Origin of the sequence: Microbacterium aerolatum (genome assembly GCF_007988825.1) — a bacterium.
Taxonomy (GTDB): Bacteria; Actinomycetota; Actinomycetes; order Actinomycetales; family Microbacteriaceae; genus Microbacterium; species Microbacterium aerolatum.
Genome location: NZ_BJUW01000002.1, coordinates 280,371 through 332,803 on the forward strand (window position 1 = coordinate 280,371; position 52,433 = coordinate 332,803).

Annotated in this window: 45 protein-coding genes (1 of these 45 only partly in view); 17 read left to right on the forward strand and 28 right to left on the reverse strand. The window is 68.8% G+C overall.

Features of this window, described 5'->3' with window-relative positions:
* From MAE01_RS03520 to MAE01_RS03535, 4 genes are all read right to left on the reverse strand, one after another.
* Positions 1-800, reverse strand: partial view of an AAA family ATPase gene (locus MAE01_RS03520; protein WP_147038155.1) — the 5' portion only. Its footprint begins 172 nt before the window's first position; the window shows 800 of its 972 coding nt (coding positions 1-800); its start codon is at positions 798-800; its stop codon lies beyond the left edge, outside the window.
* Between the two features lie 45 nt (positions 801-845).
* Positions 846-6,935, reverse strand: a complete 6,090-nt coding sequence (locus MAE01_RS03525; RefSeq protein ID WP_147038156.1) for an Ig-like domain-containing protein — start codon at positions 6,933-6,935, stop codon at positions 846-848.
* Positions 6,936-7,095: 160 nt separating this feature from the next.
* Positions 7,096-7,665: a DNA-3-methyladenine glycosylase I gene (locus MAE01_RS03530; protein WP_147038157.1), complete on the reverse strand. Its 570-nt coding sequence runs from the start codon at positions 7,663-7,665 to the stop codon at positions 7,096-7,098.
* A gap of 98 nt (positions 7,666-7,763) precedes the next feature.
* Complete coding sequence (locus tag MAE01_RS03535) at positions 7,764-9,818, reverse strand: acyl-CoA dehydrogenase family protein (RefSeq protein WP_147038158.1); 2,055 nt, start codon at positions 9,816-9,818, stop codon at positions 7,764-7,766.
* A 265-nt stretch (positions 9,819-10,083) separates the two neighbouring features.
* On the opposite strand from MAE01_RS03535, the gene MAE01_RS03540 reads away from it, so the two are divergent.
* Positions 10,084-10,500, forward strand: coding sequence for an OsmC family protein (locus tag MAE01_RS03540; RefSeq protein WP_147038159.1), 417 nt, complete (start codon positions 10,084-10,086; stop codon positions 10,498-10,500).
* Here MAE01_RS03540 and MAE01_RS03545 read toward each other — a convergent pair.
* Together MAE01_RS03545 and recQ are read right to left on the reverse strand one after the other, a co-directional pair.
* Positions 10,493-11,371: an SDR family NAD(P)-dependent oxidoreductase gene (locus tag MAE01_RS03545; protein WP_147038160.1), complete on the reverse strand. Its 879-nt coding sequence runs from the start codon at positions 11,369-11,371 to the stop codon at positions 10,493-10,495. The genes MAE01_RS03540 and MAE01_RS03545 overlap by 8 nt on opposite strands.
* Before the next feature lies 1 nt (position 11,372).
* Complete coding sequence (gene recQ, locus MAE01_RS03550; protein ID WP_147038161.1) at positions 11,373-13,418, reverse strand: DNA helicase RecQ; 2,046 nt, start codon at positions 13,416-13,418, stop codon at positions 11,373-11,375.
* Between the two features lie 68 nt (positions 13,419-13,486).
* Between recQ and MAE01_RS03555 the strand changes: the two genes are divergently transcribed.
* Positions 13,487-13,813, forward strand: a complete 327-nt coding sequence (locus MAE01_RS03555) for a GNAT family N-acetyltransferase (RefSeq protein WP_147038162.1) — start codon at positions 13,487-13,489, stop codon at positions 13,811-13,813.
* Complete coding sequence (locus tag MAE01_RS03560) at positions 13,810-14,748, forward strand: pirin family protein (protein ID WP_147038163.1); 939 nt, start codon at positions 13,810-13,812, stop codon at positions 14,746-14,748. The genes MAE01_RS03555 and MAE01_RS03560 overlap by 4 nt, the downstream gene beginning before the upstream one ends.
* A gap of 64 nt (positions 14,749-14,812) precedes the next feature.
* Here the strand turns inward: MAE01_RS03560 and MAE01_RS03565 are convergent, their stop codons facing one another.
* Positions 14,813-17,857 carry a S8 family peptidase gene (locus MAE01_RS03565; RefSeq protein ID WP_147038164.1) on the reverse strand — a complete coding sequence of 1,015 codons (3,045 nt, stop codon included), beginning with the start codon at positions 17,855-17,857 and terminating at the stop codon, positions 14,813-14,815.
* Between the two features lie 129 nt (positions 17,858-17,986).
* The gene (locus tag MAE01_RS03570; protein ID WP_147038165.1) at positions 17,987-18,355 is read right to left on the reverse strand and encodes a YciI family protein; all 369 of its coding nucleotides are present in this window, start codon (positions 18,353-18,355) and stop codon (positions 17,987-17,989) included.
* Positions 18,356-18,543: 188 nt separating this feature from the next.
* Here MAE01_RS03570 and MAE01_RS16140 point away from each other — a divergent pair, with 188 nt between their 5' ends.
* A complete protein-coding gene (locus MAE01_RS16140) occupies positions 18,544-20,136 on the forward strand; it encodes an HNH endonuclease signature motif containing protein (protein WP_147038166.1) in 1,593 nt (530 codons plus the stop codon).
* A 41-nt stretch (positions 20,137-20,177) separates the two neighbouring features.
* Here MAE01_RS16140 and MAE01_RS16235 read toward each other — a convergent pair whose 3' ends face one another.
* On the reverse strand, positions 20,178-20,303 hold the full coding sequence (locus MAE01_RS16235; protein WP_267901836.1) for a hypothetical protein: 126 nt from the start codon (positions 20,301-20,303) through the stop codon (positions 20,178-20,180).
* 169 nt (positions 20,304-20,472) lie between these two features.
* Here MAE01_RS16235 and MAE01_RS03580 point away from each other — a divergent pair, with 169 nt between their 5' ends.
* From MAE01_RS03580 to MAE01_RS03595, 4 genes are all read left to right on the forward strand, one after another.
* The gene (locus tag MAE01_RS03580; RefSeq protein WP_147038167.1) at positions 20,473-21,015 is read left to right on the forward strand and encodes an ECF transporter S component; all 543 of its coding nucleotides are present in this window, start codon (positions 20,473-20,475) and stop codon (positions 21,013-21,015) included.
* Positions 21,016-21,107: 92 nt separating this feature from the next.
* Positions 21,108-22,943, forward strand: a complete 1,836-nt coding sequence (locus MAE01_RS03585; protein ID WP_147038168.1) for an ABC transporter ATP-binding protein — start codon at positions 21,108-21,110, stop codon at positions 22,941-22,943.
* The gene (locus MAE01_RS03590) at positions 22,940-23,770 is read left to right on the forward strand and encodes an energy-coupling factor transporter transmembrane component T family protein (protein ID WP_147038169.1); all 831 of its coding nucleotides are present in this window, start codon (positions 22,940-22,942) and stop codon (positions 23,768-23,770) included. Before MAE01_RS03585 ends, MAE01_RS03590 begins: the two co-directional genes overlap by 4 nt.
* Before the next feature lie 28 nt (positions 23,771-23,798).
* Positions 23,799-24,674, forward strand: coding sequence for a siderophore-interacting protein (locus tag MAE01_RS03595; protein WP_147038170.1), 876 nt, complete (start codon positions 23,799-23,801; stop codon positions 24,672-24,674).
* An 11-nt stretch (positions 24,675-24,685) separates the two neighbouring features.
* Here MAE01_RS03595 and MAE01_RS03600 read toward each other — a convergent pair whose 3' ends face one another.
* The 4 genes from MAE01_RS03600 to MAE01_RS03615 form a co-directional block, all read right to left on the reverse strand.
* The gene (locus MAE01_RS03600) at positions 24,686-25,048 is read right to left on the reverse strand and encodes a type II toxin-antitoxin system PemK/MazF family toxin (protein WP_229718241.1); all 363 of its coding nucleotides are present in this window, start codon (positions 25,046-25,048) and stop codon (positions 24,686-24,688) included.
* Positions 25,045-25,266: a ribbon-helix-helix domain-containing protein gene (locus MAE01_RS03605; protein WP_147038171.1), complete on the reverse strand. Its 222-nt coding sequence runs from the start codon at positions 25,264-25,266 to the stop codon at positions 25,045-25,047. The genes MAE01_RS03600 and MAE01_RS03605 overlap by 4 nt, the downstream gene beginning before the upstream one ends.
* 63 nt (positions 25,267-25,329) lie before the next feature.
* Positions 25,330-26,493, reverse strand: a complete 1,164-nt coding sequence (locus MAE01_RS03610; RefSeq protein WP_147038172.1) for an acyl-CoA dehydrogenase family protein — start codon at positions 26,491-26,493, stop codon at positions 25,330-25,332.
* Between the two features lie 150 nt (positions 26,494-26,643).
* Positions 26,644-27,567, reverse strand: coding sequence for a M15 family metallopeptidase (locus MAE01_RS03615; protein WP_147038173.1), 924 nt, complete (start codon positions 27,565-27,567; stop codon positions 26,644-26,646).
* Between the two features lie 84 nt (positions 27,568-27,651).
* Between MAE01_RS03615 and MAE01_RS03620 the strand changes: the two genes are divergently transcribed.
* Positions 27,652-28,701: an Rv2578c family radical SAM protein gene (locus tag MAE01_RS03620; protein ID WP_147038174.1), complete on the forward strand. Its 1,050-nt coding sequence runs from the start codon at positions 27,652-27,654 to the stop codon at positions 28,699-28,701.
* Positions 28,702-28,740: 39 nt separating this feature from the next.
* The gene (locus MAE01_RS03625) at positions 28,741-29,280 is read left to right on the forward strand and encodes a YaeQ family protein (protein WP_147038175.1); all 540 of its coding nucleotides are present in this window, start codon (positions 28,741-28,743) and stop codon (positions 29,278-29,280) included.
* A 73-nt stretch (positions 29,281-29,353) separates the two neighbouring features.
* Here the strand turns inward: MAE01_RS03625 and MAE01_RS03630 are convergent, their stop codons facing one another.
* Positions 29,354-31,642, reverse strand: a complete 2,289-nt coding sequence (locus tag MAE01_RS03630; protein WP_147038176.1) for a DEAD/DEAH box helicase — start codon at positions 31,640-31,642, stop codon at positions 29,354-29,356.
* Between the two features lie 231 nt (positions 31,643-31,873).
* On the opposite strand from MAE01_RS03630, the gene MAE01_RS03635 reads away from it, so the two are divergent.
* The gene (locus tag MAE01_RS03635) at positions 31,874-32,770 is read left to right on the forward strand and encodes an aldose 1-epimerase family protein (protein ID WP_186806102.1); all 897 of its coding nucleotides are present in this window, start codon (positions 31,874-31,876) and stop codon (positions 32,768-32,770) included.
* A 155-nt stretch (positions 32,771-32,925) separates the two neighbouring features.
* On the opposite strand, the gene MAE01_RS03640 is transcribed toward MAE01_RS03635, so the two are convergent.
* From MAE01_RS03640 to MAE01_RS03655, 4 genes are all read right to left on the reverse strand, one after another.
* Positions 32,926-36,072, reverse strand: a complete 3,147-nt coding sequence (locus MAE01_RS03640) for an efflux RND transporter permease subunit (protein ID WP_147038178.1) — start codon at positions 36,070-36,072, stop codon at positions 32,926-32,928.
* A 3-nt stretch (positions 36,073-36,075) separates the two neighbouring features.
* A complete protein-coding gene (locus MAE01_RS03645; protein ID WP_147038179.1) occupies positions 36,076-36,651 on the reverse strand; it encodes a TetR/AcrR family transcriptional regulator in 576 nt (191 codons plus the stop codon).
* A gap of 67 nt (positions 36,652-36,718) precedes the next feature.
* Positions 36,719-37,078, reverse strand: coding sequence for a fluoride efflux transporter FluC (locus MAE01_RS03650; protein WP_147038180.1), 360 nt, complete (start codon positions 37,076-37,078; stop codon positions 36,719-36,721).
* Positions 37,075-37,473, reverse strand: a complete 399-nt coding sequence (locus MAE01_RS03655) for a fluoride efflux transporter FluC (RefSeq protein WP_229718242.1) — start codon at positions 37,471-37,473, stop codon at positions 37,075-37,077. The genes MAE01_RS03650 and MAE01_RS03655 overlap by 4 nt, the downstream gene beginning before the upstream one ends.
* An 89-nt stretch (positions 37,474-37,562) precedes the next feature.
* Here MAE01_RS03655 and MAE01_RS03660 point away from each other — a divergent pair, with 89 nt between their 5' ends.
* Together MAE01_RS03660 and MAE01_RS03665 are read left to right on the forward strand one after the other, a co-directional pair.
* Positions 37,563-38,549, forward strand: coding sequence for a squalene cyclase (locus MAE01_RS03660; RefSeq protein WP_147038181.1), 987 nt, complete (start codon positions 37,563-37,565; stop codon positions 38,547-38,549).
* A 61-nt stretch (positions 38,550-38,610) separates the two neighbouring features.
* A complete protein-coding gene (locus MAE01_RS03665) occupies positions 38,611-40,149 on the forward strand; it encodes an FAD-dependent oxidoreductase (RefSeq protein WP_147038182.1) in 1,539 nt (512 codons plus the stop codon).
* A 3-nt stretch (positions 40,150-40,152) separates the two neighbouring features.
* Here the strand turns inward: MAE01_RS03665 and MAE01_RS03670 are convergent, their stop codons facing one another.
* Genes MAE01_RS03670 through MAE01_RS03680 form a run of 3 tightly spaced genes read right to left on the reverse strand, consistent with a single transcriptional unit; the run spans position 40,153 to position 42,135 of the window.
* Complete coding sequence (locus tag MAE01_RS03670) at positions 40,153-40,947, reverse strand: nitroreductase family protein (protein WP_147038183.1); 795 nt, start codon at positions 40,945-40,947, stop codon at positions 40,153-40,155.
* Positions 40,948-40,951: 4 nt separating this feature from the next.
* On the reverse strand, positions 40,952-41,329 hold the full coding sequence (locus MAE01_RS03675; protein ID WP_147038184.1) for a hypothetical protein: 378 nt from the start codon (positions 41,327-41,329) through the stop codon (positions 40,952-40,954).
* A 29-nt stretch (positions 41,330-41,358) separates the two neighbouring features.
* A complete protein-coding gene (locus MAE01_RS03680) occupies positions 41,359-42,135 on the reverse strand; it encodes a MerR family transcriptional regulator (protein ID WP_147038185.1) in 777 nt (258 codons plus the stop codon).
* A 161-nt stretch (positions 42,136-42,296) separates the two neighbouring features.
* Here MAE01_RS03680 and MAE01_RS03685 point away from each other — a divergent pair, with 161 nt between their 5' ends.
* Positions 42,297-43,136, forward strand: a complete 840-nt coding sequence (locus tag MAE01_RS03685; protein ID WP_147038186.1) for a DUF4097 family beta strand repeat-containing protein — start codon at positions 42,297-42,299, stop codon at positions 43,134-43,136.
* A complete protein-coding gene (locus MAE01_RS03690; RefSeq protein WP_147038187.1) occupies positions 43,133-43,765 on the forward strand; it encodes a PadR family transcriptional regulator in 633 nt (210 codons plus the stop codon). Before MAE01_RS03685 ends, MAE01_RS03690 begins: the two co-directional genes overlap by 4 nt.
* A gap of 12 nt (positions 43,766-43,777) precedes the next feature.
* Here MAE01_RS03690 and MAE01_RS03695 read toward each other — a convergent pair whose 3' ends face one another.
* Positions 43,778-44,320, reverse strand: coding sequence for a universal stress protein (locus MAE01_RS03695; protein ID WP_147038188.1), 543 nt, complete (start codon positions 44,318-44,320; stop codon positions 43,778-43,780).
* Positions 44,321-44,470: 150 nt separating this feature from the next.
* Between MAE01_RS03695 and MAE01_RS03700 the strand changes: the two genes are divergently transcribed.
* Entirely contained in the window at positions 44,471-44,659 is a 189-nt protein-coding gene (locus MAE01_RS03700) for a DUF3073 domain-containing protein (protein WP_144794491.1), read from the forward strand.
* Between the two features lie 84 nt (positions 44,660-44,743).
* Here MAE01_RS03700 and MAE01_RS03705 read toward each other — a convergent pair whose 3' ends face one another.
* The 3 genes from MAE01_RS03705 to purM are packed head-to-tail and all read right to left on the reverse strand — an operon-like array spanning position 44,744 to position 48,645.
* On the reverse strand, positions 44,744-46,051 hold the full coding sequence (locus MAE01_RS03705) for an MFS transporter (protein WP_147038189.1): 1,308 nt from the start codon (positions 46,049-46,051) through the stop codon (positions 44,744-44,746).
* On the reverse strand, positions 46,048-47,520 hold the full coding sequence (gene purF / locus MAE01_RS03710) for an amidophosphoribosyltransferase (RefSeq protein ID WP_147038190.1): 1,473 nt from the start codon (positions 47,518-47,520) through the stop codon (positions 46,048-46,050). The genes MAE01_RS03705 and purF overlap by 4 nt, the downstream gene beginning before the upstream one ends.
* 6 nt (positions 47,521-47,526) lie before the next feature.
* Positions 47,527-48,645 (reverse strand): phosphoribosylformylglycinamidine cyclo-ligase, encoded by a 1,119-nt coding sequence (gene purM, locus MAE01_RS03715; protein ID WP_147038191.1) that lies wholly within the window; start codon positions 48,643-48,645, stop codon positions 47,527-47,529.
* Positions 48,646-48,727: 82 nt separating this feature from the next.
* Here purM and MAE01_RS03720 point away from each other — a divergent pair, with 82 nt between their 5' ends.
* On the forward strand, positions 48,728-49,333 hold the full coding sequence (locus MAE01_RS03720) for a zinc-binding alcohol dehydrogenase (RefSeq protein WP_147038192.1): 606 nt from the start codon (positions 48,728-48,730) through the stop codon (positions 49,331-49,333).
* Positions 49,334-49,428: 95 nt separating this feature from the next.
* On the opposite strand, the gene MAE01_RS03725 is transcribed toward MAE01_RS03720, so the two are convergent.
* The 3 genes from MAE01_RS03725 to MAE01_RS03735 form a co-directional block, all read right to left on the reverse strand.
* Complete coding sequence (locus tag MAE01_RS03725; RefSeq protein WP_147038193.1) at positions 49,429-49,743, reverse strand: potassium transporter Trk; 315 nt, start codon at positions 49,741-49,743, stop codon at positions 49,429-49,431.
* A gap of 50 nt (positions 49,744-49,793) precedes the next feature.
* Complete coding sequence (locus MAE01_RS03730) at positions 49,794-50,624, reverse strand: siderophore-interacting protein (protein WP_147038194.1); 831 nt, start codon at positions 50,622-50,624, stop codon at positions 49,794-49,796.
* A 138-nt stretch (positions 50,625-50,762) separates the two neighbouring features.
* The coding region (locus tag MAE01_RS03735; RefSeq protein ID WP_186806103.1) for an HtaA domain-containing protein at positions 50,763-52,433 on the reverse strand (1,671 nt) is incomplete at its 5' end.

The following is a 52,433-nucleotide window of genomic DNA, read 5'->3' on the forward strand; positions in this document are numbered from 1 at the left end:
GAGGCCGCCCACACCTTGGCGAGGCGGATCATGGCGATCGCGCCGCGCACCGAGACGCCGAGTCGCACTCCGCCGTCCTCGCGCGTGGCCTCGGCGAGCTCGGCGACGTAGCGCAGCACGGCGGGCTCGACGTGCACGCTGGCGGCGAGATCGGCCATGTCGGCGACGGCGCCGGTCGTGATGATCGCCGACAGGTGCGAGGACGGGTTGCGGTCGGAGGCCCCGGCCAGGATGCTCTCGGTCACCGCGAGGTCGGGGTAGCCGATCGATGTCTTGATGAGGAAACGGTCCAGCTGCGCCTCTGGCAGCTTGTAGGTGCCCGCCTGCTCGACCGGGTTCTGCGTCGCGATCACGAGAAAAGGCCGGCCGGCCTCGTGCGTGACGCCGTCGATCGTGACCCTGGACTCCTCCATCACCTCGAGCAGCGCCGACTGCGTCTTGGGCGAGGCGCGGTTGATCTCATCGGCCAGCACGATGGACGCGAAGATCGGTCCCTTGTGGAACTCGAACTTGTGGTTCTGCTGGTCGTAGATCGTGACGCCGGTGACGTCGGAGGGCAGCAGATCGGGCGTGAACTGGATGCGGGAGCTCGTGCCCTGCACGGTCGCGGCGAGCGCCTTCGCGAGGCTGGTCTTGCCGGTGCCGGGGGCGTCCTCGAGGAGCACGTGGCCCTCAGCCAGCATGGATGCCAGCACCAGGCTGATCACGTCGTGCTTGCCCTGCACGGCCTTGTCGACGTTCTCGACGAGACGGGTGAAGGTGCCCTGGAACCAGGCCGCCTGCTCGGGGGTCATGCTCATGTCAGATTCGTTCTCTCTGTCTCGTTCTGCGTTCGCTGCGCTCGGCTACCAGGCGCGTTTCTCGTAAGCCTTGTCATTGATGACTGGCCACACCTGGACGGGATAACCGAAGTACGAACCGCCCAACTGAACTTCGCCGTTGGCCGGCAGCTTCACGGTGTACTCGTATGTCGTTCCGTGACCATCGGACGCCATCTTCACCCGGTAGGTGCCAGCGTCGAAGTCCTTCGTGTTCACGATGATGTAAGCGCAATAGTTTGAACTGCAGTTGGGCTGTCCCTTCGCGGACGAGCCACGCGTGATCCAGGCGCGCGGATCGGGCTTGGGATCCGTGGTCGCCGAGGCGGAGTCGGAGGCCGACCAGCCGGCCTTGTTGTGCACCCGCACCTCGATCGCCCAGTTCTGGGAGTACTGACCGCCGACTGTGCGGCTGCCACTGTTGTTGACGCTGTCCCACGCGCCCCAGTTACCGTTCTGGTTGCGGATGCGGATCTGGGTGTCGTCGATCGCGGCACCGTTGTTGCCGTTGTTGCTCCAGCTCAGGGTGATGTTCGCGCCGTTGTTCTTGGCGGTGGCGCTGGGCTTGGGCGGAAGTCCGTAGGGCTTCACCGTGTTCGATGACGACGATTCCGCACCGGTGTAACTGCCCGTACCGGTGTTCGACAGAGCCCGGATCTGGAGCGAATAGTTGTCGCCGTTGTTCAGACCGCCGATGGTCGTGTTCGTCAGGTTGTGCCAGCTGCCGCCGTTGTTGAGCCGGTACTGGTACGTGATCTCAGACGACTTCGCGCCATTGCGCTTGTCCGCCGACAGCTCGTACGACGACGTGATCGTGATCGACCGGTCGTGTGCTTCGATCTTCGGCGTCGCCGGAGCATCCGGCCGGATCGCACCGCGTCGTTCTGCGGACGCCGGGCTCCACTGACCCCAACCTGCCTTGTTCTCGGCGCGCACGATGTACGTGTAGCCGGCCTCGGACGTCTCGACGACGACGGCCTGACTGGTCTGTCCGGCGGACACCGGGATCGTCTGAACCGTCGTCCCGCCGCGGAGCACCTGCAGCTGGTAGTTGTCGATGGAGTCGCCGTTGTCGTTGGGCCGCTCCCAGGTCACCTGCATCTGCGCCTGGTCTCCCACCGGAGAGAGCTCCGCGGTCGTCGGGGCTTTCGGCTGCGCCGGCGGGCCCGCCGGGATCTCCGCGAGCGACCACGCGCTCCAGGTGGACGGTTCGGGAGCCTTGTTCACGGCCTGCACCCGCACCTGGTACGACGTGCCGTTCTCCAGCCCTTCCCAGGTCAGGGAGTTGCCGGTGACGCCGGTCTTCTCCGTGATGCCCGACGGCGGCGCCGGCGAGATCTGCAGGTTGAACGACTCGACCGGCGATCCGGGAGTCGTCGGCGTCTTCCACGCGACCTTCAGCGACTTGTCGCCGAAGACCAGGGTGGGCGCGACCGGGGTGTCGGGGCGCGCATCGGGGCGGGCGACCTCGGATGCACCCGACGGCTCGGAGTCGCCGACGCGGTTGGTCGCGACCACCTCGAAGGTGTACTCGACGTTGTTGGTGAGCCCGTCGAGGGTGCACGTGGTCGAGTCGCACTGCTTGGTGTACGGGCTGCCCGAGGTGCTCGAGACCGTGTAATGGGTGATCTCGGCGCCGTTGTTCGACGGGGCCGAGTACGACACCACGACAGTGCGGTCCTGAACGCTCGTCACCTGCGGCCGCCCTGGGGCCTCCGGAACGCCCTGCACCGTCAGCACGATGCGGCCGTCGACGTGCCGGTCGGGGTCCTCCGTGGCATCCTCGATCGTGTACCGCACGACCAGTGTGCCGACGAACTCGGCTCCCGGGGTCACGCTGACCTGATCGCCCTCGGGCTCCGCCGTGCCGACGCCCGTCTCCAGAGAAGCGGAGACCAGCTTCAGCGGGGTTTCCGGGAACGGGTTGAAGTCGTTCTCGAGCACCGGAACCGTGATCGTCTCGCCCTGATTGGCCTCGGCGATGGTGTCGGTGTTCGCGGTGGCCGCGGCACGCGTGGAGGCCGTGACATTGACGAGGACGGTGCCCTCGATCGGCTCCGTCTCGCCATCGGAGACGCGGATGGTCAGCGTCTCCGCCGTGCCCTTCTTGGCGTTCGAAGCGGCCTCGACCGACAGGGTGCTGCCATCGATGTTCGCGCTGATGCCACCGTCGGCGCTGCCGCGCAGCGAGTACGTGTGCTTGCCGGCGTCGTCTGCATCGGGATCGCTCGTCAGTGCGGCGAGGTCCAGCGTGGTCGCAGCCTCACCCGGCGCGACGTTGACTTCGCCGCGTGTGAACGTCGGTTGCTGGTTCTCGGGCGGCAGCACCGTGATCGGGATCGTCAGCGTCGCCTTGCGACCCTCCGGATCGTCCGGACCCGTGCCGTCGGTGACCTCGAACGTGATGCCGTCCTCACCGAAGTAGCCGGCCGCCGAGGTGTAGACGAGCGTGCCGCCGTCCTTCACCAGGTCGGCACCGTCGGCGTGCGACGCGCTCACCTTGGCGTGCTCGGTGATCGTCACGGTGCCACCACCCGCGACCGTGACGTACTCGTCGAGCGGAAGTTCCTTGGTCTCGCCGCTGACGACCTCGACCGGCTTGGTGGAGGTGAGCGAGGGACGCAGGTCCTTGACGGCGGGGACGAAGATGAACGCGGAGGTCTCGAGGCCGTCGAGGTCGGTGAGCGTGTAGCGGATCAGCTGCATCTCGTCGCCGATGTCGACCCGCACCTTGCCGTCCTCGAGCAGAGTGCCGCCGTCGCCGACCTCGACGTCCAGCCCTTCGGTCGTGCCGTCGGGGTCCTCGTCGTTGGCGAGGATGTCGACATCGCTCGTGAGCTCGCCGTCGGTCAGATCTGCGGGCAGCACCCGGTCATCGCGGGCGATCGGCGCCAGCAGCGGCACATCCTCGTCGACGGTGATCTGCAGCACCGCCTGGGCCGTTGCCCCGCGGGCGTCGCTGATCGTGTACTGGAGCGACGTCTCGACCGGGCGGTTCGGCGCCTCGACGAGCACGCGGTCCCCCGACACCCGGGCAGTCATGTCGTCGATCTCCGGCAGGACGAGCCCGTCCTTCACGAGTGCGATCTCGTCGCCCTCGGGATCGGAGTCGTTCAGCATCACGGGAACGGCGATCTCACGGCCTGGGCGGACCACCACGGAGTCCTTCACCGCATACGGCGCCTGGTTCACGTCTTCGGCCGGCGCGATGCCGACGCGGATCGTGGCCGTGCCCTCCTTGCCGAGCCGGTCGCGCACCCGGTAGGCGAAGGTGTCGACGCCGGAGGAATCGGCGTAGGCCTCGTAGACGAAGTAGTTCTGGGCGACCTCGGTGACGCGTCCCTTGGCGGGGTTCGACGCGAGGCCGAGCAGTTCGACGGAGTCGCCGTCGGCGTCGATGCCGTCCAGCGGCACGGCGATGTTGGCGGTGTTGCCGCTGAGCACGCGCGTGGTGATGTCCTGCGGGCGAGGAGCTGCGTTCTCGTCCTGCTCCGGCACGATCTGGATCGTGATGTAACCGCCGACCTTGTTCCCGCGGGTGTCCGACACCTCGTAGGTCGCGTAGACCGTCTTCGCCTCCGGGCCCGCCCTGAAGCGCACGGCATCCTGCGAGACGAAGATCTCGCCGTCCTCGGGATCGACGAAGGGCTCGATGAGCTCGGGCTCGAGGGTGAGCGCATCGCCGATGGGGCTGGTGTCGTTGTCGAGCACCGGGATGGTCACGACGTCGTTGACGCGCACCACGGCCTGATCAGGGCTCGCGACCGGCGGCAGGATCTTGTCGGGAGCGGGGATCGGGATGACCACCACTTCGCCCTCGGCGGTCTTCGAGCCGTTCGAGATCCGATACGTGATGCGCACCTGTTCATCGAGCGCGCCCTGATCGCCGATGCGGAGCGACTCGTGGTTCAGCACTGACACCGAGATGCCGCTGCCAGGTTCGACGCTGACCGACTGGATGACGAGGATTCCGCCGGACGGGTCGGTGTCGTTGTTGAGCACGCCCAGCAGCACTTCGCCGCCGGTGGGCAGCAGCGCCACGTCACGCACCGCTACCGGCGGAAGGTCCTGCTCCGCGGCGTCGGCGACGTCGATTCGTACGATCCCGGGGACGCCGTTCGGTCCTGCGGCGACCTCGTAGAGCACGTAGTAGACGCCTGGGGACGGCGCGCTGAACGTGAAGGTCTTGTTGGGGTAGTCGGGGACGATGGTCGCGCCGGGCGTCTCGTCTCCGTTGACGCGGGTCAGTCGCAGCGGCTCGCGGCCGGAGCTGGAGTCGTTGGCGAGCGGCGAGACGGTGACCTGCTCGCCGACGCGCGTCATCACGTGGTCGGCGTTCGTCTTCGGCAGGGTCGATCCCGACGGGCGGACGTCGAGCACGAGAGTGCCGGTTGCGACCTCGCCGAGCGCGTCGGCGACCATCACCTGGACTTCCTTGCGGCCCTGCAGGCTCGCGGTGGCGCGGTAGGTGATCTGTCCGTCGGTGGTGAACTCGACCTCGTCGCCGGGGGCCGCGACGACGTCGCTGAGGTAGATGTCGTCGCCCTCTGGATCGATCCAGTCGGGCAGCACGTTGTAAGAGACGGTGCCGCCGGTCTCGATCGCCAGGGTCGTGGTGCGCTTCGGCTTCGGGGCGGTGTTGGTGTCCCAGTCCTTCACCGAGAGGCTGACGTTCGCGGTGTCGGTTCCGCCACGGCCGTCGTTCACCTCGTAGGTGAAGGATGCCGCGCCCGAAGCATCCTCCTCGACAGCGATCTGCAGCGAACCGCCGTCGTAGATCGGCTGCACGGACCCGACCGAGGGCTGCTGCTCGGCGAGCGAGGCGACCAGCACGTCGCCGTCCGGGTCGTTGTCGTTGTCGAGCACGGGCAGCGCCGTCGTCTGACCGGGGCGCACGCCGAAGTCGTCGTTCTCCGCCACGGGAGGCGTGTTGACGTCGGTGCGCACGGGGAGGGTGGTCTCCACCGTCTCCTGCGTGGTGTCCTCTTCGTCCTCGGTCTCGCCCTCTGGCGGGGTCAGGTCGTTCCAGTTGTCGACCTGCTGGAGGCTCTCGTCGGCGAGCCAGGCGGCGCCGCCGACGGTGTCGTTCAGGATGATCACGTTGCGGTTGACGCGGAAGGTCAGCGACGCCGACTGCTCTACGCCGGGGATCTGCTCCAAGACGTCATCGCCGTCACCCGGGCACTCGCGCACGAACGTTCCGGAGCCTGACCATGCTCCGTAACTGCAGCCGAGCAGCGACACGGGAGCGGCCGGCGTGCCGTTGCCGCCGGACTTGGTCACGGCGGGCTCGCTGCCGTCGAACGGCACATCGATCAGCTGCGACGCCGTCGCGACGGTCACACCGTCGGTCGCGGCCGACGCGTACTGCAGAACGGCGCTGTCGGCCTCGGGGATCTCGGTGCTGAAGCCGCCAGGTGTCATGACCGCACTGTCGGCGGGCGAGAGGACGACCGGTGTGGTGCCGACGGCGGTGATCGTGGGCGCCACGGAGGCGTCGAGCCCCTCGAGCGGTGCGGTCGAGGGCTCGAGCGCCTCGCCCTCGTTGTCGACCGGGACCGTGACGACCTCTGCACCCTCGCCGGAGACCGCGTACACGGTGCCGTCCTGCCCCACCGTGACATCGGAGTTCTTGCCGAGCTCGACGAGCGGGTCTGCTCCCTGCAGCTCGAAGCCGGAGATCGCCTTGACGGGGAGCACCCAGAGGTCACCGGAGTCGGTGTCGAGGATCGCGGCGGTCTGTGCGCCGAGTGCGACCTTCGCCGAGCCGGGAATCGTGGTGGCGTCGCCCAGGGAGACCCGAGCGGGATCGACGGCCGTGAGGGTGCCGTTGGTGCGGTCGGTGACGAGGATCGTGGACTCGTCCTGCAGGATGTCGAAGCTCTCACCCGTGGTGCGCAGTCCGCCGTCGAGCAGGGTGGACTCGTTGTTGAAGTGGCCGACCATCAGCGCGGACGACTTCGTGATCCACACGCCGCCGTCGTTCAGATCGACCTTGGTGGTGGGGTTGCCCTCATACGCGAAGGCGAGAGTGCCGATGGCGACGACTGCGGCCGTGACACCTGCCACCGAGGCGGCGGTCTTCGGCTTCGCGCGCAACCATGACAGCGCCTTCATCGTCAGTAATCCCCCCGGTATACGTCGCGCGTCGTCCTCGGCAGCTGAACTGCGCGCGACACACCGGGTTCATACTAACCGGCGCACCTGAAGCGCTCGACGGGGAGAAATACCCATCCGATCAGGTGAAGTGCCCGCGTGGTTGCAGGCTCTCATCCGGTCAGGCCGCGCGCCAGCATCCCTCGACGTGGTCGTCGACCATGCCCGCCGACTGCATCAGGGCGTACATGGTCGTCGCACCGACGAAACGGAATCCCCGTCTGCGCAGCTCCTTGCTCATGGCGGTCGACTCCGCCGTGACCGCGGGCACGTCATCGAAGGAACGCGGGCGGATGCCGGGCGATGGCGCGAACGACCACATCAGCTCGTCGAGCTCGCCCTCGGCCATCTCCGCGACCAGGCGCGCGTTGCCGATCGTGGCGAGGATCTTCGCGCGATTGCGGATGATCCCGGCGTCCTGCATGAGGCGCTCGATGTCGTCCTCGCCGAAGGCGGCGACGCGCTCGGGGTCGAACCCGTCGAACACCTCGCGGAACCGCGGGCGCTTGCGGAGGATCGTGATCCAGCTGAGGCCGGCCTGGAAGCCCTCCAGCGACATCTTCTCGAACAGTGCACGGTCGCCGTGCAGCGGAACGCCCCACTCCTCGTCGTGGTACCGCTGGTACTCGGCATCCGCCCCGGCCCACGCGCATCGCGCGCGCCCATCGGAGCCCGCGATCAGTGAGGTCATCCTCTCAGCCTATGCACCGCGAGAATTGCTTTGCCGCACGAGAATGCCGCTGGCAGCGTCATTCTCGGCGTGCAAAGCAATTCTCGGGTGGGGTGGGGCTACTTCTTCGCGGCCTTCTTCATCGCCTTCTCGGACAGCGGGGCCTCGCCGGATGCCGCGAGCGCGGCGTAGTACTCGCGGGCCTCATCCTGCCGCTGCTGCTCGGCACCGCTCGCGATGGGAGCGCGCACGTGCTCGGGCTCGTAGCCGAAGGCGTTCACGAGGTCGAGGGCGTGCGGGCGCAGCCGCAGGCACAGCCGGTCGATATAGCTCGAGACGGCGGCGGCGCGCTGCGTGGAAAGCCGGCCGTTGATGATGTGCCAGGCGAGGTGCTTCTCGATCAGCTGCAGGCCGAACAGGTCGCGCAGCCAGGTGAGCACCTTGCGGGTGTCCTCGTCGGGGATGCTGTTCACGGCATCCGTGAACGCTTCCCACTGCAGCAGCTCTCCGTGCGCCCTGGCAGCCTCGATGAGGTCGGCCTGGTTCTCGTTGAACAGCTTCTCGCCGAGCACCTTGTCCTTGCCGGCCGGGCGCAGGCGGCCGGCGATGTCGGCGACCATCTGCTGCACGCGGTCGGCGAGCAGCTCGTGCTGCTGCTCCGCGCGCAGGCCGTTCTCGACCGAACGGGCGACCTGCCCGAAGTCGGCGATGTTCTGACCGAAGCGGCGCAGGCCGGCGCCGTGGAACACCTTGCCTGCGGTCTGGCCGACGGCGTACTTGGCGAGCGCCGCGGCATCCTTGTCCTTGAACTGCTTCGCGAAGTCGGTGAGCAGGCGCTTGCCGACCAGCTGCAGCAGCACGTTGTTGTCGCCCTCGAACGTCGCGTAGATGTCGAGGTCCGCTCGGAGTCCGACCAGGCGGTTCTCGAACATGTAGCCGGCGCCGCCGCAGGCCTCGCGCGCCTCCTGCAGCGTGTCCAGCGCATGCCAGGTCGACAGCGGCTTGAGCGCCGCGGCGAGCGTCTCGAGGTCTTCGCGGTCGTTCGGGGTGTCGGTGCGCCCCGAGAAGACGCCGTCGAACTTCTGCAGGAACTCGTCGTGCGCGAAGATCTGCGCGTACGTGGTCGCCAGGCGCGGGAGCAGACGGCGCTGGTGCTTGCCGTAGTCGAGGAGCACGACCTCCTGCCCGTCGGCGCCGTCGAACTGGCGACGCTGCGTCGCGTAGGTGATCGCGATGTGCAGGCCGAGGGCCGATCCCCAGGATGCCGCGCCATCGAGGGACACGCGCCCCTGCACCAGGGTGCCGAGCATCGTGAAGAAGCGACGGCCGGGGCTGTCGATCGGGCTGGTGTAGTTGCCGTCCGCGTTGACGTCGCCGTACTTGTTCAGCAGGTTGGTGCGCGGAATGCGCACGTGGTCGAAGGAGAGCCGGCCGTTGTCGATGCCGTTGAGCCCACCCTTGAGGCCGTCGTCCTCGCGGCCGATGCCGGGCAGGTCGTTGCCGTCCTCTCCGCGCAGCGGGACGTAGAAGCAGTGCACGCCGTGGTTGACGCCGTTGGTGATGAGTTGCGCGAAGACCGTGGCGGCGATGCCATGCAGGGCGGCGTTGCCGAGGTACTCCTTGGTGGCGCCGCGGAACGGCGTGTGGATGACGAACTCGTCGGTCTCGGGGTCGTAGGTCGCGGTCGTGCCGGCAGCAGCGACGTCGGATCCGTGGCCGATCTCCGTCATCGCGAATGCGCCGGGAATCGAGAGGTCCATGACTCCGGGCAGCCACTTGCGGTGGTGCTCGGCGGTGCCGAGCTGGTGGATCGCCGAGCCGAACAGGCCCCACTGCACGCCGGCCTTGATCTGCAGACTCGGGTCGGCCGCGACGAGCTCCTCGAAGCCGGAGATGTTGGCGCCGTTGTTCTCCTCGCCCCCGAACTCCTTCGGGAAGGCACGGTGCACGGACTTGTTCTCGACCAGGAGGTGCAGTTGGCTGAGCACGCGTTCGCGGTGCTCGTCCTTGCCGAGTTCGTCGATGCGCCAGAACGCGGAGTCCTTGATCATCTCGCGTGCGGTGCGGCGGGTGTCGGCCCAGGTGCCCAGCAGCAGGTCGTTCACGCGCTCGACGTCGATGCGCGGGTTGTTGTCTTCGATGGACCGCGAAGTGCGGACGGCGGCGTCGACCATGGTGTTTCCCCTCAGAGAGAAGTAAGGATGCTTCAACCGTAGGAGTCCTCCAACGCGCAGCAAAGCTCCCTGTGCGATCCCTCCAACGCGGTCGGCGCCTGAGGCGCGGCCCCGTTGTCGCGAGCCGACAGGTCGCGGCCCTCGCGGGCGCGCCGGGCCCATGCTGTATCGATCGTGTCGGCTACGGCTCGCGACACCCGACGCTTTCGATACAGCATCCGAGCGGGCGGCCCGCGAACGCGCCGGGGGACGCGAAGATGGGGGGATGAGCGAGAAGTACCGGACCGAGGCGAGCAACGGCGACGGCGGCGCAGGCATCAGCAGCGTCACGGGCGGACTTAGCGTCGCGGTCGCGTCGCCGCTGAACCCCGACCGCGATCCTGCCGCCAGCAACCCGGAGCAGCTGCTGGCGCTGGCCTGGGCGACCTGCCTGAACGCCACGGCACGCGTCTTCGTCGACCGCGAGCGCCGCAGCGCCGTGCGCGTCGAGGTCGAACTGCACGATGCGGCCGAAGGCCCCGGCTACGAGTTCCACGTCGACGCCTATCTGTCTGTCGAGGGCGCCGACAATGCCGAAACCGAGCGGGTGCTCGCGCAGGCGCACGCCCGCTGCCCCGTTTCGAAGCTGCTGAAGGACGCCGCGACCGTTCGCGTGCATGTGGAGGAGTACGCCGTCAGCTGAGCAGCCGGTCCACCTCGCGCCATACCCGGGCGGCGGCGTCGGCATCCAGGAACCGGCGGAACGGCGCGCGCGGCACCGGCGCACCCCACAGTCCGAACGGACCGGAGGGCGCGAACATCACCGGTGCATCCGCCTCGGACGTCGCGGCGTCGAACGCGGTCTGCGCAGCGGTCGCCGGAGCATTCCCCACTCGGTGCACGGCCCAGTTCACGAGGTCCTGGGGCAGCAGCGCCCGCACGGGTGCGGCGATCGCGGTGCCGGGGACGACACCGGGATGGCTGAGGTTCACCGTGATCCGGCCGCTCCGCCGCGCGAGTTCCAGACCGAACAGGCTGAGCGCGAGCTTCGACGCCGCGTAGGCGCGGTACGGGCTGTACCGCCGCGCTCCGTTCAGATCGTTCCAGTCGATTCGCGCACGCGCCGCGGCGATGCTGGTCTGCACCACGACGCGCGCGCGTGATCGCTCGAGCAGCGGCAGGATGCCGCGGATCAGAGCCGCGTGCCCGAGGAAGTTCGTCTGGAAGTGGAGCTCGAAGCCGTCGGCGGTGAGATGACGCCGCCGGTCGCCGAGCAGCACCACCCCGGCGTTGAGCACGCAGATGTCGATGGCCGCTTCCTCGCGGAGGCCCGCAGTCAGGGCGTCGACGGAATCGAGGCGCGCCAGGTCGAGGTCGTGCAGCACGATGCGAGCATCGCGCACTGTCTCGCGGATGCGCTCGATCGCCGCTTCGCCCTTCGCGCGGTTGCGCACAGGCATGATCACGTCGGCCCCGGCATCCGCCAGCATCCGCACGATCTCGAGGCCGACACCGTCGCTGCCGCCAGTGACCAGCGCCGTGCTCCCGGCGAGGCGCGCACGGGAGGCAGTCATTTCAGTTCGCCGCGATCACCGCGAGCACGGCATCGCCGTACGCCTCGCGCTTCTTCTCGCCGATGCCGGTGATGCCGTCGAGATCGCCCTGGGATGCCGGACGGATCTCGGCGAGCGCCCGCAGGGTCGCATCGCCGAACACGATGTACGCCGGCTTGCCGATCTCCCTCGCGGTCTCGGCACGCCAGACCCTCAGCGCCTCGAACAGCGAACGGTCGCCCTCGGCCACGGCATCCGACGCCGCCGACGTCTTGCGTGCGCGGCCACCGCCGGCCCGGCCCCCACCCGTTCGACCCATCGTGTCCTTGCGCAGCGGGACCGCCATCTCGCCCTTCAGCACGCCGGTCGCCGCCTCACCGGGCGCGAGCGTGCCGTAGTCGCCCTGGGCCACGAGGATGCCGCGGGCGAGCAGCTGCCGCACGACGCTGCGCCAGTCCTGGTCGGACAGGTCGGCTCCGATGCCGTAGGTGGCGAGGCCGTCGTGCTTCTGCTGGCGGATGCGGTCGTTCGAGGATCCGCGCAGGATGTCGATCAGGTGCCCGGCGCCGAACGCCTGATTCCTCTCACGCTTCAGCCGGACGATCGTGGAGAGCAGCTTCTGCGCCGGCACCAGACCGTCGAACGTGTCGGGCTTCTCGAGGCAGGTGTCGCAGTTGCCGCAGGCCCCGGATTCCTGACCGAAGTAGTTCAGCAGGTTCTGCCGACGGCACTCGACCGTCTCGCACAGCGCGAGCATGGCGTCGAGGTGCTGCCCCATCCGCATCTTGAACGTGCGGTCGCCCGGCGACTGGTCGATCATGCGACGCTGCTGCACGACGTCGCCCAGACCGTATGCCATCCAGGCCACGCTCGGTTCGCCGTCGCGGCCGGCGCGACCGGTCTCCTGGTAGTAGCCCTCGACGGACTTCGGCAGGTCGATGTGCGCGACGAAGCGGACGTCGGGCTTGTCGATGCCCATGCCGAACGCGATCGTGGCGACCATCACGACGCCGTCCTCGCGCAGGAACCGCGACTGGTTCGCGGCGCGCACCTCGGCGGGGAGGCCCGCGTGGTACGGCAGGGCGTCGAGGCCCTGGGCGGCGAGGTAGGTCGCAGTCTGCTCGACGGATTTGCGGCTGAGCGCGTAGACGATGCCGGCGGCACCCTCGGGCATCGAACGGACGAAGGAGACCAGCTGCTTGCGCGGGTCGACCTTGGGCACGATCCGGTACTGGATGTTCGGGCGGTCGAAGCTCGCGACGTAGTGCGCGGCGTCGTCGAGGTGCAGGCGCTCGGTGAGTTCCTGGTGCGTGGCGCGAGTGGCCGTGGCCGTGAGGGCCATCCGCGGGACGCCGGGGAACCGTTCGCCGAGGTCGCCGAGCGCGAGGTAGTCGGGGCGGAAATCGTGGCCCCACTGCGACACGCAGTGGGCCTCGTCGATGGCGATGACGCTGAGGACGCCGCGCTGCAGGAGGCGCGTGGTCGCCGGCGACGACAGCCGCTCGGGTGCGACGTAGATGAGGTCGAGCTCGCCGGCGAGGTACGCGCGCTCCACCTCGGCGCGCTCGCTCGCGGCCTGGGTCGAGTTCAGGTACGCCGCGTTCACGCCGTTCGCGCGCAGCGCGTCGACCTGGTCGTGCATGAGCGCGATGAGCGGGCTGATCACGAGGCCGGTGCCCTCGCGCACGAGCGCGGGCACCTGATAGGTGATGCTCTTTCCGCCACCGGTCGGCATCAGGACCACGGCATCCCCGCCGCCGATCACCTGCTCGACGATCGCCGCCTGGTCGCCGCGGAAGGCGTCGTATCCGAAGACGGTGTGCAGCGCCTCGCCTGCGGTCGCGTAGCGGGACGGGGTCGCCTTCGGCGGGGCGGATGCCGGCGCCGCCGCACGCACGGGCGTCGAAGGCCCGTCGCCCCAGTCGAGGGGAGGCTCGTAGCCGGCGCCCTGCGGCTGCCAGTCCATCTCTTCGGGAGGGGGTGCGTCATCCCACGGCCCTTCGACAGGCTCAGGGGCCGTGAGATCCCAGGGCAGATCCTCGTACGGGTCACCAGGATTCTGCGGCATCCCTCCAGCGTAACGACCCGCGCCGACAACGAGCGTCGTAGGGTGTGGATGAGAGCAAGGGAGCAGCCATGACCGACGAGCCCACTGTCACCCGCAATGCCGAGAACTCGCGCTACGAGATCCATCTCGGCGACACCCTGGCCGGCTTCGCCGAGTACAAGGAGCGTCCCGGCGAGATGCTGTTCACGCACACCGAGGTCGACCCCGCATTCCAGGGGAAGGGTCTGGCACCGGTTCTCGCGGCTCAGGCGCTGGCGGACACCGTGGCATCGGGCGCCACGATCGTCCCCTACTGCCCGTACATCGCCCGCTACCTCAAGCGCAACGAGGTCGAGGGTGCGAACATCCGCTGGCCGCAGCTGCCGGACGACCCCGCCGGATCGAACGCGTCATGATCGGCGAGCGCAGCATCCTGCTCGAACCCCGCGAGGTGCCACTGGGTGGCGTGCGCGGCATGAGCGTGCTGCGCACCCTGCCCAACCGCGACATCCCGACGGTCGGCGCGTGGTGCTTCCTGGACCGGTTCGGTCCCGACGAGGTGCGCATGCGGGTGGAGCCGCACCCGCACATCGGCCTGCAGACCGTCACCTGGCCGCTGGTCGGCGAGCAGCGGCACCGCGACTCGGAGGGCAGCGACGTCACTCTCAGGCGCGGGCAGCTGAACCTCATGACCGCGGGCGACGGCATCTCTCACTCGGAGTATTCGGTCGGCGACGGGCCCGTCCCGCTGGATGCGCTGCAGTTCTGGGTCGTGCTGCCCGAGTCGGCTCGGCGCGGAGCACCGGGCTTCGAGCAGCACACGTCGCTGCCTTCCGTGATGCTGCCCGCAGATTCCGGATCGGATGCCGACGCCACAGTGGTGCTGGGCGAGTTCGCGGGAGTCCGCTCCCCCGCGACCGTGCACACCCCGATCGTCGGCGCGGAGATCGCGCTCGCGGCCGGGAGTCGCGTGACCCTGCCGTTCGATCCCGCGTGGGAGCATGCCATCGTGTTGGTCGAGGGCGACGTGACGGTGTCGGTTGCGGGCGACGACCGGATGCTCGCGCAGAACGACATGCTCTACCTCGGCGATTCCCGCACCTCGGTGACGGTGTCGAGCACGGACGGTGCGCTCGTGTTCGTGCTCGGCGGCGAGCCGTTCGAGGAGGACCTCGTGATGTGGTGGAACTTCGCCGCCCGCACGCACGACGAGATCGCGCAGGCACGTTCGGACTGGGAGGGTGCCGCGGCATCCGCTCGTTTCGGCACCGTCGTGAATCACGGCGACGAGCGCATCCCGGCGCCCGAGCTGCCGCACGTCACCCTGAAGTCACGGCACCGCCGGATCTGACGGGGTACCGCCTCGCGGGTGACGGACGCCCCGAGAACTCGAGACGCCCGTCACCCGGCTGCGGTTACTCCGCGTCGACCGTGACGATCGTCCGCACGGCGGAGTCGCCGTACTGCACGACTCCGAGGTAGCGCGTGCCCGCCGTGAGCCCGCTCCAGCTGAGCTCGTAACCGGTCGCCTGCCCCTGCGTCGCCGCGATCGGGTTCGGCGTCGCGGTGAACGCGCCCTCACCCGACGGTGCGACGTTGGCGTAGGTCATGTCCCACGTCATCGGGGCCGTCGTGGAGTACACGTTCGCGACGACCAGGTACGTCCCCGCGGTCGGCGTCGGGAGCGTGACCCGCTCATCGGCGGATGCCGTCGCCGACTGCCACACCTCGTAGTAGCGCAGGTCGTCCGGCGCCACCACGCGGTACACGGTGAGGTCGAGGTCGCTGCCCTCGTCGTCAGAGGAGTCGAGGTCGAAGCGGGACAGCGCCGTGCCCTCCGGCACGTCGACGATCCACGAGACGTCCTTGTTCGCGTCACCGGAGTTCTCGTCGCCCGAGTGCCCCTCGACCGGGTGGTCGGAGTCCGTGAGCAGCTCGAACGGCGTGAGCCCTGCGAGGTTCAGCGGCAGCTCGCCGTCGATGCCCGGCGTGATCTCCACGGTGGTCGAACCGTCGACCCCTGCGCCCTCGACCTCGGCGGGCGCGTCGGCGGTCACGGGGAACACCGCGATCGGCGTTCGCACCGAGTTCTTCTTGCTCGTCCAGGTCAGCGAGCCGGTGGCCCACTGTTCGACGGGAGCGCTCTCGTTGTCGAACGTCACGGTGTACGTCGCCGTCTCGCCGGCTCCGCCGAACGTCAGGGTCGATGGCTCGACGCTCACACCGACTCCAGGCAAGTCGGCGTGCGCCGTGAAGGTGCCCGCCTCGGTGGAGGTCACCGTGCGGGTGACGGACTGTGCGCTGGCCAGCTTGCCGATCGAGATCGACGCGAGGTTCAGGTCGCTGCCGTCGATCGGCTCGACGCCGTCGAACTCCGCCAGCCCCTTGCCCTCGAGGAACGCCGCCCAGTCGGCGACGCCGTTGAGATACAGCAGACCCGGGTCGAAGAATCGCGTCGGATCCACCTGACCTGCACCCTGCTGGAACGGGTCGGTGTTCTTCGAGCCGTCGGCGTTCACGGTGTCGTAAGCGGTGGTCATCATCGCCGACTTCACCTCGCCCGGCGTCGCGGTCGGACGCTCGCCGAGGTACAGCGCGCCGAGACCGGCGATGTGCGGCGCCGCCATCGATGTGCCGGAGAGGATGCCGAAGGTCGGCTTGTCCTTGCGCGCGTTGTTGGTCGCGGCGAGGATCGCGACTCCTGGAGCTGCGATGTCCGGCTTCATGACATCGCTGCCGTCAGCCTGCATGGGTCCACGGCTCGAGAAGCCGGCGATCTGCGGAACCGGGGTCACCTCGCCGGTGGTGTTCTCGCCGGTCAGCGTGATGGGGCGATCGACTCCGCCCTGCACATACGCGAGCACGGCCTCGCGATGCGCGGCCGCGAGATGGACGGTCGGCACGACATGAAAGTCGTTGTCCAGCGAGTCGGAGCCGCCGGGCACGTTGACGAGCACCATGCCGACGCCGCCGGCGTCCTTCACGACCTGCGATTTCTCGGCGCGGGCGTTGCTGCCCCGGTCGCAGACGACGATATGCCCGGCGGCCTTCGCCGGGTCCAGCGTGTCCGGCAGGCAGAGCTGCGCGTCCGCCGCGCCGGCGGCCGCCGCATCACCCGCATAGATCGACGGCTCGGTGATCGTCTTCCCGAACGGCACCGAGACGGATGCTCCGGCCTGCGCGAACCCGTCGAAGCTGACGGTCCCCTCCCAGGTCGGGATCGTGGATGCCGCGACCGTGGTGTACCAGGGCGACGCGTGATCGGCGGTGACGGCATCCGGTCCGGCATTGCCGGCACTCACCGAGACGAACACGCCCGCCGCCGCGGCATTCAGGAACGCGATGTCGTCCGGCTGCAGCACGGACGTCGCCGCGCCCCCGCCGATCGAGTAGTTGATCACGTCGACGCCGTCGGCGACCGCCTGATCGATCGCGGCGATGAGGTCGCTGAGCGCGCAGATGTCGTCGTCGGTGACAGCCGGGTCGGGTCCGACGTAGCAGGCCTTGTAGGCTGCGACCTTGGCTGCGGGCGCGACGCCGGAGATCTTCCCCAGCTTGACTCCCCCGACCGTCGCCTTGACGCCGAACTCACCGGCAGCCGTGCTCGCGGTGTGCGAGCCGTGCCCGTCGCCATCGCGCGGGGACAGGTAGTCGTACTGGAAGTCGAACCCGGCCGCCGCCGCACCCGTCGAGAAGTACTGGGCGCCGATCAGCTTGGTCGTGTAGTCGTGCTTGTCCCAGTCCTGGCCCTCGACGATGGCGCTGCGGAACTGCGTGCCGTCCGACTTGTCGAAGTAGACGTAGGACCCGTCGCTGTACGGCTCGCCCCTGTCCTGCTTCGGCTTCTTCTGCTTCTTCAGCTTCTTGCCGTCGAACGCAGGATGCTCCGGCGCGATGCCGGTGTCGATGACGCCGACCACGACGCCCTCGCCGGCGTGCTTCACGCCACCGGTCGCCTCCCACACGCCGCCCTTGCCCTTGGCGTCGTCGCCGAGCCCGAGGAAGTCGGTGGAGGACTGTGCGTCGGGGTGCCGGATCTCGTCGGGGAAGACGCCGAGGACGTCCTTGGACGCGCGGAGCGCGTCGACCTGATCGCCGGTGAGGTCTGCGCTGAAGCCGTTGAGAGTCACCTGATACGCGACGTCAGGGGTGACGCCTTCGGATGTCGCGAGCTTGCGCTGCTCGTTCTCCAGGTGCGCGATGTACTTCTGCGAGTCCGCGGAGTGCGCGTCGAGCGACTTGCCCGGGTTCGGCTTCGTGCGGCGGAGACCGTTCGTGTCGCCCTCGTACGTGGCCAGCGGATCGGCCTTCATGACGACGATGTAATGCCCTGGCGTCCCCTCGACGGGTGTCGGATGTGTCACCCCCTCGACGCCTGCGTAGCTCGCGGTTGCCGAGGTTCCGATGACGAGTGCGGCGAGTGTGATGCCGACCGTCAACCGGAGGGGTGATCGACCCATTTGTCTGCTCCGATGGTTGTGATGCGCGGCCTCGTCGCCGCACAGTCGATCAACCTAATGCGCGATCACGGGGCGCACCATTGGACGAATCGCCAGACGGTCTGCGATATTCGGCGAGGCGTCGGCGCCTCAGGCAGGCCGGGCCGGGGACTCGGTCTCGACGACGCCCCCGCTGTGCACCAGTCGCACCTCCACACCGCCGGCACCCCGGATCGCCGGATTCGTGCGGGCGATGGCCAGCGCGCTGTCCCAGTCCTCGGCTTCCAGGATGTACACGCCCGCGACGACCTGGTCGGTGTCGACGAAAGGCCCAGCCGTGACTCCTTCGGCGCGAATCGAGCGCGCCAGGTCTCGGGGCGTGAACGCCCAGACGGCGGTCATCACGCCGGCGGCCGTGAGTTCGTCGCCGTGTCCGTTGGGCTCGGCCAGGTCCTCCTCAGTGGCGTCGAGCGCGTGGGCTGAGTCGCCGGTATAGATCAGAACTGCGAACTGCGGCATCGATTCATCCGTTCCAGAGCAAAGGCGGTCACGACATTGTGTCGCGTCCCGCGTGATGGCACCAGCAGAACCGGCTGAGAGCGCTACGAGACGCGCACGACCAGATATCACCTCTGATCGGCGAAATTCCTCGCGAGAATCTTGACCAACCTCTTGTTGCAATCGAATCTTTGTTCTATACTGGGCGTATGGTAACGCTCAGCCCAGAGATTCAAGCACTCGAGGATTCCCTCGTGTTTCAGGGCGAGCTGCTCGACGAATGGGTCGATGTCGGCGCGAGGATCGGTGCGCTGGAGGCGGAGCGCGTGGAGCTGCTTGCGACGCGCCTCGATCTGCTGGCGCGGGAGCGCCTGTCGGGTGATGAGATCGCGTTCCGGTCGATGTGCGCCGAGTACGCGGCCGCCGGCCACGTATCGCCGTCGACTTTCGCCGCGCACATCTCGGCGGCGTGGATGCTGGCACGCACGCTCCCTGCGACCTTCGAGGCGCTCGCGTCGGGGACGATCAGCAAGCGTCACGCCGATGTCATCGTCGCCGAGGCGCCGAACGTTTCCGGGCACGGTGAGGCCGCGCACATCCGCGCCGAGTACGAGAACCGAGTGGTCCCCTTCGCGCAGCGCGAGACCGCGGCCCGGACCCGTACCGCCGCCCGCGAGATCGCCACCGCGGTGTTCCCCGAGAGCACGGCAGAGCAGCACCGCCGGGCGCGAGGGGAACGAGCAGTGACCGTCAAGCCCGACGGCGACGGCATGGCCGTTCTCACCGCGATCCTTCCCGAGGTACTCGCCTGCGCCATCCACGACCGGCTGACGCAGATGGGCAACGACGTCATCCAGGCCCGCCCGCAGGGTCAGCGCCGCCCGCGTCGCTCCACTCTCGAGAAGGTGCGCGCCGAGCGCGAGAACGCCATCGCTCGGCAAGAGCCCTCCGACCCGGCGCCGCCGACGGCGCTCGAAGACGAGTTCGTGCAGGCGCTCGAGCGCGAGTTCGACGAAGTGCCTCCGTGGGAGACCCACGATGACGACGTGGTCAGCGCAGATCTCGCGGAGGGCGCACCTGTCGTCGATCACGAGGCTGCAGCGACGGAGCACATCGACGAGCGCGACCTCGACGACCCCGACCTCACCGCATCAACGGAGAGCGGCCTGTTCCACGAGTCCACGCCGATGCACGACGGGTTCGGATCCATCGAACACGACACGCGCACTCTGGATCAGCTGCGCGCAGACATCTTCGCGGACATGCTCTTGACGACAACACCGACGAGCGTCACCGAGACAGCACTCGAGTCGGTGAAGGCCACGGTTCAGGTCACGATCTCCGCCGCAGATCTTGCGACAGGCGACGACCGCCTCGCCGAGCTCAACGGACACGGCCCGTTGGCCACCGGGGCCGCGCGAATCCTCGCGGGCCACGCGACGAGCTGGGATCGTGTCTTCCTCGATCCGCAGGGCATGGTCGTCCAGACCGACAACTACGTCCCGACGTCGGGAATGAAGCGTTTGCTGCGTGCCCGCGACCAGCACTGCCGATTCCCCGGCTGCCGCGCGCCCGCGCACCGGTGCCAGATCGACCACAACCACGATCACGCCAAGGGCGGGCCCACTGCCGTGAGCAACCTGGCCCTGTTCTGCACGAGTCATCATCCGCTCAAGCATCCCGACGTCGACGATCGAGACAGATGGACGGCGAGACAGCTCGACGGCGGGGTGATCCTGTGGACGAGTCCGCTCGGACGCACCTACACCGATGAACCGCCGCTGCGCGTGATGTTCGCCTGACCAGAGCGACGGCGATCGCGTGATCCCCGCGCTCCGTGTGATCAGCGCTCCGGCGTGTGCAACCGGGCCAGGTAGCGGTCGACCCTCGTCGGGATGCCACGGGTGTCCAGCAGCGAGACGCTCACTGTCACCGCGGTCGCCAGCGGGATGGACGAAGGCGATGACATGGATGCTCCTTGTGTGCGCGTCATTGCGTTCGTTCACGCTACGAACTCCGCGGACGCCCCGCCGGGGTTCTGGGGGCGGATGCGACGAGCGGCGTCGTCGGGGCGACGAACGGTGTTTTCCCCGGTCGCGCGCCGATCCGCGCGCACACCGCGCCACTAGGCTGAAACGGTGCCGAAGAATCGTGTGCTGTCGACTCGCGTGCTGCTGACCTGCGCCGCTGTCGGAGTTGCGACGGGGCTGGTCTCGGCGGGTTGGGCAGGCCTGCACTTCGTCGCCGCGACCGGCGCCATTCCGCTCTACGGACTCGTCCTCGGCTTCCACGTACTGCCCGGCGTGATCGCTCAGCAGGTGCTTCGCGCACCGTGGGTCGCGCTCATCACGCACGCGATCTCGGCGCTCATCGGGCTCGCCTTCGTACCTGCGATGGCCGGGCGATATCTGCTCGCGGCAGCCGTGTTCGGCGGCGTGCAGGAGGGTGTCTCGGCGCTCACCCGCTACCGCCACTGGGAACCGTGGCGATTCCTGCTGTCCTCGGCGGTCACCGGAGTCGTGATCGCAGTGCCGCTGTGGTTCGCCTTCGACGTCGCGGGCCTTCCCGCCTGGAGCGCGACCGGCTTCGGGGTGCTGTTCGTGATCGGTCCGGTGGCGTGGACGGTGGTCGGTCTGGCCATCGGAAACGCGCTTCGCCGGGCGGGCGTCATCCGCGTCTGACGCCACACCATATGCGCGTCAGGTAAGGCTCAGCTAACCTGGATCGATACCGATTCATGGGAGCCCGCTCCCCGAGCCCGTGAAGGACTGCCGTGCGCGCATCCGCGCCCCTGCTCAGCGTGCGTGACCTCTCGCTCACACACGCCGGTGCCGCGCAGCCGTCGCCCCGGGATGTGAGTTTCGACGTGCGCCCGGGCGAGGTCGTGCTCGTGCTGGGGCCGAGCGGATCCGGCAAGTCAACGCTGACACTGGCCTTGAACGGACTCATCCCGCAGTCGGTTCCGGCCGACGTCGCGGGAGCGGTCGAGGTGAACGGCCGCGACACCGTGGAGACACCAGTCGCGCAGCTCAGCTCCGACGTGGCGATGGTGTTCCAGGATCCCGACGCGCAGCTGGTCACCGGCACCGTCCTCGACGAGGTCGCCTTCGCACTCGAGAATCTGCTGCTGCCCGTCACCGAGGTGCTCTCGCGGACCGAGCAGGCGCTGCGCCGGGTGGGGCTGTGGGAGCGACGCAGCTGGAACCCCGATCGGCTTTCCGGCGGCGGACGACAGCGCCTCGCGATCGCCTGCGCCATCGCGATGGGATCGCCCCTCATCGTGCTCGACGAGCCGACCGCGAACCTCGACCCGCAGGGCATCGACGACGTCTACGACGCGCTGACCGATCTCGTGGCATCCGGCGATCGTGCCGTCATCCTCGTCGAGCACAACCTGGATGCCGCGATGCGCTTCGCGACCCGCGCGATCGTCCTGGATCAGCAGGGCCGGCTCGTCTTCGACGGCCCCGCCGACGAGGTGCTGCGCGGGCACACCGACGAGCTCATCGCCATGGGCGTGTGGCTGCCGGCCGCGACGCTCGCAGGACGGATGCTGCGTGATCGCGGCATCCTGCCGGAGGACGTGCCGCTTCCACTGACGCCGGAGGAGCTGGCGGCTGCGCTGCCGGAGGAGAGGCTTCGACTCGCTTCGCTCGCTCACCCCGTTTCGTCTTCGACGGCTTCGCCGCCTTCGCTCAACGACCCGCAACAGAACCCTTCCGGCGAGCTCAATGTCCCGCAGGATGAGGCCACGTACCGCTCCCATCGCGGGGCGTTGAGCGAGCGGAGCGAGACGAAACGGGTTGAGCGAGCCGCAGGCGAGTCGAAACCGACCTCCAGCATCATCCGAGCCCGGAACCTCACAGTGAAGCGCGGACGCTCCGAGGTGCTGCACGGCATCGACCTCGACATCCCCACCGGCTCCCTCACCGCCATCGTCGGCGCGAACGGGGCGGGCAAGACCACGCTGATCCAGTCCCTCGCCGGAGTCGTGCCGCCCCCGAGGAACCAGGTCGCGATCGACGACCTCGATCCCGGCCGTGCGGCGCCACGCGATCTCGCCGCACGCATCGGCTTCGTGTTCCAGAACCCCGAGCACCAGTTCATCGCGCACACCGTCTTCGACGAGCTCGCGCACGGCCTGCGACTGCGAGGAACACCGGATGCCGAGATCGGCGAGCGCGTCGGCGAGATGCTGGCGCGGTTCGGGCTCGAGCACAAGGCCGAGGTGCACCCGTTCCTGCTCTCCGGCGGTGAGAAGCGGCGGCTGTCGGTGGGCACCGCTCTCATCACGCGCCCTCGCGTGCTGGCGCTCGACGAACCCACGTTCGGCCAGGACCGCGCCCGCGCCGACGAGCTGCTGCGCCTTCTCGAGGGCCTGCGGGACGAAGGGACGACGATCGTCATCGTCACCCATGATCTGCAGCTGGTCGCCGACCACACCACGCACACCGTCATCCTCTCCGACGGCCGCGTGCACGCATCGGGCGGCACTGCCGAATTGTTCGCGACCGATGGCCTGTTCGAGTCGGCCGGCCTCCGACTGCCGGCGCTGCACCGTGCGCTGAACCCCGAGTTGCGTGGCATCCTCACGGAGGCTGTCCGATGACCGAGATCACCTCCCCGACGGCCACGATCGATCCGTACGCGCCGGGTGCTCCGGCATCCCCGCGGCACTTCCTGAACCATCTGAATCCGCTGGCCAAGGTGGGCGCGGTCCTCCCGGCGATGGTGCTGCTCATCTTCGTGCGCGACATCGCGACGCCGCTGCTGTTCTTCGCCCTCTCATACGCGCTGCTCCTGATCGGGGCGCGGATCACCCCGCGCACGGCCGCGTTGCTGTTCCTCGCCGTGCCGCTCGGCGTGGTCATGATCGGATTCGGCTTCTCGATCTGGGTGGATGCCGGCGGCGTCGACGACACCGCACCCTTCCTGCAGATCGGCGGATGGACGCTGTTCACCGGAGCCGTGCAGATCGGCTTCGCCACGGCGCTGCGGCTGGCGGCCATCCTCGCGCTCGCGCTGATCGGCGGGCTCACGACGACGGGGCCGGATCTCGTGCGCGCCAGCATCCAGCAGCTGCATGTGCCGTACCGGATCGGGTACACGGCGCTTGCCGCCTACCGGTTCGTGCCCCGCTTCGGCTACGAGCTCAGTGTGATCCGCGCGGCGCACCGGGTGCGGGGCCACCACGGCGGTCGCGGACCGTTCGCGCGGCTCGCACGCGGATGGGGATACATCGTGCCGCTGCTCGCCGGCGCCATCCGGCACGCCGAGCGCGTGGCCCTGGCGATGGACGCCCGCGCCTTCGGCGCGCATCCGACCCGGACCGAACGTCATCTGGTACCGTTCCGCACCCGCGACACCGTGTTCATCGTGCTCTTCGTCGCGGCATCCGCCGTGGTCTTCAGCCTCACATTCCCCTGGCAGCTCTGACAGACCCGCACACCACGAAAGGCGACCGATGGCATTCAGCAAGCTGGTGAAACCCGCCACGTCCGAACTCGTCCCACTCGAAGTGCTGCGCACCGAGCGGCTCGCGCCGCACTGGATGCGCGTCACGCTCGGCGGCGGAGAGATCGAGAAGTTCCATCCGATGGGCTACGACCAGTGGTTCCGGCTGTTCATCCCGGTCGCCGGCGACGCCGGCCTCGAACGCGTGCCGGCGAAGGCGCACAAGCTGTTCGGATACCTGAAGTTCCTGCGGATCCCTGACGGCGAGCGCCCGGTGATGCGCAACTACACCGTGCGTGCATTCCGGCCCGCGACGCCAGAGCACGGGGCCGAGATCGACGTGGACTTCGTGCTGCACGGCTCGGCCTCGAACGGCACGGCGGGGCCGGCATCCCGCTGGGCGGAGACCTGCGCGCCGGGCGACCGGGTGCTCATCATCGATGAGGGCCTCACCTTCAATCCTGAGCGCGGCACCGACCGCGTGGTGCTGGTGGGTGACGAGACGGCGCTGCCCGCGATCGCCTCGATCTGCGCATCACTGCCGGCCACGGCATCCGGCAGCGCGATCATCGAGGTGCCGACCGAGGAGGACGCACTGGAGTTCGCGCACCCCGACGGCGTCTCAGTGCAGTGGCTCGTGCGCCCGAACGACGTCGAGCCGGGGGCGCTCGCGCTGGCCACGCTGCGCGGGCTGACGCTGCCGGATACCCCGTTCCACACCTACGCGGCAGGTGAGCAGGCGCTCGCCTCAGGTGTGCGCAAGCAGCTCGTCGGCGAGCGCGGCGTCGACAGGAACACCGTCAGCTTCTGCGGCTACTGGAAGATCGGCGCCGCATCGCCGACGTCGAAGACCGCGCGCGAGAACGCGGCGGAGCCGCTCGCGTAACGCAGCTGTGCTCACAGCGACAGATGAACGCGCAGTGCTTCATCGATCGCTCCCATGAGCTCGGCGGGAACCCAGCCGACCGGACGGATGACCCGTGTCACGGAGATCGTGCGGACCTGCTCGGCCTGAGCCTTCGAGTCCCGGTCGAGACCCGTCGCATCCGTGGGAAGCAGCACCTGAAACGGGAGAACTCGCGCGGTGTTCGATGTCACCGGCAGCACGGTGATCGTCGCCTGCGAGCTGCGTGCCGCCACGCTGTTGGCGGCGTTGTTGCTGACGACCACAGCGGGACGCGTCTTGCGGGCTTCAGATCCCACCGTCGGATCGAACGACACCAGGACGATCTGGCCGCGGCGCAGCAGGCTCATGCTCATGCCGACGCGAGCCCATCGCCCGCAGCGAGGTCCCAGTCGTCGTCGTAGCCCTCCGCGTATGCCTCGGCATAGGCATCCGCCAAGCGGCTCTCGCGCAGGAGGCGCACGGCGTCGTGAATCGCAGCCGAGCGCGACGGATAGCGTCCGCTCAACGCCTCAGTCTCGAGAAAAGCCAGATCCGCGTCGCTCAGGCTGAGACTGATCTTCGTGCTTCCCATACGGCGATGCTACTCCGGTAGCACCACTGGTGCCACCGCAGTGCAGGACGATTCGCTTGCGGGTCAGCGCTTGCCGGCGATCTGACGCGACACGATGTCGCGCATGATCTCGTTCGTGCCGCCGTAGATGCGGTGCACGCGGGCGTCGAGGAACGCGCGCGCGATCGGGTACTCGGTGATGTAGCCGTAGCCGCCGTGCAGCTGCACGCAGGTGTCGAGGATCTCCCACTCGCGGTCAGTGGTCCAGAACTTGACCTTGGCAGCCTCTTCGCCGGTGAGCTTCTTGTCCTTGTAGGCCAGCAGCGCCTTGTCGAGGTAGGCCCACATGACGTCGACGGTGGTGGCGACATCGGCCAGCTTGAACCGGGTGTTCTGGAAGTCGATGATGCGCTCGCCGAACGCCTCGCGGTCCTTCGTGTACGCGACGGTCCAGTTCAGGGCCGCCTGCGAGGCGGAGGCCGCGGCGATGCCGATCGACAGTCGCTCGAGCGGCAGGTTCATCATCAGCTGGATGAAGCCCTGGCCCTCCTTGCCGCTGATGAGATTCTCCTCGGGCACGAAGACGTCGCTGAACGACAGCTCAGCGGTGTCGTGGCCGTGCGAACCCATCTTGTTGAGCTTCTTGCCGTGGTCGAAGCCCTCCATGCCGTTCTCGATGATCACGAGGCTGAAGGCGTCGGGACGGTTGCCCTCGCCGGTCTTGACGAAGGTCACGACGATGTCGGCGGTCTTGCCGGAGGAGATGAACGTCTTGGCGCCGTTGACGATGTAGCCGCCGTCGGTCTTCTTCGCGGTCGTCTTGATGCCGCGAAGGTCGGATCCGGCACCGGGCTCGGTCATCGCCAGGGCGCCGAGGATCTCACCCGTGGCCATGCGGGGCAGCCACTTCTCCTTCTGCTCCTGCGTGCCCATGTGCACGAGGTAGGGGACGGCGAGGTCGTCCTGGATGCCGAAGGCTCCGGCGAGCGAGCCGGCTCCCGCCCCGATGACCTCTTCGTTGACGATCGCGCGGAACCGGTAGTCCTGCAGCATCCCGGCGCCGCCGAACTCTTCGGGGACGGAGAGCCCGATGACGCCGGCCTCGCCTGCGGCGCGCATCGTGTCGCGGTCGATCTCGCCGGCGGCATCCCACCGCTCGATGCTCTCGGTGCTCACGTGGCGCTTGACGAAGTCCTTGACCAGGTCGCGGAATGCCTCGTGGTCCTCGTCGTAGATGTCGCGTTCCATGCCGTCCTCCCGAACGTGTCTGGCGTCTTTGCTCCGGCGAGTCTATTGCGGAGGACGGATGCCGCGGCAGGGCATTGTGAGAATGCATCCCGTGATGCGTGAGACCGGGTTCCGCGTTTGTGGGAAGCCACAGATCGGGCTCTCGCGGGGTCAGTGCGCGTAGTCGGGGGCCGCCGGCAGACCGAAGAACTCCTCGAGCGTGTGGAATCCGCCCTCGTGGTACGCGCTCGCGAGCGCGGGGCCGACGTAGCGAAGGTGCCACGGCTCCGGCTCGTACCCTGTCGTACCGGTTGCGCCTGACTCGTACCGGACGATGAAACCGTGCTCCCAGGCGTGCTCGGAGACCCATTCGCTCTCGGGGGTTCCGCCGAACGCACCGATCGGGCCGCAACCGCCGCCGCACGCGACGACGTCGACCGCGAGTCCGGTCTGGTGCTCGCTGAACCCGGGACGCGCGGAGCCCAGTTCGGCCGCTTCCCGCCCCTGCGAGCTCACCTGTCCGACATAGTTCGAGACCTGCAGTTGATAGGAGCGATACGCGTTATTCATGCCGATCGTGCCGGCGCCCGACGCCTCGAGGGCCCCAGCCATCGCACCGAGAGCCGTCGCGGCATCCTCGCGGATCAGGTGCGACGGCGTCGTCATGCGGATCGGCCCCTCGATGAGACCTGCGGGCTCGAACTCGGCGGGCACGACCGCAGACGCCTTGTTCACCACCACCCATCGCCGCTCGGGATCGGCCAGCGATATGCAGGGGGCGTTGTCTGCGGCGACGGCATCCCGGAACGCCTCGCCCCCTCCGAAGGCCGCGATCACGGCCTCGTCGTCACCCGATGCCAGGGCGTCGGTCACCGCCGGCTCGGCGCACGGATCGACGGCATCCACGGTCGCGCGATCGACTCCGGGAAGCTGAGCGGCGACCATCGGCACCGGCGGTGCGACGTCGCCCGCCGGCAGCACGTCGGCCAGCGCCCACAGCGCACCGAGCGCAGTCACGGCCAGCCCGATCGGGAGAGCCACTGCCAGCACGCGAGGAGGGCGCGACGCGTGCCGAGGGTGCCTGGCGTCGCTCATGGTTCCATTCTCCCCCCTGCGCCTGATCGAACATAGTTCACAGTCGGCGTTGACTTAACCTCGATTCTTTGTTCGAATGAACGTATGCGATGGCAGGGACAGACGCTCGAAGACACGGATGCCGCCGCGCTCCCCGGCCTCGAGAATCGCACCGGGATCGTGCGCTCGGTTTCGACGCCGGAGTTCGCGGGCATGACGTTTCACGAGGTGCTGGCGAAATCGGCGCTCAATCACGTGCCCGGCGGATCGCGCATGCCGTTCAGCTGGACGATCAATCCGTACCGTGGATGCAGTCATGCCTGCCTCTATTGCTTCGCCCGCGGCACGCATCAGTACCTCGACCTCGACGGCGGCGGAGACTTCGACTCGCAGATCGTCGTGAAGACCAACGTCGCCGAGGTGCTGCGGCGAGAACTGCGGCGCGGCACCTGGCAGCACGAGACCGTGGCACTCGGCACGAACACCGATCCGTACCAGCGGGCCGAGGGGCGCTACCGGCTCATGCCCGACATCATCCGCACGCTCGCCGAGTCCGGCACGCCGTTCTCGATCCTCACCAAGGGCACGCTGATCCGCCGCGACATACCGCTGCTCGTCGACGCCGCCCGATTCGTGCCGATCGATGTGCAGATGTCGATCGCGATGTACGACGACGAGCTGCAGCGCTCGGTCGAACCGGGGACACCCTCGACCCAGGCTCGCCTCGACACAGTGCGCGCGCTGACGGACGCAGGTTTCCGTGTCGGCGTGTTCCTCATGCCGGTGCTGCCGCATCTGACCGACTCCGTCGCGCACATCGACCACGCGCTGCGACGCATCAGCGCCTCCGGCGCCGACCACGTCATCTACGGCGCGCTGCACCTGCGGGCCGGCGTGAAGCCCTGGTTCATGCAGTGGTTGGAGCGCGAGCATCCGGAGCTCGTGTCGTCGTACCGCGGGCTGTATCCCGGCACTGCCGCGGATGCGCCGAAGGCCTACCGGCAGTGGCTCGCGAAGCGCATCCGGCCGCTGATCCGCGCGCACGGGCTGGAGGCGCGGCACTCCGACGACGCGTACCCGTCGCGCACGCTCACGCGGCCCGCCGTGCTGACTCCCGCGGCACCGCAGCCGCAGCCTCAGCCGATGCTGTTCTGACAGCGGGCGGGAGGCCCGGCCACGCGTAGGCTCGAGACCATGGCAATCGGCTCGACGATCTACACGTTCACGGTGCAGCTGGCGGACATGGATCGCGGCGTCTACGACGACTTCACGCTCCGCGCGGCGCGGCATCCTTCCGAGACCGATGCCTACATGGTGACCCGGCTCCTCGCCTACTGCCTCGAGTACGCCGAGGGGATCGCCTTCGGCGAGGGCATCTCGTCCACCGAGGAGCCCGCGGTCGTCGTGCGCGACCTGACGGGCAGCATCACGGCGTGGGTGGAGGTCGGGGCGCCGGACGCGGAGCGCCTGCACCACGGCAGCCGGCTCGCCGACCGCGTCGCGGTCTACACGCATCGCGATCCCGCCAAGGTCACAGCCCCCTGGGCGGGAAAGCGCATCCACAACGTCGACGCCATCGAAGTGTTCAGCTTCGACCCCGGATTCGTCGATGACGCCGTTCGGCTGCTCGAGCGGCGCAGCACCGTTACCCTGACGGTCACCGAGGGGCAGCTGTACCTCGGTCTCAACGGCACGACGCTCAGCTCGGTAGTGCACGCACGGCCCGCCGTCTGACGAGACCGGGCAGCAGAAAGGGGGCCGAATCAGATTCCGGCCCCCTTGATCCGCAGGTTTCTGCGGAATGCGATTACGCGGTGAGCTCGGCCGCGCTCGGCATGCGGCCGGCGATCTCCTCGAGGAGGTCGTCGCCGAGGCGCGCCTGCTCGAACGGTGCGTCGATCTCGGCGCGGCCGAGCAGCTCCGACGTACGGCGCTGGCGCTGGCGCGTGATCAGCGTGACGACGCGACCGGTGCGGCCCGCGCGGCCGGTGCGGCCGGAGCGGTGCATGTACGTCTTGTACTCGTCGGGGGCGTCGGCCTGGATCACCAGGTCGATGTCGTCGACGTGGATGCCGCGGGCTGCGACGTCCGTCGCGACCAGCACGTTGACGCGGCCGGAGCTCATCTTCTGCAGGTTGCGCGTGCGCTTGGCCTGGTTGAGGTCGCCGTGCAGGGCGGCAGCCGGGATGCCGGCATCCTCGAACTGCTCCGCGAGCATCTCGGCGTAGGCGCGGGTGCGGGCGAAGACGAGCGTCTTGCCCTCACGGTCGACCAGCGTGTTCAGGATCTCCGCCTTGTCGCGGTGCTCGATCACGAGCACGCGGTGCTCGATCGTGCTGGAATCCTGGTCCTCACCGGCGACCTCGTAGACGGCGGGGTCCACGAGGAACTCCTCGACGAGGGCGGCGACCTCACGGTCGAGCGTCGCCGAGAACAGCAGCTTCTGGCTGCCCTCAGCCGTGTGGCGCAGGATGCGCTGCACTGGCTCGACGAAGCCGAGTTCGCACATGTGGTCGGCCTCGTCGAGCACCGCGATGCGGCAGTCCGACAGGTCGAGCTTGCCCTGGTTGATGAGATCTTCGATGCGGCCGGGGGTGCCGATCACGATGTCGACGCCCTTCTTGAGCGCACCGACCTGGCGGGCCTGCGGCACACCACCGTAGATCTGCGTGGTGAACAGGCCGACGCTGCGCGCGATGGGCTGGATCGTACGGTCGATCTGCAGCGCGAGCTCGCGGGTCGGGGCGAGGATGATCGCACGCGGGGAGCGCCCGAACTCGCGGCGCTTGCCGGCCTGCGACTTCAGCACGCTCTCGACGAGGGGAGCACCGAACGCGATGGTCTTGCCGGAGCCGGTGCGGCCACGGCCGAGCACGTCGCGCCCCTCGAGGATCGACGGGATCGTCGCGGCCTGGATCGGGAACGGCGAGGCCGCGCCCATGTTGCTCAGCGTCTCGACGATGTTCGAGCCGAGGCCGAGATCGGCGAACGAGGTGCCCTCGACCTCGGGAGCGGCGACGACCTTCGCCGCGAGCTTCTCGTGGACGACGTCCTCGGTCGGCTCGAACGGCTTCGCCGGGGAGGCGTTCCAGTCGCTGCGGTTCGGACGCTGCGCACGGTCATCGCGGCGCGGACGCTCGCTGCGCCGGTCGTCGTTGTACCGAGGACGGTCGTCACGGTTCGGACGCTCGTCGCGGTTGAAGCGCGGACGCTCGTCGCGATCGTTGTTGAACCGCGGGCGGTCGTCGCGGTTCGGGCGCTCGTCACGGCTCGGACGATCGTTGCGGTTCGACCGGTCATCGCGATTCGGACGCTCGTCGCGGTTGAAGCGCGGGCGCACAGCGCCGCGGTCGTTGCGGTCGTTGTTGTAACGGGGACGGTCGCCGCCGCGGTCGTTGTTGTAGCGGGGACGGTCGCCGCCACGGTCGTTGTTGTACCGAGGGCGATCTCCGCCGCGGTCGTTGTTGTACCGGGGGCGGTCTCCGCCGCGGTCGTTGTTGTACCGGGGGCGGTCTCCGCCACGGTCGTTGTTGTAACGCGGGCGCTCGCCGCCGCGGTCGTTGTCGTAACGGGGACGGTCGCCGCGATCGTTGTTGAAGCGAGGGCGGTCACCCTGGAAGCGGGGACGCTCGCCACCGCGCTCGTCACGGCGGGGACGGTCGTCGTAGCGACGCTCGCCAGAGGGGCGCTCGCTGTTGTAACGCGGGCGCTCGCCGTGCGAACCTCGCTCGTCACGGTGGTGCGGCGCCTCGCGACGGCCGGACTCCGCACGGCCGCGGATGCCGCGAGCCTCATCGCGACCTGCGCGCTCCTGGTCGCTCCAGCGACGCTTGGGCGCACCGGTCTCGGCCTCAGCCGGACGGTAACCGCGGTGGCTCGGGCTCTTGCTTCCGGGGCGGCGGTCGAAGCCGCGATCCGACGTGCGGGAGCGGTCCGACGAGAAGCCGCGCTCTCCGGCATCCGATCGCTCATCGCGACCGCCTGCGGAGCGGGATCCCGCGCCGGCGTGACGGTCGTGGAACGACGTCTTCTTCGCGAAGCGCGGCTCAAAGTTGCGGGACGGGCGACCGCCCTTGGGCTTGCCATTCTTGGGCATTGGTGTTTCCTGACTGTCTCTGACACGAGAACAGCGCCGCTCGCGCGCACAGAGATCAGCGCGCGGCAGACATACCCGGGCATTCGTCGGCCGGGGCCATTCATGTGATGGTTTATGAACCATCGGCCCCTGAGCTCACACTTACACAGAACCCGCGTACTCGCAGGTGCTCGAAGCCGACCCGGACAGTCTACCGGCGGCACCTGGGAAAGGCCCCCGTACGATGACCGGGTGACGACTCTCTCCCCCACCGGCACCCAGATCCACCTGACGCGCGGCGGCGTCACCGCCCAGATCGCGCAGGTGGGAGCATCGCTGCGCGGGCTCGCCGTCGGCGATGTCGACCTCATCTCCCGCTACCCCGAGGACGTGCCGACACCCTCGTGCTCCGGCGTCGTCCTCGCACCGTGGCCGAATCGCGTGCGTGACGGCGTCTGGCAGGATGCCGGCACCGAGCGCCGGCTCGCGATCACGGAGCCGAAGTTCAACAACGCCAGCCACGGGCTGCTGCGGTTCACGGCGTACGAGATCGAGCACACGGATGCCGCAGCCACCCTGCGCGCGACGATCCACCCGCAGACCGGCTACCCGTACGAGGTCGCCACGTCGGTTTCGTACACGCTGACGGATTCCGGCATCCAGGTCACGCACACGCTCATGAACCGGTCGGATGCCTCGGCGCCCGTCGCCCTCGGAACACACCCGTTCGTGACGATCGGAGACGCGGGTCCGCACGAACTCGTCCTGCGAGTACCGGCCTCGACACAGTTCGACACCGATGAGCGGATGCTGCCGACGGGAACGTCTCCGGCACCGGCGGCGCTGCGCGAGGGCGTGCGCCTCGGCGACATCGCACTCGACACCGGCTTCACCGATCTGAGCCGTGACGACGACGGTCTGGTGCGCCACACGCTGACCGCGCCGGACGGTCGCCGCGTCACGCTCTGGCAGGGCGAGGGGTTCGACTTCGTGCAGGTCTACACGACGACGGCGTATCCCGGGCAGGAGCTCGCGGTCGCGATCGAGCCCATGACAGCACCGGCGGACGCGCTCAACAGCGGTCTCGGCATCCGCCGTCTCGCGCCGGACGAGACCTGGGAAGTGTCCTGGGGTATCGAGCTCGGCTGAGGCTGGGCGGGGGTCGAGACGGGGTCGAAGGTTTCGACTGCAGACGCAGAACTGTTGTTGCGGGTCGTTGAGCGGAGCGGCCGCAGGCCGCGCAGACGAAACGGGGTGAGCGAGCCGAAGGCGAGTCGAAGCCTCACCTCCCGCCCACTCGCCTCCTACGCCTGGTGCTCGCGCAGCTCGCGACGGGTCGCCGGGTGCTCCGGGCCGTCCGGCTCCGGTGCATCGCCGGCATCCGAACCACCGTCGTCGAGACCGCCCTTGCGCGCCCGCCGGCGCTCGCGCGCACCCTCGACCAGGTTGTAGAGCGTGGGCAGCACGACCAGCGTCAGCACGGTCGACGACACGAGTCCGCCGATCACGACGATCGCCAGCGGCTGCGATATGAACCCGCCGTGACCTGTGATCCCGAGCGCCATCGGCGTGAGAGCGAAGATCGTCGCGAGCGCAGTCATCAGGATCGGGCGCAGACGCTTCTCGCCACCGGCCATCACGGCATCCCGGGTCGACAGACCCTTCTCCCGGTACTGGTTCACCAGGTCGACGAGAACGATCGCGTTCGTGACCACGATGCCGATCAGCATCAGCACGCCGATCAGCGACGCGACGCCCAACGGCACGCCGGTCGCGATCTGCAGCAGGATCGCACCGGTCGCCGCGAACGGCACCGAGATGAGCAGCAGCAGCGGCTGACGCAGCGACTTGAAGGTCGCCACCATCACGACGTAGACGATCAGGATCGCGGCGAGCATCGCCAGCCCCAGCTGCGAGAACGAGTCGGCCTGCTGCGAGGCGACGCCGCCGACCTCTGCCGACGCGCCGTCCGGCATGTCGACCGCCTCGAGCGCGGCGGTGACTGACGCGGTCGCGGTCGCGAGGTTGTCCGAGGCCGGCGGAACCGTGACCGTCGCCGTCCGGCGCCCCTGCTGCGTCGTGATCGAGGTCGGCCCCTCGGCCTCCTCGACCGAGGCGACATCCGTCAGCGGCACGAGACCGGTCGGCGTCGGGATCGTGAGCGCACGCAGCTCGTCGACGGTGGCCGGCGGCTCCTCGGCCGCGAGCAGGACGGTCAGCGCGGTGTCGTTCAGCTCGACCGATCCGATCTGCTGCGGACGCATCGTGCTCGAGACGATCTGGCCGACGGCTGCCTCCGACAGGCCGAGCCCGGCTGCGGCTTCGCGGTCGACGACCACGGCGATGTACGGCAGGGACGCGGCCAGGTTGTCCGTGACCTGGCCGATGCCGTCGCGTCCCTCCAGCTCGTCGGTCACCGCTGCGGTCGCCTCTGCGAGCGCTTCTCCGTTAGGGGCGGTGATGTTCACCTCGATGTCGGTGGATCCGAATCCGGCTGCGGCGCTCACTTCGATCTCGCCGACGCCCTCGAGATCGTCCGTGGCTTCCAGCACGTCGGCCCGGAGCTGCTCCTGGTCGACGTCCGCCGACGTCATGATCGAGTACGTCACCCCGGCACCGCCGGAGAACGCGTCGCGCAGCGACGAGCCGCTCGAGCCGATCGAGACCTGCACGTTCTCGATGCCGTCGATGCCCTCGAGCGCATCCTCGACCTGTGCGGCCGCGGCATCCTTCGCCTCGAGGCTCGCCGACGGACCGAGGTCCTGCGTGACGGTCATCGTGTTCTGACCGGTGTCGCTGAGGAAGTTGATCTTCATCAGCGGAGCGGCCGCCAGGGTGCCGCCGAGCACGACGACCGCGATGATCACGGTCAGGCCCGAGTGCTTGAGCGTCCAGTTGAGGATCGGACGGTATCCACGCTGCAGCGCAGTGGGCGGAGCATCCGGGTGCTCCGGGTCGATGACCTCGCCGCTTTCGTCCTTCAGCTCCTTGCCGGGCTTGAGGAACCAATAGGCCAGCACCGGCACGATCGTCAGCGCCACCAGGAGAGAGGCGACCATCGCGATCGTCACGGTCATCGCGAACGGGCGGAACAGCTCCCCGACCATGTCGCCGACGAACACGATCGGCAGGAACACCGCGACGGTCGTGATGGTGGATGCCGTGATGGCCGCTGCCACCTCGCGCACCGCGAGGCGGATCGCATCGCCCTTGTCGGCGTTTCCGACATAGTGCCGCTTGATGTTCTCGATCACGACGATGGAGTCGTCGACCACGCGGCCGATCGCGATCGTGAGCGCGCCGAGGGTGAGGATGTTCAGCGAGTATCCGAACGCCTGCAGCCCCACGAAGGTGATCAGGACGCTGGTGGGGATCGAGATCGCCGTCACCAGGGTCGAGCGGATCGACAGCAGGAAGACCAGGATGACGATGACCGCGAACACGAGACCCAGAAGACCCTCGGTGGCGAGCGTCTCGATCGACTGGACGATGAACGGCGCCTGATCGAATACGACCGTGAACTCGGCATCCGGGAAGCTCTCCCTGAGTTCGTCGATCGCGGCGACCACGCCGTTCGACACCTCTACGGTGTTCGCGGCGGGGAGCTTGGTGATCGAGATCGACAGGGCGTCCTCGCCGTTGACGCGCGAGATCGATGAGACCGGCTCGGACTCGAGCGTCACGGTCGCGACGTCGGCGATCGTGGCATCCGTGCCGACGAGCGGAAGCGCGGCGATCTCGTCGACGGAGGCGATCTTCGCGCCGGTCTGCACCGTGAGGGTCTGCCCGTCCTCGGTGATGTCGCCGCCAGGGAACAGCGTGCCGTTCTGCTGCAGCGCATCCCGGATCGCCTGGGTGCTCACGCCGGCGACGGCGAGCTTCGCCTGGTCCGGGGTGATCGTGATCTGCTGCCCCAGCCCGCCGACGATCTCGGCGGCGTTGACGCCTTCGACGTCCTCCAGCGCGGGGATCGCGACGTTCTCGAGATCGGCCTGCGCGGTCTCGGCATCATCGAATCCGGTGACGGCGACCTGGATGACGGGGAAGTCGTCGATCGAGACCGACAGCACCTGCGGCTCGACATCCTCCGGCAGGGTCGAGGAGATGCGGTTGATCGCCTGCTGCATCTTCTGCTCGGCCGTCGCGAGGTTCTCGCCGTAGGTGAAGGTGGCCTGGATGATCGACGCGTTCGTCGTGCTCGTCGCGCTGGTCGACTCGAGCCCTGGCACGCCCTGGATCGCGGTCTCGATCGGAGTCGACACGTCGTTCTCGACGACCTCGGGCGAGGCACCGGGGTACGTCGTCATGACGACGAGCGCCGGCAGCTCGAGAGAGGGGATGAGCTCCTGCTTGAGGTTCGTCAGCGCGAGTCCGCCGAACACGGCGGCCACGATCGTGATGAGAGCGATCAGCGCACGGTTGCGAAGGCTGAGGACGGCGAGGTTCGACACGGTTCAGTTCTCTCTCGTGGTGCGGCTGTCGTCGCCGAGGATGCCGGCGAGCGCGGTTTCGATGATGTGGCGAGGCAGCGGAGCGTCGTCGATCTGCGAGTGCCACAGTACGCCGTCGAGGAAGACGGCCGCTGCCGTCGCCCGTTCGGGTCCGTGGACCGGCTCGAGCACGGCCGCGAAGTCCTGCGACCAGCTGCGGGCGAGTTCGCGCAGCTTCGGATCGTGCACGGCGGCGGTGACGACGGCGCGGTCGGCCTCGATGCCGGCGGCATCCGCCATCGCGCGGGCCAGGAACCCGGCGATCGCCTCTGCCGTCGCACCCTCCGCGGCGAGCGTCTCGCGCATCCGCTGCATCTGCACGTCGACGTGCGAGACGAGCAGCTGGAGAGCTGCTTCGCGCAGATCGTCGAGGGTGTCGAAGTACTGCGTCGTGGCGCCGAGGGGAACGTCGGCACGCGCGGCGACCATGCGGTGCGTGATCGCGTCGACGCCGACCTCGACGATCAGCTCGGCGGCGGCGAGCACGATGGCGTTGCGGCGGGCCTGTGGGTCTCGTCGGCGGCGCGGGGAGTCGGGCATGGTTCTCCTGGACGTCTGTACATGTACGTTTGTACAGAATCGCCCTATGCGGTGGCTGAGTCGCGCCTCAGAGAAGAGAGCCGAGCCAGAGACCGGCGAGCGCCGCGAGGACGGTCGCCGCGAAAGTCCCGAGCAGGTGCCCGACCGAGGCCGGACGTTCGCCGTCGCGCCACAGCGCCAGGGCGTCGAGCATTGCCGTGCTGAAGGTCGTGTAGCCGCCGAGGAGCCCTGCGCCCACGACGAACATGGATTCGGGGATGGATGCCGTGACCGCCCCGAGCGCGAACGATCCGGTGACGTTCACGACGACGATCCCCCACGGGAAGTGCCCTCTCGTGAGCGATGTGATGCTCACGTCGACGAGGTAGCGCAACCCGGCGCCCACACCGCCGGCGATGGATGCGAGCAGGAACACCAGCGGCGTCATCGCGAAGCCCTCGCTCGTGACCTCGGGCGTCCGAGCCGCATGCCGAGTGCCGCTGCGGCGATGCCGAGCCCCAGTATGAGTGCCGCATAGGCCGCGGCGGCCGGCGGAGCACTCGCCCACAGCTCGACCGTTCCGACCGCGAAGGCGCTGTAGGTCGTGAACCCTCCGAGGATGCCGGTGGCCAGGAACACCCGCATGTCCTTCCACCGACCCCTGAGCCCGTCGAAGGGCAGGCGAGCCGCCAGCACGCCGATGAGCAGTGCGCCGAGGACGTTGACCGCGAGGGTCGCAAGAGGGATGCCGGCAGCATCCGGAACCAGGAACCCGATGCCCAGTCGGGCCGCCGTGCCCAGCATCCCGCCCAGCATGACAAGGAGCAGGCGGCCGAGGGTCACGTCGGCAACTCTAGCCGTCGGCGATAACGCCCAGTCTCCGGCAGCGGCTGAGGCTGTCGAAGCGCCGCCGACCGGAGTAGCGTGCGAGCATGCCGGCACCAGCGAGCACCCTGGAATGGTTCCTCGATTCGGACCCTGCGATCCGATGGCAGGTGGAGCGCGACCTCGTCGGCGCCCCGGCAGATGTCTGGCAGGCGACGCGCGCGCGGGTGGCGACCGAGGGGTTCGGGGCCGCTCTGCTCGCCAAGCAGGACGACGACGGGCAGTGGGCGGGCGGCGCGTACTTTCCAGCCGGATTCTTCGACAGCACCGAACGCGAGGCCCCGGGGCAGCCCTGGATCGCGACCACCTGGTCGCTGAGGGACCTGCGCGACTGGGGCGTGGATGCCGCGGCACTGACCGGCACGGCCGAGAAGCTCGCGGCGAACTCCCGCTGGGAGTACGAGGACATGCCGTACTGGGGCGGCGAGGTCGACGTGTGCATCAACTCGTTCACCCTCGCCACCGGCGCCTGGCTCGGGGCGGACGTCTCGCGGCTGGTTGAGTGGTTCCCCGCCCACCGGCTCACCGACGGCGGCTGGAACTGCGAGGCGGAGGAGGGCGACTCGATCCGCTCGTCGTTCCATTCGACGTTGAACGCCGTGCGCGGCATCCTCGCCTATGAGCGCATCACGGGCGATCTGTCGATGCGCGGTGCGCGGCACCGCGGCGAGGAGTATCTCCTCGAGCGGCGCCTGATGCGACGAGCATCCACCGGTGAGGTCGTCGGCGACTTCGTGGGCGAGTTCGTCCACCCGAGCCGGCACCGTTACAGCGCGCTCGCGGCTCTCGATCACTTCCGCGACGTGTCGCTCGCCGAACCGGCAGCGCAGGACGAGCGGATGGCGGAGGCCGTCGACCTCGTGCGCTCGAAGCGACAGCCGGACGGAACCTGGCTGCAGACCGCTCCGCTGCGCGGACGAACCTGGTTCGACATCGACGCCCCTGAGGGGCAGCCGTCGCGCTGGCTGACCCTCATCGGCACGCGCGTGCTCGACTGGTGGGACGCCGGAAGCCGAGATTCCGCGCCCGCGTAGAGCCGATTACGCGGATGTCAAGGCTGTGGATGCTGGAATGCTGACCCCGTTGACTGGCGCCATGACACCTCTGTGGAAGCTCACCCCGACCGCACCGCTCGGTTCGCCGTTCGAGCCCGAGGCGCACCACGACGCCGTCATCGTCGGCGCCGGCCTCACCGGCCTGTCGACCGCGGTGATGCTCGCCCGCGAGGGACTGGACGTCGCGGTGATCGACTCCGGCGACATCGCCGAGCTGGCGTCGGGCGGCAACACCGGCAAGGTGTCGCTGCTGCAGGGACAGCAGCTCGCCCGGATCCGCCGGCATCATCCGGCATCCCTCGTGCGCGCGTACGTGGACGCCAACCGGGCCGGCATGCAGTGGCTGACCGACTTCGCCGACTCGTCCGGGGTCTCGTACCGCCGACGCACGGACCACTCCTACGCGACGAGCGTCGAAGGCCTGGATGCTGTGAAATCCACCTACGACGCAGCCCGCGAAGCGGGACTGCCCGCCAGGATGCTGGCGGCGGGCGACCTGTCGACAGCGCCGTTCCCGGCGTCCGGAGCAGTCGCCCTCGACGATCAGGTGACCATCGACCCGGTGCAGGTCGCACGAGCCCTGGCCGAGGCACTGCTCGAGGCCGGCGGCACCCTGCACACCGGCATCCGCGTCACCGGCGCCCATGCTCTCCCCCACGCGCGCGTCGAGACCGCGGCGGGCCCGATGTTCGCCGAGCACATCGTGCTCGCGACCGGCACCCCGGTCATCGACCGCGGCCTCTACTTCGCGAAGGTGCGCGGCATGCGCTCGTACTGCGTGTCGTTCCGCGTCCCGGGAGCCCTGCCGGAGGGGACTTTCATCTCGGTCGACGGCACGACCCGGTCGATCCGGCCCGTCTCCGACGCCGACGGTCCGGATGCCGCGACCCAGCTGGTCGTGGGCGGCAACGGCCACCCGGTCGGCCGCTCGGAAGGGGAGACCGCGGCGATCGAGGACATCGTCGAATGGACGCGCGGGCATTTCCCCGGCGCGGAGGAGACGCACCGGTGGTCGGCGCAGGACTACGAGTCGCACAACCTGATCCCGTTCGTCGGAGCCATGCCCCGCGGCCTCGGTCGCATCCGGTTCGCGACCGGTTACGCCAAATGGGGTCTGTCGAACGCTCCGGCCGCTGCGCTGCGCCTCACCGCCGAGATCCTCGGCATTCCCCGGGGCGATCGACCGGACTGGATGACCACGATCGGCACGAGGCTGACGGTGCCCGCCGACATCGCGCGCGGTGCCACCGAGGGCGCCAAGGTCGCCGCCGAGCTGGTATCCGGGTGGAAGGACGCCGAGTCGAAGTCCGTTCCCGTCGCCAGGCCGGCCGAGGGCAGCGGCGTGGTCGCCAACCGAGATCTCCGGCCGGTGGGGGTCTCGACCACAGGCGGTGTCACCCGCGGTGTGAGCGCGGTCTGCACGCACATGGGCGGCGTGCTGGACTGGAACGACGCGGAATGCACCTGGGACTGCCCGCTGCACGCCTCGCGCTTCGCGCCGGACGGCACTCGCATCGAGGGTCCGGCGCTGCGTGATCTGCGCGCGGTCCCCCGCACCGCGCGCCCCGCCGAGCACTGAGGCTCAGCTCTCGTCCCAGCCCTCTTGGGGCGTCTCGCAGTCCTCGCGGAAGACGTACTGCGAGACGAGCCGCCGCTGGCTGCTCGACCAGTCGATCGCGGGACGCCTCTGCTCCGCGGGCAGATAGCCCAGTCGGTACACGGCCATCAGCTCGAGGTCGTCCGGCACGCGCAGCAGTCGCACGATCTCCTCCCAACGGCCCGGAACCTCCATCGGGAAGGAGACGAACTGGATGCCCATGCCGAGCTCGACGGTCGTCAGCCAGATGTTCTCCATCGCGGCGCCCATGCTGAACACCGAGTAGAACGACGACAGCTCCCCCGGCCGGTACTCGCTGCGGTCGAGCATGACGCCGAGCAGCAGCGGTGAGCCCGCCACCAGCTTGCGGTTCTCCTCGCCGAGGGTCCTGGGCACACCGAACGTGTTCATCAGCTTCTGACCGCGTTTGGTGAACACCTGGCTCGTGAAGGGCCGCAGCGCCGCGGGCAGCTTGTCGAAGAGCATCCCGCTGCGCTTGGAGTCCATCTCGGCCTGACTGAACCGGAAGTACGGCTTGTAGCGCTCGAAGAACGTGCCGTTCGACATCGCCTCGGTCATGCTCTCCCCGGAGATGCGTGCGATCTCGTCGATCGTCTCGCGGCTCTCGATGACGACGAAGCGCCAGGGCTGGCTGTTCAGCTGCGAGGGCGCGCGGCCCGCCGCTTCCAGCAGGAGGCGCTGATGCTCGGCGGACACCGGATCGGGCAGGAGTGGCCCGTTGGTCGTCTTGCGGCGGCGGATGGCATCGAGCAGTTCCATGCGGTCACTTCCGGTCGGAGGGGCGGAGCGAGCGTACGAGACTCGCGACGATGAACGGCGCGGCGGCGAGCGCGATGAGCGGATGGCGCCGGCCGTGCGTTCCCGCGAAGGGGATGGCGGCGAGCGGCACGGCGGCCGGGATCAGCGTCAGCGCGGCTCGGCGGCTCGCCCGCCGCGGTGTGCCCCACCACCAGCCTGCACCGACGGCAGCGGCCACCGCGGCGCACGTCGCGATGTACAGCGCGTGGTGCAGCCACCGGAAGCCGCTGGTGTCCACGAGCCTGAGGGCGACGGCCGTTCCCAGCGCGCTGTTCGCGGCGTAGCTGACGGCCGCCGCCGCGAACAGCGGCGTCGCAGTCGTCGCTTTGCGGCGCGAGAGCATGTCACGACCCTACGCGCCCACTCCCGCGATCAGAGGTTCGCCTCGGCGTAGATGCGCAGCGCGTCGCGGACGAACTCCGCGCCGCGCGTGCCTCCGTCGGCGGTGGCGTAGTTGGCGCCGAAGCGCGGATCGGCGACGTACATCTCGCCGAGGCCGAGGATGTACTCCTTCGACGCCCCTGGGGTTCCCGGAACCCCGCTCAGCCACTCCACGTGGCGCTTCGCGAGTGCCTGCGCCTCTTCGGACTCGGGTGCAGCTCCGCTCTCTGCGGCGGCGATCCAGTCGCGTCCGAGGTCGGAGACGAGCTGCTGCCATTCGGCGCGCTCGGCATCCGTCATCCCGCGCCACCAGCGGTCGCTGTCGGCGTATGCCTGCTTGCCCCAGCGCTGCTCGACCTCCTCCTTGTACTGGGTGTGGTCGAATCCGTCGAACATGTTCTCTGCCATGAGAGACTCACCTGCTTCCAATGCGTTGATGGTTGATTCGACCGACGCGATCTGCCGCGCCAGCCGGTTCTGCTCCTCGCGCAGATACGCGAGGTGCGTCACAAGAGCGGATGCCGCATCGCCCGGCTCAGCCGAACGGCCGCTGAGCACCTGACCGATCTGCGGCAGCCCGAGCCCGAGCTCCCGCAGCAGAAGGATCCGCTGCAGGCGCACGAGGGCGGCCTGGTCGTAGTGCCGATAGCCGTTGTGCGCGATGCGCGTGGGGGCGAGCAGCCCGATGTCGTCGTAGTGACGCAGCGTCCTGCTCGTGGTTCCGGCCAGGCGGGCGATCTCCTGGATCGACCAGTCGCGTGTGCTCACGGCATCCCTCCGTTCCTCTCGATATCTCCACGTTAGAAGTTGACGCGACGTCAAGGTCAAGCAGTTCTTGAGAACTATCTTGACCAACTCGCGATATATCGTGTTACTCTCGACCCAACGCGATATATCGCGACAACGGGAAACCAACCGAGGAGAACCCAATGACCGAGAAGTGGCTCATCGCCCCGGGCGAGGAACGCGTCATCGACATCGCTCAGGCGACCCGGCTCAAGGTCGGCCTGGTCGGTGGACAGGTCGACGTCATCGCCCACGACGAACCCGGCATCCGCATCGAAGTGAGCGGCGTGACGGTGAAAGACCTCCGCATCGAATCCGACGGAACGCAGATCGAGATCGACCACCCGCAGCTGGGCTGGGACAACTTCCTCGAGGTGTTTCGCAACTTCGGATCGGGCGGTCCGCGCGCCGAGGTGAGCGTCGCAGTCCCCCGCAGCATCGCCCTGAACCTCGGCGTCGTCAGCGCCGGCGCGCTCGTCTCCGGCCTCGCAAATGATGCCCGGCTCAACACCGTCTCCGGCGACATCATCGTCGACACCCACTCGGGCGACCTGACGCTGAACTCCGTCTCGGGCGACGTGCAGGTGCGCGGTCTCACGGGAGCCGCGAACGCGAACAGCGTCTCCGGTGACGTCGCACTCACCGGCTCGGTGCGCAAGGCGACCGTCGACACGGTCTCCGGCAGCATCTGGGTGGATGCCGCGGGCGCCGTCAACACCATCAACCTGAACACCGTCTCGGGTAACAGCACGATCCGTCTCGAGGAGACACTGCCTGCCAACTACGTCGTGCGCTCGATGAGCGGCGGGGTGATGATCGACGGCGTCGACCGGGGAAACTCGGGACCCACGAACTTCACCGGATCCACCGGCGAACTCGCCGGCTCGTTCGTCGACCTGCGCACCAACTCGGTGTCGGGCGACACGACGGTCCTGCGCCGGCCGCTGACCACGGTCGCCGACGACGAGGAGTGGGACTCATGACCCCCGCCGTCTTCTCGCACGGCGACCTGCGTCTGTACCTGCTGTCGCTGCTCGCCGAGGCGCCGCAGCACGGCTACGGCATCATCCAGGCACTGACGGACCGCACCGGAGGCACGTACACCCCGAGTGCCGGCACCATCTACCCGCGGCTCGCGAAGCTCGAGGAGGAGGGTCTGGTCACGAAGACCGTCGACGGCCGCACCACGATCTATGCGATCACGGATGCCGGTCGCGCCGAGCTCGCTGGCCGTGAGGGCGATCTCGCCGGCATCGAGTCGGGCCTTGCCGATTCGGTCCGCCTCATCGCCAGCGAGGTGCGCCAGAGCGTGCAGGAGGCGATGAAGAGCCTTCGCGCAGACCTCGCCGCCGCGGCGAACGATGAGCGGACCGCGGCGAAGACGCGGCCCTCGACCGCGCGGCCGATGGGCGACGAGCGGGGCACGAGTCGTGAGCAGCTTCATCGGGCGGATGCGTCCGTCAACGCCTTCCGCGCACGGGTGCGCACCGATCTGCGGACGCACGTCGCGCGCGGCGGAGTGCTCGCCGAGAGCGTCGTGACGGAACTCGAGAACGCCCTGGATGCCGCGGCGCGCGCGGTGACCCGAGCACTGGGCTCGCCGGACCGCTGAAACGGCTGCTGGCTACTCGGCCCAGATCTCGGGCTGGTCGTCGGGAACGGACTCCTCCAGCGGCACGACCAGGACGGAACGGTGCTGCCGGTGGGCCAGCCGGGCTGCCACAGACCCGGTGAAGAACTCGCGGATCGATTCACCCAGGCCCCGTTTGCGCGTGCCGACGACGATGAGCTGCGCGTCGAGCTTGTTCGCCAGCTGCTTGATCGCCAGAGCCGGGTCGCCGACGAGCTGGCGCGCCGTCCAGTTCAGGCCGCTCCCCTGCAGTGCGGTCGCCGATTCGGCCTGCACCTCGTCGAACTCGGCGGCGCCGGCTTCGATGTTCAGATCGATCGGTGCGGAGTGGACGTAGCCGTCCGGATCCTCGTACGTCACGAACCGCGTGACGTCGACGTGGACGACAACGAGGGGCGCACTCAGCAGCTTCGCGAAGCGCGCGGCCTCCTCCAGCACGTGCGAGGCCTGACCGGGCTGCATGCCCACGATCACCGCCTTCTGCAGTGCGGCATTCTGGGCCGTTTCGTCGGACGGGGAGGAAGCCTGGTCACTCATGGATATCGTTCCCTTCACCTGCCGGCGAAGGCCAGAGGACCTGGCCCTCGTGCTATCCTGAATGCTACTCTTACCGGCCGCACGCCGGTGTCGTGAAATGCCCCGGGCGCCTGATCGCCCGGCAGCTGAACTCGTTAGGGGGTCTCGCGCATGGGCCGTGGCCGTCAGAAGGCGAAACACACCAAAATCGCCCGCGAACTCAAGGCGTACAGTCCGTCGGTGAACTACTCCGCTCTCGAGCGCGAGCTTGCTCACCCGTCGGACGACGAGAACGCCTACGTCGACAAGTGGGCCGACGAGTACGCGGACGAAGACGAAGACGAGCTCGAGAAGGCCTGACCTCTCGCGCCGCATGACCCCGCCACTACGGTAGCGGGGTCTTCGTCGTGCCTCCGGCCGCCCGGTCCCTGATGGCTGGCGAGATCACCAGCGGCCATGGCGCGACTCCCACTCGTCCTCGACGGTGCGCCGCCGGCCGGCGATGATCCCGAACGGGATCGATACGACGAGCACGGCGCCGATGACGATCAGCGAGACGGTCCAGCCGCCGGTGAGGTCGTGAAGCACTCCCACCAGCAGCGGGAAGACCGCTGCGAAGACGTATCCGGAACTCTGCACGAAGCTGCTCAGCGCGACCGCGCTCTCCGGCGTACGGGCGCGGATGCTGATGAGGACGAGCGCCAGGGGGAACAGCACGCCGACGGTCCCGAAGATCGCGACCCAGAGCCAGACGGTCACGCTGTTCGACCAGAACAGCAGCCCGAGCACTCCCGTGATCCCGCAGGCGACGGCGATCGCGAACAGCGTCCTCGTCGCCTGGAACCGGACCACCAGCACCGGCACGAGCAGTGACGCCGGCAGCCCCATGGCGGCGAACAGCGACAGCAGCAGTCCCGCGACGGCGGGGGAGACGCCGGCGACGTCGGTGACGATGGCCGGCAGCCATGCGAACGAGACGTAGGCCATGATCGACGAGGTGCCGAACACGACGGCGATCGCCCACGCGAGCGGCAGCCGCAGCAGCCGCGAGAACACGCGCGAGTTCGCGGGGGCGACCGCGATCGGGCCGGTGGAGAGCTCGGCGGGGTCGATCGCCTGTGCGGCCTGCGCCCCAGGGACTCCAGCGTCACGTCGAGGGGATGCCGGCTGCCCTGCAGTCTTTCCGGCCGCGAGCATCACGATCCACGGCACGGCTCCGGCAATGGCGAAGACGCCCCACACTCCGAGCGAGAAGCGCCAGCCCGCGGCATCCGCCACCGGCACCGCGACGAGCGGCGGCAGGAACGTCGACAGCGACATCGCCGTCGTGTAGAGCGTCATCATCGTGCCGATGCGGTCGGGGAAGTATTTCTTCACCAGCGGCGGCAGCAGGATGTTGCCCATCCCGACGCCGGCGAAGATCAGTGCCGACGTGAGGAGCAGCGGGATCGACCCGAACGAGAGGCCGCGCAGGATCAGACCCGCGGCGATCACCAGGAGGGCGATGACGGTGACGCGCTCGATGCCGAGTCGGCGTTCGAGCAGCGGCGTGCACAGGCCGAACACCGCGAAGCACACCGGCGGGGCGGTGCCGATCAGCCCCACGATCGCCGTGGGGAGCGGGAAGTCGGCTGCGACGTGGTCGAGCAGGGGTGACAGCGACGCGACCGCCGAGCGCAAAGAGAAGGCACAGAGCAGGATGCCGAGGACGGCGAGCACCCGTCCCCGCCACCGCGGGACGGGCGGCGTCACGAAGACTGGGAGCTCTCCACCCAGTCCAGGTACTCGTCGGTGACCGTGCCGGTGACGTAGCGTCCGTCGAAGCAGCTCATGTCGAGGTCGGTGACCTCGGATCCCTCGATGATCGCAGCCTTGAGGTCTTCGACCTCCTGGTAGACCAGGTGGTCGACGCCGAGTTCCTTGGCGATCTCGGGGATGGTGCGGCCGTGGGCGATCAGCTCATGCTTCGAGGGCATGTTGATGCCGTACACGTGCGGGTAGCGCACGGGCGGGGCGGCAGACGCGAACGTGACCGAGAGCGCGCCGGCATCCCTGGCCATCTGGATGATCTGCTTGCTGGTCGTCCCGCGCACGATCGAGTCGTCGATCAGCAGCACGTTCTTGCCCTGGAACTCGGTCGACATCGCGTTGAGCTTCTGGCGCACGCTCTTCTTGCGCACCGCCTGGCCCGGCATGATGAAGGTGCGCCCGACGTAGCGGTTCTTGTAGAAGCCCTCGCGGTACTCGATGCCGAGCTTGCGGGCGACCTCCATGGCCGAGGGCCGCGCGGAGTCCGGAATGGGCATGACGACGTCGATCTTGTCGCGCGGCACGTGCTTGGCGATGGTGTCGGCGAGACGCTCCCCCATGCGCAGGCGCGACTCGTAGACCGCGATGCCGTTCATGGTCGAGTCGGGGCGGGCGAGGTAGACGTACTCGAACGCGCACGGGTACAGCTTCGCGTCTGTCGCGCACTGCTGCGAGAACAGTTCGCCCTGCTCGGTGATGAAGACGGCCTCGCCGGGCGCGACCTCGCGGACGACCTCATAGTCGCCGTTCTCGAGGACCAGCGACTCGCTCGCGACGATCCACTCGTCGCGGGTTCCGCCGTCGGCCGCCTTGCCGTCGCGGCGTCCGAGGATCAGCGGGCGGATGCCGAACGGATCGCGGAAGGCGAGCAGTCCGTAGCCGGCGATCACTGCGATGACGGCGTAGGCGCCCTCGATGCGCTCGTGCGTGCGGGTGACGGCCTCGAAGATGCGCTCGGGATCGAGGTCGACGTGGGAGGTCGTGGTCTGCAGCTCGCCGGCGAGCACGTTCAGCAGCAGCTCGGTGTCGCTGGACGAGTTCAGGTGCCGGCGGTCGCGCTTTGCCATGTCAGCGGTGAGCTCACGCGTGTTGGTGAGGTTGCCGTTGTGGATGAGGACGATGCCGTATGGCGCGTTCACGTAGAACGGCTGCATCTCCTCTTCGCTGGATGCCGTGCCCTTGGTGGCGTAGCGCACGTGACCGAGGCCGACGTTGCCGAGCAGGGAGCGCATGTCGCGGGTGCGGAAGGCCTCGCGCACCATGCCCTCTGCCTTGGTCGTGTGCATGACGCCATTGGGCTCGGCCGTGGCCATGCCGGTGGCGTCCTGCCCGCGGTGCTGCAGGAGCAGCAGTGCGTCGTAGATGTCCTGATTGACCGGGCCGCCTGCGACCACTCCGACGATTCCGCACATGGGGTGTTACTTCGCTCCGTCCGCGTACGCGCCCACCAGGCGCACCGCACCGCCGTCGACGCCCTTGGCGCCCTCTTCGAACTCGCCGGCGGGGCGCTGGCCCATGCCGATCGTGGCAACCTGCCAGGCGTCGATGCCCTCGGTCGCCAGCGCCGCGATGGCGGCATCCTTCTGGCCCTGGTCGATGACCGCGAGGAACCCGATGCCGAGGTTCCAGGTGCCCTCGGTGTCGGTCAGCGGGGTGCCGGCGATGTCGCTGAGCACGCGGAACACCGGGCTGGGCGACCAGGTCGAACGGTCGACCTCGGCCCAGCTGCCGACGGGCAGCACGCGAGCGAGGTTGGCGGCGATGCCGCCGCCGGTGACGTGGCTGAGCGAGTGGATGCTGCCCTCGGCAAGCGCGTCGATCAGGCGCAGGAGCGGCTGCGTGTACAGGCGGGTCGGCTCGAGGAGCGTCTCGCCCCACGTGGTGCCGAAGTCGGCGGCGTCGTCGCCGTAGCCGATGCCCGCACCGGTGATGATGTGGCGCACGAGCGAGTAGCCGTTGGAGTGCAGACCGCTGGAGGCCAGCGCCAGGACGACATCGCCGTCCTGCACGCGGTCGGCGCCGAGTACGGCATCCGCCTCGACGATGCCGGTGGCGGCACCCGCGACGTCGTAGTCGTCGACGCCCAACAGGCCCGGGTGCTCGGCGGTCTCGCCGCCGACAAGAGCCGTGCCGGTCGCCGTGCACGCGTCGGCGATGCCGCGGACGATGTCGGCGATGCGCTCCGGGACGACCTTGCCGCAGGCGATGTAGTCGGTCATGAACAGGGGCTTGGCCCCCACCACGACGATGTCGTCGACGACCATGCCGACCAGGTCCTGCCCGATCGTGTCGTGCTTGTCGATGGCCTGCGCGATGGCGACCTTCGTACCCACACCGTCGGTGCTGGTCGCCAGCAGCGGCTTGGTGTAGCCCAGCAGCGCGCTGGCGTCGAAGAGGCCGGCGAAACCACCGACACCGCCGAGCACTTCGGGGCCGTGCGTCGCACGGACGGAGGTCTTCATCAGCTCGACGGCGAGATCGCCGGCAGCGGTGTCGACACCGGCTTCGGAATAGGGATTGGTGGAGGAGGCAGCCACGAGACAAGAGTACCGCCGCGCGGGGCGGGCAGATTCCGTGTGACCCGCTACGAAGCCCCCCTACCTCCCTAGGATGGGGGCCATGGCCGACAAGCCGCAGTGGTTGATCCGCGAAGACGCCGGGGTGCCGGTGCTCATCGCGCTCGCGCTGCGGCAGATGCTCGGCATCCGCGAGCCGGAGGATCTGCCCAGTCTGCGCGACCTGCAGGTGCGCGCGCCGGATGCCACGGACGCGACCCCGGCGCTCGAGGAGCAGTGGCGCGAGTACTGGGACATGACGGTCGAGCCGCGTGCACATCCCTCCGATGTGCCGCTCGAGCTGATCGAGGGCTTCGACACGCTCGTCGCACTGCCGGCCAGCGGTTCCGAGGAGTTGCGCGAGGCGATCGCTCCGCTCGCCCCGACTGCGCTGCAGTACGCGCACGCCGCGCACAACCGCTATGTCAGCACGATGAAGACGGCCACCGGCGGCGGCGCATACCGTGCCTACGCGAGTGCCATCGCCGAGTTCGAGCGAGAGGTGGGCAGGCGGGCGCACTCGTTCGAGTTGAACGTGCAGGTGCTGCCGTTCTCTCAGCGGGGACTGTGGTGGATCGGCGCACTGACCGTGGCGGTGACCGACGGGCTGCGACGCGATGTCGTGGCGTTCGACGCGGCGATCCGCCCGATCATCGGCGAACTCGCCTGACCGGCGCGCCCTTGCGGGATGGATTCGGGCTGCTGACCGCGCTCAGAACCGACGAACCGAATACAGCATGATGGGCCGCGGAACGCGGCAGGGCCTCAGTCGGATTCGATGATCGTCTCGCGGTCGACGCGAACGACTCGGTCGTGCCGGCGGGCGATGCGCTCCAGCACCACGGCGACCATTCCGCCGAGCGCCAGGCCGATCGGCACGGTCCACAGCAGTGCGAATCCGAAGACCTGCCCCGGCGGGTAGACGACGTCGAGCGTCTGGGACGGCTCGTAATCGCCGACCATGGTCAGGATGCCGGCGGCGATGATGCCCAGGATGACGCCGATGGCCATGAACACGCCGTAGCGCGGCACGCGCCGCACGGTCGCTTCGACGGTCTCATGGGCTTCGGGGGAGGACATGCCTCCATTGTCCCACGGTCTCCGAGCGCGCGTCCCTCTGAGCAGGCGGCTCAGATCTGCCCGACGGCCTCGCGCTTCTCTGCCTGGAACGCATCCTCGCGACGGCCGTACGCCCAGTACGCCGACAGCGACAGCTGCGTGCGGTCGACGCCGCGCTCGTCGGTCAGGTGCGGGCGGAGCTGCTTCATCGCTCCGCGCTCGCCGTGCGCGAACACCTGCACGCGCCCGGGCTGCCATTCCAGCGCGCGGACGGCGTCGACCAGCAGATCGGTCGTGCCGGCCGTCTTCTCGCCGCGGTGCAGCCAGCGCAGCTCGACCCCCGCCGGCGCCGTGAGCTCGAGCTGCTCCGACTCGTCCTGCACCTCGAGGAGGGCGATGCCCGCCGCATCCGCCGGCATGGCCTCGAGCGCCGATGAGATCGCGGGGATCGCCGACTCGTCGCCGACGAGCAGGTGCCAGTCGGCTGCGGCATCCGGAGCGTAGCCGCCGCCGATACCGCCGAGCACCACAGGGTCGCCTGGCTTCGCGTTCGCCGCCCAGGGTCCGGCGATGCCCTCGTCGCCGTGCGTGACGAAGTCGATCCAGATCCGGCCGGCATCCAGGTCGAAGCGGCGGATCGAGTAGGTGCGCCGCGTCGGCAGCAGCTCGATCGGCAGTTCCTCGCGCAGCCGATCCATGTCGTACGGGGGCGTGATCCCGGCCTCAGCCGGTGCGAACAGCATCTTGGTGTACGCGTCCGCGAAGCCGTTGTCCTCGACGGCGGACATCCCGGGGCCTCCGGCGACGATCCGCACCAGGTGCGGGGTGAGCCGGATGCGCTCGATGACCTCCAGCACGATCTGCGGGCGCTGCGGGCGCTGAGGACGTTCCTGCACGGTCATCATCTCTCCTTGTTCGAGACGCGATCACACGCTTCGGTGCGCGTCGGGTGCGTGCGCATCGGCGCACACGCGGCGGTCCGAGGATCGCGAGCGGGCGTGAAGCCTGCCGCGGTCCTCGGACCGTGCGATGCTATCGGTTCAATCCTCGCTCACGCCGGCGGATGCCGTGGCACGGCGTCGCTGCACGGCGACCCCGGTGCCCACGCCTGCGCCGACGACGAGAAGGCCGATGAGGATCCAGCCCCACACCGGGAAGCCGGCGTCCGCCGAGATCGGTTCGATGGCGGCGGTGACCACTGCGGCCTCTCCCTCCTCCGCCTCGTCGTCGACGGGTGCGGCGACGCCGCAGTCGGAGCCGACCGGGATCGTGAACGACACCGGGTCGAAGGTCTCGCCGGCGGAGTACGTGCCGAACGCGGCCGAGCCGTTATCGGTCAGCACAGTGCCGGCAGCGCTGAGGGTGAGCACTCCGTCGGTGTTCGCGGCATCCGCCAGGGAGAACTCGACGAACCGCACGTCCTTCTGGTCGACGGCCTCGCCGCCCTGGGTCGTGCCGGTGATGTCGAACACGATGTAGCCGGTGTCGCCGGCCAGCTCGATGCGCGCGTTGCTCACCTTCGTGTTCAGAGCGCCGTCGTGCCCCTGGAAGGCGATGGTGCCGCCGAAGTCGACCAGACCGGTTCCGGTCTCGTCGTCGTAGGACCCTGTGCCGTCCGACCACACGAACTCCGGGAACTCGTAGACGAGTCCGTCGAGCTCCCATCCGCCGTGCGCGATGCCCTCGATGTAATTGCGGAAGCTCTCCTTGTATCCCCAGTTCAGGGTCGCGCCGTCGACGGTGCACTGACCGATGGCGGCCGAAGCCGCGCGGTCGAGAGTGAACTCGAGTCCGCGGTTGATCGAGCCCTGGAAGGTGAGGGTGTGCGGCCCGTCGGCGAGGGTGGCCGGCAGCGTTCCCGTCCACGTCACGACGCCGTTCGCGTCGGCATCTGCAGTGCCCAGCAGCACGGGCGTCGAGTAGACGACGATCTTGACGTCCTTCTCGTACGGCTGGAATCCGGACACGCTGATGGTCACCAGGTCGCCGGACTGCAGCGCCTCGAGGTTCTCCGCATCGATCTCGACGCCGTCGCGCGTCGGCGGAGTGGCGGGAAGCTGGGCCTTCGGCTGTGCGGATGCCGCCGCCACCGTCCCCACCGCGCCGTTCGGTGCTGCGGCCGGCGTGCCGATCGTGAAGGTCACCGGGTTCAGCGAGGTCGTGAATCCGCTGAGGACCCGGTCGCGTCCGGCAGACGTGAGGGTGGCGGGGGCAGCCGTGTAGGTGACGGCGCCGCTGGCGGTCGTCTTCGCGGCTGCTGCGAGATCCAGCGTGGCGAACGCGACGCGCGAGCCGCCCGAGGTGACGTACAGCGTTGCGGCCGACGGCGAGGTGATCTCGATCCGAGGCTGCGCCACCGTGACGTCGAGGACGCCATGGTGTCCCGTGAAGCGCACGGATCCGTTGTACGAGACCGTGCCGAGACCCGTCGCCGGGTTGTAGGAGGTTCCCGCGGCCTGACCGAACTGGAACTGGCCGCCGGACCGGGTAGCTCCTCCGGAGACGAAGATCTCGCCCTGCGCGGTCGTGGTGATGTAGTTCACGAACGACGAGGAGATCGCCCAGCGCAGCGAGCCACCGGCTGCGGGGGCAGCGGGGGCAGCGGGCGCTGTCGGTGTCGTCGGAGTGGGCGTCGGGACCGGAGCCTCGCTGTCCGCGAACGAGATCGCCTGGGACAGCTCCGCGGCGGCCTGGGTGACCCCACCTGCGGC

What these genes read in the sequence shown, in the direction of transcription:
- MAE01_RS03525 (WP_147038156.1), bottom strand. Translation starts at nt 6,935, where the DNA reads ATGAAGGCGCTGTCATGGTTGCGCGCGAAGCCGAAGACCGCCGCCTCG.
- MAE01_RS03530 (WP_147038157.1), bottom strand. Translation starts at nt 7,665, where the DNA reads ATGACCTCACTGATCGCGGGCTCCGATGGGCGCGCGCGATGCGCGTGG.
- MAE01_RS03535 (WP_147038158.1), bottom strand. Translation starts at nt 9,818, where the DNA reads ATGGTCGACGCCGCCGTCCGCACTTCGCGGTCCATCGAAGACAACAAC.
- MAE01_RS03540 (WP_147038159.1), top strand. Translation starts at nt 10,084, where the DNA reads ATGAGCGAGAAGTACCGGACCGAGGCGAGCAACGGCGACGGCGGCGCA.
- MAE01_RS03545 (WP_147038160.1), bottom strand. Translation starts at nt 11,371, where the DNA reads ATGACTGCCTCCCGTGCGCGCCTCGCCGGGAGCACGGCGCTGGTCACT.
- recQ (WP_147038161.1), bottom strand. Translation starts at nt 13,418, where the DNA reads ATGCCGCAGAATCCTGGTGACCCGTACGAGGATCTGCCCTGGGATCTC.
- MAE01_RS03555 (WP_147038162.1), top strand. Translation starts at nt 13,487, where the DNA reads ATGACCGACGAGCCCACTGTCACCCGCAATGCCGAGAACTCGCGCTAC.
- MAE01_RS03560 (WP_147038163.1), top strand. Translation starts at nt 13,810, where the DNA reads ATGATCGGCGAGCGCAGCATCCTGCTCGAACCCCGCGAGGTGCCACTG.
- MAE01_RS03565 (WP_147038164.1), bottom strand. Translation starts at nt 17,857, where the DNA reads ATGGGTCGATCACCCCTCCGGTTGACGGTCGGCATCACACTCGCCGCA.
- MAE01_RS03570 (WP_147038165.1), bottom strand. Translation starts at nt 18,355, where the DNA reads ATGCCGCAGTTCGCAGTTCTGATCTATACCGGCGACTCAGCCCACGCG.
- MAE01_RS16140 (WP_147038166.1), top strand. Translation starts at nt 18,544, where the DNA reads ATGGTAACGCTCAGCCCAGAGATTCAAGCACTCGAGGATTCCCTCGTG.
- MAE01_RS16235 (WP_267901836.1), bottom strand. Translation starts at nt 20,303, where the DNA reads ATGTCATCGCCTTCGTCCATCCCGCTGGCGACCGCGGTGACAGTGAGC.
- MAE01_RS03590 (WP_147038169.1), top strand. Translation starts at nt 22,940, where the DNA reads ATGACCGAGATCACCTCCCCGACGGCCACGATCGATCCGTACGCGCCG.
- MAE01_RS03595 (WP_147038170.1), top strand. Translation starts at nt 23,799, where the DNA reads ATGGCATTCAGCAAGCTGGTGAAACCCGCCACGTCCGAACTCGTCCCA.
- MAE01_RS03600 (WP_229718241.1), bottom strand. Translation starts at nt 25,048, where the DNA reads ATGAGCATGAGCCTGCTGCGCCGCGGCCAGATCGTCCTGGTGTCGTTC.
- MAE01_RS03605 (WP_147038171.1), bottom strand. Translation starts at nt 25,266, where the DNA reads ATGGGAAGCACGAAGATCAGTCTCAGCCTGAGCGACGCGGATCTGGCT.
- MAE01_RS03610 (WP_147038172.1), bottom strand. Translation starts at nt 26,493, where the DNA reads ATGGAACGCGACATCTACGACGAGGACCACGAGGCATTCCGCGACCTG.
- MAE01_RS03615 (WP_147038173.1), bottom strand. Translation starts at nt 27,567, where the DNA reads ATGAGCGACGCCAGGCACCCTCGGCACGCGTCGCGCCCTCCTCGCGTG.
- MAE01_RS03620 (WP_147038174.1), top strand. Translation starts at nt 27,652, where the DNA reads ATGCGATGGCAGGGACAGACGCTCGAAGACACGGATGCCGCCGCGCTC.
- MAE01_RS03625 (WP_147038175.1), top strand. Translation starts at nt 28,741, where the DNA reads ATGGCAATCGGCTCGACGATCTACACGTTCACGGTGCAGCTGGCGGAC.
- MAE01_RS03630 (WP_147038176.1), bottom strand. Translation starts at nt 31,642, where the DNA reads ATGCCCAAGAATGGCAAGCCCAAGGGCGGTCGCCCGTCCCGCAACTTT.
- MAE01_RS03645 (WP_147038179.1), bottom strand. Translation starts at nt 36,651, where the DNA reads ATGCCCGACTCCCCGCGCCGCCGACGAGACCCACAGGCCCGCCGCAAC.
- MAE01_RS03650 (WP_147038180.1), bottom strand. Translation starts at nt 37,078, where the DNA reads ATGACGCCGCTGGTGTTCCTGCTCGCATCCATCGCCGGCGGTGTGGGC.
- MAE01_RS03660 (WP_147038181.1), top strand. Translation starts at nt 37,563, where the DNA reads ATGCCGGCACCAGCGAGCACCCTGGAATGGTTCCTCGATTCGGACCCT.
- MAE01_RS03665 (WP_147038182.1), top strand. Translation starts at nt 38,611, where the DNA reads ATGACACCTCTGTGGAAGCTCACCCCGACCGCACCGCTCGGTTCGCCG.
- MAE01_RS03670 (WP_147038183.1), bottom strand. Translation starts at nt 40,947, where the DNA reads ATGGAACTGCTCGATGCCATCCGCCGCCGCAAGACGACCAACGGGCCA.
- MAE01_RS03675 (WP_147038184.1), bottom strand. Translation starts at nt 41,329, where the DNA reads ATGCTCTCGCGCCGCAAAGCGACGACTGCGACGCCGCTGTTCGCGGCG.
- MAE01_RS03685 (WP_147038186.1), top strand. Translation starts at nt 42,297, where the DNA reads ATGACCGAGAAGTGGCTCATCGCCCCGGGCGAGGAACGCGTCATCGAC.
- MAE01_RS03690 (WP_147038187.1), top strand. Translation starts at nt 43,133, where the DNA reads ATGACCCCCGCCGTCTTCTCGCACGGCGACCTGCGTCTGTACCTGCTG.
- MAE01_RS03695 (WP_147038188.1), bottom strand. Translation starts at nt 44,320, where the DNA reads ATGAGTGACCAGGCTTCCTCCCCGTCCGACGAAACGGCCCAGAATGCC.
- MAE01_RS03700 (WP_144794491.1), top strand. Translation starts at nt 44,471, where the DNA reads ATGGGCCGTGGCCGTCAGAAGGCGAAACACACCAAAATCGCCCGCGAA.
- purF (WP_147038190.1), bottom strand. Translation starts at nt 47,520, where the DNA reads ATGTGCGGAATCGTCGGAGTGGTCGCAGGCGGCCCGGTCAATCAGGAC.
- MAE01_RS03720 (WP_147038192.1), top strand. Translation starts at nt 48,728, where the DNA reads ATGGCCGACAAGCCGCAGTGGTTGATCCGCGAAGACGCCGGGGTGCCG.
- MAE01_RS03725 (WP_147038193.1), bottom strand. Translation starts at nt 49,743, where the DNA reads ATGTCCTCCCCCGAAGCCCATGAGACCGTCGAAGCGACCGTGCGGCGC.
- MAE01_RS03730 (WP_147038194.1), bottom strand. Translation starts at nt 50,624, where the DNA reads ATGACCGTGCAGGAACGTCCTCAGCGCCCGCAGCGCCCGCAGATCGTG.